This is a genomic window from Sphingopyxis sp. C-1 (genome assembly GCF_001047015.1).
Lineage (GTDB): Bacteria > Pseudomonadota > Alphaproteobacteria > Sphingomonadales > Sphingomonadaceae > Sphingopyxis.
This window is the reverse complement of the sequence record NZ_BBRO01000001.1, coordinates 1505128-1562798: the sequence shown is the minus strand read 5'-3', so window position 1 is coordinate 1562798 and position 57671 is coordinate 1505128. Positions and strand designations below refer to the sequence as shown.

Sequence of the window (57671 nt, the reverse complement as noted above, 5' to 3'; positions counted from 1 at the left end):
GCATTTCAACTCGCCCTGCTTACAGAGCTGCGCGATCTCGCGGACCCCGTGGCGATCCTCGCGGCAGCGGCCACGCGGCTCGGCACTCATCTCGGCGCGACACGGTGCGGATTCGCTTCGAACGCCGGCGAGGCCGGCATGAGAATCGCGTCTGAATGGACGAAAGACGGCGCGTCGCGCAGCGGCGAGGTTTCACGATTGCAGGGGGCGACGAACGGCGAGCTCGCCCAAGGTGACACCGTAGTCACGACAGGACACAAATCCGATGACCATTCGCGGCACGACATTGCGGCACAGATTCTCTGTCCCATGACACGCGAAGGCGTGCTGGAATCGGTGCTTTACGTCGAAAAGGACGCGCCGCACGCATGGACGACGGGCGAAATCGCGCTCGTCGAGGATGTCGCGCTTCGCATTCGCGAGGCGGTCGATCGTGCGCGCAGCGACGCGGCGCTCAAGGCCAGTCGCGAAGAACTCGAGCTCGCGACACGCGCCGCCGAGCTTGGTCGTTATGATTATCGCCCGCGCGAGATGAGTCTATCCTGGGATGACCGGTGCCGTGCACTCTTCGGGATGTCACCGGGAGTTCCGGTCAGCTACGAAAGCGCATTTCTCGCCGGCCTTCACCCCGATGATCGCGAGCGCGCAAACCGCGCCGTCGCTGCGGCTCTCGATCCCGATGGAAGTCACCGGTTCGATGTCGAGTACCGCACGGTCGGCATCGAAGACGGGGTTCTTCGTCACATTCGTGCGCAAGGCCTCGCATTTTTCGACGGCCGAGAGCCTGTTCGGCTCATCGGCACCGTGCAAGACGTTACGCGCGACCGCGAGGCCAGCGCCAAGCTGCGCGAGGTCGAGGAGCGCCTTCGTCTCGCGGGACGCGCCACGAACGATGCGATCTGGGACTGGGATTTTCGCACCAATCATGTGACGTGGAATGCCGCTCTCGAAAGCGCTTACGGTCACAGGCCCGACGACGTTGTGCCGACCGGCGAATGGTGGCTTGCGCAGATCCACGCTGAAGACCGCGCGCGGATCGATGCGAGTATCCATCATGTGATCGACGGAGGCGCGAGCGATTGGACTGACGAGTATCGCTTTCGCCGTGCGGACGGCAGCTACGCCGACATTCTCGACAGGGGCTATGTCATTCGCGGTGAGGATGGCGCGCCGATCCGGATGGTGGGCGCAATGCTTGATGTATCGGCTCGCAAAGCGGTAGAGCGCCGGCTTCAGCAGGAGCGCATGCGGCTGGTTGAAGAGGTCAGAGAGACTGCCGCCGAGCGCGATCGTGCCGAAGAGGCGCTCAGGCAATCGCAGAAGATGGAAGCTGTCGGCCAACTCACAGGCGGCATCGCGCATGACTTCAATAATCTGCTGACCGGCATTTCGGGGTCGCTCGAAATGATGCAGATCCGCATCGCTCAGGGGCGCGTCGCCGAGATCGACAAATATTCGGTCGCCGCGCAGGGCGCGGTCCGGCGCGCCGCTGCGCTCACGCACCGCCTTCTCGCCTTCTCGCGCCGTCAGACGCTCGATCCCAAGCCGTGCGACGTGAACCGGTTGATCTTCGACATCGAGGAATTGGTGCGCCGAACGGTTGGCCCCTCGATCACGGTGGAGACGGTGGGCAAGGCGGGATTGTGGTCGACGCTGGTGGACACCAATCAGCTCGAGAACGCTATTCTCAACCTGTGCATCAACGCGCGCGACGCGATGCCCGAGGGCGGACGGATCACGATCGAGACAGCCAACAAATGGCTCGACGGACGCGGCGCAAGGGAGCGCGATCTCGAACCCGGCCAATATGTGTCCCTCTGCGTGACCGACACCGGGACGGGCATGACCGACGAGGTCGCCGCGCGCGCTTTCGATCCATTCTTCACGACCAAGCCACTTGGCGAAGGAACAGGCCTCGGCCTGTCGATGATTTACGGGTTTGCTCGTCAATCGGGGGGACAGGTTCGTATCTACAGCGAGGTCGGGATGGGAACGACCATGTGCATCTATCTCCCGCGCTACCTGAGCGCTGAGGAGCCCGACACGGTCGATCCCGATCCGCCCGCGCCAACGTCGATCGATGGCCCCGGGCCGGCACGCGGCAATGTGCTGGTCGTCGACGACGAGCCGACGATCCGCATGCTCGTCGCCGAAGTGGCCGAGGAATTGGGCTATCAGGTTCTCGAGGCGTTCGACGGGCCGAGCGCGATGCGGGTCCTGCAGGCAAAGGAGGTCATCGATCTTCTGATCACCGACGTCGGTCTACCCGGCGGCATGAACGGACGGCAGATAGCCGATGCCGCTCTCAGCCTTTGCCCTAGCCTGAAAATTCTTTTCATCACGGGCTATGCGGAGAATGCTGTCATCGGAAGCGGGAGGCTCGCGCCTAACATGGCGCTCATTACCAAGCCTTTTGCGATGGACGCGCTCGCGCACCGGATACGCGAAATCATGGTTTGAATTGGCATGCACACGTGTTGCTCGCCCAGTCGCAACGCTGTTTTGATGCCGCTGTGTAACGGTGCGCTATAAGCTGCGCTGCTCGCCGCCTCCGATTTTCCAGATATAGCGCGACGGCATTTCGCTGTCATCGAACGAACTGCGTTTCTTGCGGCGCCGCTTGGCCGCTTGCCGTCGGTCTGCTTCTGGCACAATATTCGCTAAAGCGGACAGGCAAAGAGGCGGAGCCTCTTGAAGCGCCTGCTGGCTCGTCAATACGGGATAGGCCTTCTATCCCAGCCGTAGAACCCGCCGCTATCCGTTGACGATAGCTGATCGATGACGCCTAGAATGTGCATCGCGCTATTATTCGCACTAAAGAGCGATGATTCAGCTACTCGCGCCTGAAACGGCTCCGAGAGCGGCGTGTCGACTGTTCCGGGGTGCAGTGCCGCGACTATCGCTTCCGGATTGCTGCGGCCGAGCTCTATCGCGAAGCATCGCACCAGAGCATTGAGCGCCGCCTTGGAAGCGCGGTAGCTGTGCCATCCGCCAAGTCTGTTATCCGCAATCGAACCAACGCGAGCAGAAAGAAATATGGCGACGGCCCGGTGTCTTCGGCCGAGCAGTGGAAGAAAATGCTTTGCGGCGAGCGCGGGCCCGATGCTGTTGACCGCGAATACTTCGGCCATAACCGATGCATCGAGCTGCCGAAGGCTCTTTTCAGGACGGATCTCAGCCCCGCGATGCAGCAGCCCCGTCGCCACGATCAACAAGTCGAGCGCGCCATCCTGGGCAATTTGGCGACCTGCCTCGGCAAGCGTGCCGTCGTCCAATATGTCGATCGTCAGCGTTGTCACATCGGGATGACGCGAAGCATCGGGCCGCCTGGTCCCGGCATAGATGCGGTCAAATCGGCCCGATGCGACAAGTTGCTCGACAAGCGCGGCGCCGATACCGCCGCCACTTCCGATCACCAAGGCGCGCTTGCCGTTCAAATGCCTGCTCCTCACGGCCACAAAGCCGGTCCGGCTGCCTGAAGCTTAAACGGCGGCGGCGCGATATCCCATATGCCTCAAAGGGAAGCTGGAGCGGTGCCTAGAAGCCGGCCTCGACCGCGAGCCGGATCGCATCGGCCGTGGTCTCGACGCCGAGCGCGCGCAGCAGCGCAGCGCGGTGCATCTTGATCGTCCGCTCCGACAGCGACAGCGTGAAGGCAATCTGCTTGTTGAGCTGTCCGCTCGCCATCAGCTTCAACACCTCGCGCTGCCTCGGCGAGAGCGCCTCAATATGGGCGCGCGCTCGCGTGCTCCGTCCTCCAACCGCCTCGCCGGTCTCGTCGACCTCGATTTGCGAGCCGAGAAAATATTCGAGAGTGCCGCCGGGGCCAAAGATTGGCGCGACCAGCACGGCATTGCGGAAGGGCGTTCCGTCTTTCCGGTAGTTGAGGATCTCGACGAGCGCCGGCCTCTGCTCCCGGATGGCGGCGCGCAAGGTCTCGGTCAGTTCGGGCTCGGTGCCCTGCCCGGCGAGAAAGCGGCAATTGCGTCCAAGAATTTCGTCCGACCCATAGCCGGTGAGCGCCGAGAAGGCAGCGTTGCACTCGACGATCGGATTGTCAGGCAGACGCGGGTCGCTGATCACCGCGGCGATCGGGCTGGCCGCGATCATTGTCTTCAATGACATAGTATCTGCCTGCTCTCCCCTGGGTGCCCCAAGGGACATGTTGCGACACTTCCCCTCGCTCATGCAAGCCTGCGTCGATGACAATTGCGACGAACCGGAAAAATTACGTATGACGCCCAGCAGATTGACGGCACAGTCATGCCTACGGGCGGGCGTAGGACATTGTGCGAGCCCCCTTGGTGACCGCGAGGCCATGGTCTGATGCGGGTCGCGATCATCGGAGCCGGCATTGCGGGGCTCGCCTGTGCACGGCGGCTGCACGACGCCGGGATTGAGGCGACACTCTTTGACAAATCCCGCGGCCTCGGCGGCCGCCTCGCGACCCGCCGCGCGGATACGGGCACTCCGGGGGTCGCATTCGATCATGGCGCCACGCATTTCACGGCGCGCTCGGAAGGCTTTACCAGGCTGCTCGCTGCTTGGGAGAAGGCAGGTCTCGCGGCGCGTTGGCCGGCCGCGGGCGCGGACAGCTGGGTCGGCACGCCGACAATGACCGCGCCGCTGAAATCGCTCGCGAGCGATCTCGATGTCCGCCTGTCGCGACCGGTCACGGCCCTGACCAAATCGCGTGCCGGCTGGACGCTACACAGCGAGGCAAAACGGCTCGGCAAATATGATGCGGCAGTAATCGCCATTCCGGCCGAACAGGCGGCTCCGCTTCTGTCGCTGCATGATTTCGAGATGGCGCGCGCCGCAATGGCGGCGCGCTATAACCCATGCTGGACCGCGATGTTCGCCTTTGAGGAGCGGATCGAGGAGCTCCCCGATTTCCTCCGCGGCTCGGGTGCCATCGTGACCGCTGCGCGCGACAGCGCGAAGCCCGGCCGCGCGCCGGGCGAGCGGTGGGTCGTGCAAGCCGACTGGACCTGGTCGCAGACGCACCTCGCCTCCGACAGCGCGAGCGTGGCGCCAGCGCTTCTCGCCGAGCTGGGAAAGGTCGCGGGCCGCGACCTGCCCGCCCCGAGCCATATCGCCGCCCATCGCTGGCTATTCTCGCAGCCCTCGGGACAGGATCTGAAGCTGCTCTGGAACCCTGCCATAGGCCTCGGCGCTTGCGGAGACTGGCTCTATCACGGCTTTGCCGAATATGCGTGGCTGTCGGGCCATGTACTCGGCGCGGCGATTGCGGCAGAGGCGCCGCGATGACGCGCGCGATCGTGATCGGAGCCGGCATCGGCGGCCTTGCGCTGGCCATCCGTCTCCAGTCGGCGGGCCTCGATACGCTGCTCGTCGAAGCGCGCGACCGGCCGGGCGGCCGCGCCTATGTCTTTGAGAAGGATGGTTTCACCTTCGATGCCGGGCCGACGGTGATCACCGACCCGGCCTGCCTCGCCGAGCTCTGGGAGCTCAGCGGCCAGCGGCTCGAGCGCGATGTCGACCTCGTCCCGGTGTCGCCCTTTTACCGGCTGAGCTGGCCCGACGGATCGACCTTCGATTATGGCAATGACAAGGAGGCGCTCGCCCGTCAGATCGCCGCGCTCGATCCCGCCGACGTGGCGGGATATGAGCGCTTTCTCAGCTATTCCGCGTCGGTTTACGAGGAAGGCTATGTGAAGCTCGGCGCCGTGCCCTTCCTCGATTTCCGCTCGATGCTGAAGGCGGCGCCCGCTCTTTTGCGGCACCGTGCCTGGCGCTCGGTCTATAAAACCGTCGCGAGCTATGTTCGGAGCGAGAAGCTGCGCGAGGCGCTCTCCTTCCATACCCTGCTCGTCGGAGGCAACCCGATGGCGACGAGCAGCATCTATGCGCTCATCCACAAGCTCGAGCAGGATGGCGGCATCTGGTATGCGCGCGGCGGCACCAACCGGCTAGTCGCCGGCATGGCCGCGCTGTTCGCGCGTCTCGGCGGTACGCTGAGGCTCGGCGATCCGGTTGCCCGCATCGAAACCGAGGGCGACCGGGTGACGGGCATCGTAACGCGGAGCGGGTTTACCGCGCGCGCCGATCTTGTCGCCTCGAACGCCGATCTCATGCACAGCTACCGCGACCTGCTCGCGCATCCGCGCGGCAAGCGCGAGGCGAAGCGCCTTGCGCGCAAGAGCTGGTCGCCGAGCCTCTTCGTCCTCCATCTGGGGGTTCGCGGCGCCTTTCCCGAGATACCCCACCATATGATATTGTTCGGTCCACGCTACCGCGGGCTTCTCGACGACATCTACCGGAACGGGACGCTCGCCGAGGATTTCTCGCTTTACCTTCATCACCCGAGCGCAAGCGATCCGGGCGTGGCCCCCGCGGGTCACAGCAGCTTCTACGCGCTCGCTCCGGTTCCCCATCGCGGCCACGCCCCGCTCGACTGGGAGGTCGAAGGGCCGAAATTGGCGAAGCGCATCATCGCCGAGATCGAACGGCGCTTGATTCCTGACCTTGGCGAGCGGATCGTCACGCAAATTCAATATGCGCCGCCGAACTTCGAGCGGGATCTCGCCGCGCATCTCGGGAGCGCCTTCAGCCTGACGCCAACACTGCTGCAGAGCGCCTATTTTCGTGGGCGCAACCGCGACGCGCGCATCGAGAACCTCTATTTTACCGGCGCGGGCACGCATCCCGGCGCTGGTATTCCGGGGGTCGTCGCAAGCGCGAAGGCGACGGCGAGCCTCATTCTCGGCGACTTCGGCATCAGAACTGCGGCAGCCCGCGATCCGTGCGCTCGCGACCGGATAGTCTCCGGGCCCAATGAAGCGGCAGGAGATGCCTCGTCCAGCTGATCGCACGGACGTTCCGATTCTGCCGGCGGCCAGCGCCTTGCGACCCACGCCTGGCCGCGGCGGGGGGCGGTGATTGCTCAACGCCGGGCGGTGCGACGCCACGTCGCACCGCCCAATCCCCGCATATACACGCCCGCCAATGCGGTTCTGCATGGCTTGAACTTCCCGAAAGGTCATCTTTTGCGGAGGTCGGAGCCTGCCAGATGAGGAACCCCGCGCTCGCCCGCACCATAGCCCACCAAAAAGGTAAACGCCGCCATGCCGCCCGCCATCTTGTGGCTCCGTCAGGACCTCCGCACCACCGACCATCCGGCGCTTCTCGCGGCGATCGCCGAAGGTCCGGTCATTCCGCTCTACATATTGGACGACGAGAGCCCCGAAACGCGCGCGATCGGCGGCGCGCAGCGCTGGTGGCTCCATCACAGCCTCGCCGCGCTCGATGCGAGCCTTCGCAAACGCGGCAGCCGGCTCGTCCTGCGCCGCGGCCCTGCCGCCGAAATAGTCGAACGCGTCGCGGCGGATGCCGGGAGCACAAGGGTTCACGCGACCCGCTGCTACGAGCCCTGGCGGCGGCGCTACGAAAACGCGCTGGACGCCAGGCTTGCGCTGCGGCTCCATGACGGCAATTATCTTGCGCCGCCCGAGAGTATCATCAATGCGCAAGGCGCGCGCTACCGCGTCTTCACGCCATGGTATCGCGCGCTCCTGGGACGCATGCCGCCCGCCCTTCCCTATGCCGCGCCCAACCATATTCCGGCTCCCGACGTCTGGCCGACGTCGGACAATCTCGCCGATTGGGGTCTGACCCCGACCAGCCCCGACTGGGCCTCGGGATTTGACGACTGGCACCCGGGCGAGAAAGGTGCCTGGCGCGCGCTGCGCGACTGGCTGCCGCTTGCCGGCGACTACAAGGCCCGCCGCGACTTTCCTTCGCTCCCCGCGACATCGCGGCTGTCGCCGCATCTTCATTTCGGCGAGATCAGCCCCCGGTCGATCTGGCATGCGCTCGGCGAGCGCGACGATGCGGGCGCCGAGACCTTTCGGTCGGAGCTTGGCTGGCGCGAACATGGCATCAATCTCGTCGACCAGATGCCCGATTATGGCGATCGGAACGGGCGCCCCACCTTCGATGATTTCGGCTGGCGGAGCGGCCCCGAAGCCGACCGGGACTTCACCGCCTGGACCCGGGGAAGGACCGGCTACCCGGTGGTCGACGCGGGCATGCGCGAGCTCTGGCACACGGGCTGGATGCACAACCGCGTTCGGATGGTCGCCGCCTCCTTCCTCGTCAAACATCTGCTGATCGACTGGCGCCGCGGTGAGCGCTGGTTCTGGGATACGCTGCTCGACGCCGATCTCGGGTCGAATGCAATGAACTGGCAATATGTCGCGGGCACCGGCGTCGATGCGCCGGTCTTCTCGCGCATCATGTCGCCGCTGCTCCAGAGCGAGCGGTTCGCGATGGGCGATTATGTCCGCACTTATGTTCCGGAGCTTTCGCATCTGTCGGACGCCGAGATCACCGCCGCCCATGGTCAGGATGCGCGGGTGCCCGCCTATCCCGCGCCGCTGATCGGTCATGAGGCGGCGAGGGCGCGGGCCCTCGCTGCTTGGGAAGCCCTGCGCAGCTAGCGAGCAGGCCCACCAAGCTAGTCGAAGGCGGCGCTTGCCACGCCGTGGCTGTTGTAAACAGGGCCTTCGCGCGACACCGCGAATTTGCGGCTCGACGACGCGCGCACGCCAAATGCGCCTATATGCCCCAGCATTCCCCTGTATTGCGGCCCGGCGAGATGCGCTGCGAGCGCAGCTTCGCCGTCCCATTCCTCGAACACGTGGATGCGCGTCGCCACATGCGGATCGAGGGTCCAGGCGTAAGCGAGACAGCCCGGCTGGGCGAGCGCGCCTTCGATCCAGCCGCGCGCACCCGCCAGCGCCTCTCCGCGCGTCTCGGGATCGATATCGATGACCGCCTGGATCAGGATCTTCATGCCTGCACCTCGCTTGCTGAAAGCTGAGGCAACGGTCGAAACCGCCGCTCTGTAAACAGCCACCGACCATCAATTTGGCGGCAGACGTCGTCATAGATGCCAAGGGTCCGGTGAAGGGCGCCGTCGCGCAGGAAGATTTCCTCGGTGTAGGACCGCATGGCCGCGGTCTCGCCATGGACCTCGATCGAACCCGGCCAAGCGCGAAAGACGATGTCGGGCAAGGCGCGCATCGCCGCGCGCCAGGTGTCGACGATCTTCGCCTTGCCCTCGAAGATCCCGAACCCGGGAAGCGACCATCGGCCGCCTTCGTCCCAGGTCGCCGCCCAGGCTTCGCTGTCGGCACGGTTGACCGCGTCGGCGTAGGCATCGAGCAGGTCGCGAAGCGCCAGCCGGTCTTCGAACGATCCCTCAAACGGCATGGATGCCCCCTTCTTGCCCGGCTGCGTCGATCGCCAGCCTGCCGCCTATTTGCCTGCAGCCGATCGGAGGGAGAACTGCCGTTATCGCTAGCGGCGATGGGCCACCGGGTGCGGGCCGGATAACCCGCCCCAAAGGACAGGTCGCCGAGGCGGAGCGGCGCGCCTAAATCCGTACCTGTCCTATCCCCCCGGGACGAACATTCGAAAAGGAATGACCAATGGCTATTTCCCGTATCTCTCTTTCGCTCGCCGCAGCAGCGCTTGCGCTCGCCGGCGGCATTGCAGCCGCCAAGAACCCGATGGTCGGCGGCGCCGCGATGTACGAGACCAACACCATCGTCGAAAATGCCGCCAATTCGAAGGACCACACGACACTCGTCACGGCGGTCAAGGCCGCCGGCCTCGCCGAGACCCTTTCGGGGGCAGGCCCGTTCACGGTCTTTGCGCCCACCAACGCTGCCTTTGCCAAGCTTCCCGCCGGCACCGTCGACACGCTGCTCAAGCCCGAGAACAAGGCGATGCTGACGGGCATCCTTACCTATCATGTCGTGCCGGGCCGCCTGACCGCGACCGATATTGCCGCGCAGGCCAAAGCCAATGGCGGCAAGGCCATGCTTACCACGGTGCAGGGTGCCAAGCTCACCGTCTGGGAGAAGGATGGCAGCTGGTATGTGAGCGACGCCAAGGGTGGCACGGCGAAGATCGGCCCCGCCGACGTTCTTCAGTCGAACGGCGTGATCCACGTCATCGACGGCGTGCTGCTTCCCGCCTGACACGGTATCGGGGCCGCGCGACACTTGTTGGCGCAGCGCGGCCCCGATAATCAAAAGCCCTCAAAGCCAACCGGAAAGTTCGCTCCTTATCAGCGCGGCGAGCATATCCATCCCGACATCGCTGTCATTCAGACAGGGCACATAAGCGAAATGGCGTCCGCCGGCGGCAAGGAACTGCTCGCGGCCGCGGATGGCGATTTCCTCGAGGGTCTCGAGGCAATCTGCAGCGAACCCCGGCGCGATCACGACCACCGACCGGCCTTCTCGCCCGAGCGTTTCGAGCGTCATGTCGGTTGCCGGTGTCAGCCACTTGGCCTTGCCGAAGCGCGACTGAAAGCTCGGAACGACACTCTTCCCCAAGACCTCGCCCAACCGACGCGCGGTCTTGAGGCACATGCAGTGATAGGGATCGCCAAGATGCAGAGTGCGCTCGGGCATGCCGTGGAAGCTCGCGACGATCGTGTCGGGTACAAAGGCGAGGCCGCCGATCGCACGTCCGAGCGACGACGCCAGCGCCTCGACATGGCGATCGTCATCATAATAAGGAGGAAGGATGCGCAGCGCCGGCTGCCAGCGCAGGCGCGCCATATGCGCCTGGACCGCATCACCAACGCTTGCGGTCGTCGCGGCGCAATATTGAGGATAAAGAGGCGCAACGAGAATGCGGCGACATCCTGCCGCAAGAAGCGCGTCGATGCCGTCCGAGATCGAGCCGCTGCCATAGCGCATCGCATGCGCGACCACCGCATCACCTCCCAGCGAAGCCTGAAGCGCCCTTGCCTGGCGGCGGGTGATCGCCGCGAGCGGCGAGCCCTCTGACGTCCAGATTTCGCGGTAGACACGCGCGGATTTCCGCGGCCGAACGGCAAGGACGATCCCGCGGAGGATCGGCTGCCAGATCAGCGAGGGCAGTTCGACCACGCGCCGGTCGGAGAGAAATTCCGCGAGATAGCGCCGCACCGCACCGCTCGTCGGCGCGTCGGGCGTGCCGAGGTTTACGAGAAGCACGCCGATGCGGTCGACCGGCACGGCGGGGTGACCCGTTGGCAATCGGGCGGGATCCGCTTCTTCGTAACGGTCGCCGATTCTGACCGTTAGCAGAGGCCCTTCGTCATTCATTGCAATCTCCGCGGACAGGACGCCTTGCGGCGACCGTGCCGCGCGATGTTGACCGCATGTCTCCGACTTTTCCCGCGCCGCCAAGCTGCACCAAGGGGCAGACTGGATGCGAGTATCAGGACCTCGTCAAGGCCGGCGTGATCGATCCCGCCAAGGTCGTTCGCACCGCGCTGCAGGATGCCGCGTCGGTCGCGTCGCTGCCGATAACCACCGAGGCGCTCGTCGCCGAACTGCCGAAGGAGGAGAAGGCCGCGCCGATGCCGGCGATGGCCTTCTGACAGGCCGGGGGCGGCGGGGCCACCGCCGCCCCCGCATTTCCGTACCCGCCCTATTCACCCAACCACCGCGCACCGCGCCAAGCCTCGTCAAGCGAGCGAAGGGCATTTCTGCATTCCGGGGCTCACCCGAGGTCCGTGCACCCAACGCGCTTCCAACCGACGATCTGCCCCAAGGGACATGTTGCGACGCCATGCTGCGCTCGGGCATGCGCCGATCCGGCGGTCCACCTCCCTCTCCTCCCCTCCCGGACCGCTAACCCTTCGCCGTCAGGAGGCCAGGACCATGCTTCACGTGCCCCCTTCCAGTCCCACCGTTGACGGCGCGATACCCCCCGAGGTTCTCGCGTCGGTGGAGACGCTGCTGCGCTGGGTCGGCGAGGATCCTCATCGCGAAGGCCTGCTCGACACACCGAAGCGCATCGCGCGTGCCTGGAAGGATTACTGCCAGGGGTATGACGAGGATCCGGCGGTGCATCTCTCGCGCACCTTCGAAGAGGTCGGCGGCTATGACGAGATCGTCTTGCTGCGCGACATCCCGTTCCAGTCGCATTGCGAGCATCATATGGCGCCGATCACCGGAAAGGCGTCGATCGCCTACCTACCCCGCGACCGCGTCGTCGGCATCTCCAAGCTCGCGCGCGTGCTGAACGGCTATGCGCGCCGGCTGCAGGTGCAGGAGCGGCTGACCGCCGAGGTCGCCCGATGCATCTGGGACAATCTCCGTCCGCACGGCGTCGCCGTGGTGATCGACGCCCAGCATGGCTGCATGACCGGGCGCGGCGTGCGCACGCCGGGCGTCGGCATGGTCACGAGCCGGCTCCTCGGCTGCTTCCTCGACGACCAGCGGAGCCGCAAGGAAGTGCTCGCGCTGATGGGCCATTGATGCGCCGGTCGATGATCCGGACCGGTCTTGCGGGCTTTACCTGCCTGCGTGAGGCGCGCGCCGAAATCCTGTGCGCCGCCGCCTCACGCCGGTTTCCTGCCGGGGTTGCGCCGACATGACTCAGGGGTCGCAACCCTCCGACGATCCTGGCCATCTTCCGAACAGCTTGCGCAGGCAGCCGGACGACGGGGGGCATTTCGGGAAATTCGGGGGCCGCTTCGTCCCCGAAACGCTCATGCCCCTCATCCTCGATCTGGAGCGCGAATATCGAGCCGCAAAACGGGACCCGGCCTTCCAGGCCGAGTTCGACGATCTGCTCGAACATTATGTCGGCCGTCCCAGCCCGCTATACTTCGCGCCGCGCTTGACGTCCGCGCTCGGCGGCGCGCAAATCTGGTTCAAGCGCGACGAACTCAACCACACCGGCGCCCACAAGATCAACAACTGCGTCGGGCAGATCCTGCTCGCGATCCGAATGGGCAAAAGGCGCATCATCGCGGAAACTGGCGCGGGCCAGCACGGGGTGGCTACTGCAACCGTCTGCGCGCGCTTTGGCCTGCCCTGCGTCGTCTATATGGGCGCCGCCGATATCGCGCGCCAGGCGCCCAATGTCTTCCGCATGAAGCTGCTGGGCGCCGAAGTCGTGCCCGTCACGGCCGGCGCCGCGACCCTCAAGGACGCGATGAACGAGGCGCTGCGCGACTGGGTCGCCCATGTCGAGGACACCTTCTACATCATCGGCACCGCAGCCGGTCCCCACCCCTATCCGGAGCTTGTGCGCGATTTCCAGAGCGTGATCGGCAGGGAAGCGCGGGCGCAGATGCTGGCCCGTACCGGCCGCCTGCCCGATCTCCTGGTCGCCGCGATCGGCGGCGGATCGAATGCGATCGGTCTCTTTCACCCGTTCCTCGACGACCCGATGGTGAAGATGCTCGGCGTCGAGGCGGCCGGGCATGGCCTCGACGAGGCGCACGCCGCGTCACTGGCCGGCGGGCGTCCCGGCATTCTTCACGGCAACAAGACCTATCTGCTGCAGGATGACGACGGGCAGATCGTCGAAGGCCATTCGATCAGCGCTGGCCTCGATTATCCCGGCATCGGCCCCGAGCATGCATGGCTCAAGGACATCGGACGGGTGGACTATACCTCCGCGACCGACGCCGAAGCGCTGGACGCCTTTCAGCTACTTTGCAGCACAGAGGGTATCATCCCGGCGCTTGAGCCCAGTCACGCCGTCGCCGCGGTTGTCAGGATCGCGCCGGCGATGCCGAAAGATAGTATCATCATCGTCAACATGTGCGGACGCGGGGACAAGGACATATTCTCCGTGGCCCAGCATCTTGGCGTGGAACTTTGAGCGCGACGAAAGGTAGGGGCACGGGACGTGTGATCGAAGACACTGGCGCTACAGATTTCGGATCTATGAGGGACGGATGATGATAAGGGTGCTTCTTGTTGAAGACGATCCGCTGGTGGCGATGATGCTCGAGGGGTATCTCGACGTGCTTGAACACGAGATCGTGGCGGCCGCAGCGACCGTCGCGGAGGCGCTGGATCTCGTCGCGAAGCGAGATTTCGACCTCGCAATATTGGATGTTCACCTTGCCGATGGCAAAACGAGCGAGGCGGTCGCTGCCGCGTTGAGCGATGCCGGGAAGGCTTTCATAGCGACGAGCGGAGATGCGACGATCATGGCGGCTGAATTTGATGGCCGGCCAGTTCTTCGCAAACCTTTCAGGATTGCCGAGCTCGAACGGGCAATCGCCGCTATAACGGGGTAGCCCGCGGTCACAGGCCGGAGCCTGCTCGACGGTCGTATTCGGGCGCGACTTGGTGACGGGCCATGTGCGGCATGAAATCCATCTTGCCGATGGCAAGACCTGCGTTGCGCAGCGGCGCGTAAGCCATCGTCGCATGAAAGTAGAAATTTGGCATGATCCAGTCGCGGACTCAAAGCCGCGATTGCAGCCGCAGCATTCTCCTGGCAGATTGTCGTCCATGGGGTCGTTTCGTACTTTTTTGATCATCCTTTGGCTGGCGCTGGCCGCCTACACCGCTGTAGTCATTTCCCGCCACGGCCTTGGATTGTTACCGATCTTTTTCGGAGACGTGGCGAAGCTGGGATGGCCCGGGCAGTTCAACCTCGATTTTCTCTGCTTTCTCGTCCTCTCTGCGCTTTGGACGGCTTGGCGGAATGGATTCAGTGCGATCGCCCTGCTCCTCGCGCTCATCGCCTTTTTCGGAGGCGCGGGTTTCCTGCTTCCCTACCTCGTCTTTCTAACAGTTCAGGAACGAGGAAACATGCCCCGGGTGCTGATCGGCGCGCGAACCCGAAGAGATGAGCCTTACAGCGGACGATGAGCGCGACGGCATTTCGCCGTCATCGAACGAACTGCGCTTCTCGCGGCGCCGCTTGGCCGTGTGTGGACGGCCCTCCGTTGGCAAGCGGTTTCTGGATGTGACGCGACCTGCTGGTTGGTGCAGCCATGTGTCCGGCCTGTGATGCGGCCTTGTCATGCGCCGCTGGCCATGATGCCTTTCGCGCGGATCGGGTCCCGACCAATTGGACGCACTCGAGGTGCACCGGCCAAAATGGGTTTTCCTGATCCGGCGGTTTCAACCGGCTTTGTGCATCAGCTCCTATCTGCCCTCCCCAACTTCGGCGACGCCATGTTCGGCGCCTGATCTCCTATGCGTGCACGACCTGCGGTTCGCGATAGCGCTCTCCGCTCGTCATCAGCGCCCAGACCATGCGGGCGGTTTTGTTCGCTAGCGCCACAGCTGCAACTTTCTTTGCGCGACGCTTCATCAGTTCGATGAGCCACGGCCGTTTGGTGCCGTGTCGTTCAGCATGGCGGATGACGGCCATCGAACCAACGACGAGCATCTGGCGCAGATATTGGTTGCCCGCGCGCGATATGCGGCCAAGCCGCTCCTTCCCACCGCTGGAGTTCTGCCGAGGGACCAAGCCTATCCACGCGGCGAGGTCGCGGCCTGTCTTGAACAGACGCGGATCGGCGACGCTGGCAACAAAGGCGCTGGCAAGCAGCGGTCCGATGCCGGGAATCTCCATCAACCGCCGCCCGACTTCTGTGTCGCGCGCACTCGCACGGATGCGCCGGTCGTTCTCGAGGATCTGTTCCTTCACGATGGCGAGCTGCGCCCCGAGCATCTCCAGGCAGAGCCGGGCATCGGGTGGAATCCTCTCGTCATCTTTGTCGGCGACTATCGCCAGCAGGCGCTCGAGCCCAATGCGCCCCACCGGCGCCACGATCCCGAACTCCGACATATGTGCCCGCGTCGCGTTCGACAGCTGAGTGCGCTGGCGGTTTAGCATCAGGCGGACCCGGTGAAGCATCATCACGCTCTGCTGCTCCGGAGTCTTCACTGTCACGAACCGCATCGTCGGCCGCGTCACCGCCTCGCAGATCGCCTCGGCATCGGCAGCGTCATTCTTGCCGCGCTTCACGTATGGCTTCACATATTGCGCCGGCATCAGTCGAACATCATGCCCCAGCGCGATCAACTCGCGGGCCCAGTGATGAGAGTTGCTGCAGGCCTCGACGCCGACCAGGCATCGCGGCAGCCTCGCGAAAAACGGAATCACCCGCGCCCGGCTTAGGCGCTTGCGCACCACAACTTCGCCTGCGGCATCAACACCGTGGACCTGAAACACCGACTTCGCGATATCCAACCCGACTGTTGCAATCTTCTCCATCGTAGCTCTCCTTCCAGCTCATCCCGCGGACTATACCGCGGGGCGTTGGAGAGCCGTCCACGTCATCATTTGGAGACGGTCGGCTTTTAGGTGTCAAACAAAGAGAGCGGACGTTTGGGCGCGAGCTTTCGAGCAGACATCCAAGGATAAGCCGCTTTCCGCCTGACGTCACCCACGCGCATCGATCCATCGCTGCGGGACAAGTCCTTGTCCGCGCCAACGCGCGACGACGGCGTCGGCGAACCAGCTGTCTCGGAGATCCGCGTGGTCGGTCACGATCACCTGGAAATTCGGCGCCAGTTCTACCGCCACGTCAAACATGAGCTTGAAAAGCTTGAAAACCGCCTCACGGTCGGCGTCCGGCAATTCGGACACGTCGCCGTCGCGATCCTGTTCGGCAGGATAATGGGCCTGCGAGGGCTGGTCGAAAAAGATGAACCCGGGAACCGGACGATCCTTCTGTCGAAACCAACGATGAAGCGCGAGATGGGCGAGCACATGGTAGCCTACCCAGTTCTCACCGCTTCCCATGCGGAACAAGGGAACCGGTCCATCGAGCGTGTCCGCAACGACGGCGAGCTGTTTGATGTCGAGCCTCAGGCGGCTACCGCTATGTTCGAGGTCCAGCTTCGCTGAGTCGCGCGTCATGTAGTCACCGATCAGATTGAGGATCGATGTCAGTCGCTCTTCGCTGCTCTCGGGATCGACCAGCTTCTCAAGCGCTTCGACCCGTTTGCGGGCTGCGTCGAGTTCCGCGCTCGCTGCCGCCGCCGCAGGCGGCGGCGGCAGCGTCTCCAAGAAATAGGCGATGCGTCCCATCGTCCGGGCAAGCCTCAGCTGGCTGTCGCGCTCGGATCTAAAGGCGCCGTCCTGCTTGGCGAGCGTGTCGATCTGTTCCTGATTGCGCTTGAGTGCGTCCTCGATTCCGTTCTGCTGCTCGACAAGATCGCCTTGCGCTTCCTGCAAGCGCGGCACTTCGCGACGGACTTGGCTCAGTTGCTCTTCAATCCCACTGAGAGTTCGGTGCATCTCCGTCACCGACGGTACATGAACGTCGGCCGACCCGCACAGAGCGCAGGCCTCGACATCGCCCTTTGTGACGAGACCGATGCTCGCCAGCCTCGCCCTTTGCTCCTCGGCCTCTTGCGCGAAGCCACCGGCGACATCCTCTACCTGCCGGATCTGGCGCAAGCGCTCCTTGAGCACGACGAGATCGCGGCGCAGCCCAGCGCGCTCACGCCGAAGCACAGCTATCGGCTCAGTGGAATCCGGCGGCACCGGCACTTCTTGAACAACCGGATTGATCGCGCGAAGGCCGCCAAGCGCGATCTCCTGTGCCGGCGGGGGGCCAGGCGGGAGCAAGCCGACCGACTGCGCCTCGCGAAACATGTCTTCGGTGCGTGCTGCCGACAGGCTGGCAAGCTGCTCGCGCTCACCGGCCAGCTTCAGCAATTTCCTCAGCTCCTTCCGCTCAAGATCGAGCTGGACCTTACGCCGCAATAGGTCCTCGTCGATTGCGCCAAGAAAATAGGGCAGTACGTCCTTGATCGTCTGAGGCAGGAACGGTTCACTCTGCCGGTGGAACAAGATCTTACGGCTATCGATCTCGTCCTGGTCCTGGATGCAAAACATCAGGGCGTGGCGAATGTTCGCTGCGATCGGGTTGCGTGTCTGGCCCTCGGGGACGGTAGTCACATTCTCGGAGATCCCAACCGACGAAGTAAGGATCGTCTCGATGTCCGAAACGCCGATGTTTGGGTCCCAGTCGACGCGCTCAGGCATCGTCAGTTCAGCCCCCGCGGCGTAATAAACATCCGGATCGCGCGTCTTCGGCGGCTTTGGATTGCGCCGCGCGAGAAATATCCGGCTGTCGCCCCGGTCGAGCAGGATGCCGTACCACGCGACGTGCTGGCGGATCACACCGTCCGAGACGTGGCATTGCTCCCGACCGAAGCAGTATTCGATAATGTCGATCAAGGACGACTTGCCCGTCTTTGAAGCGCCAGTAATGATGCTCAAGCCCGAGGCGTTGAGCTTGACCGAGCTCACCTCGCCATTGTGCCCATAGACACCGATTTCCAGAATCCTGAGGCTCACGGGGTAACTCCAAGCATGGACAATATGGTGGACTGACGATCATCTTTGGGGATCCAACGCCCCACGAAGCGGGCTGCCTCGTAGCAATCCTTGATGTCGATCGTGTCGGTATCGAGCCGCGGCGGATCGGGTTTGAAGCGGTGCGTCCCCGGCCTGAGACCGTCTCCGGCAATAGTCAGCCAGTCCTGCGCGCATCCGATCTGGATCGCCTCGCGGGTCGTATCGACCAGGTCCCGGCAGCGATCGGCAAACTCGGCGCTGAACTCGGGATTGGCCGTCACCCAGCTCGTCATGCGTGTCCTGAGCGTCGGCAGCGCGCGACGCACTCGCGCATTTAGGACTATCGGCAGAACGAGAAAGGCGTGGGCAAGCGGGAGCGCCCGGCTCGTATCTCCTTCCTGATGCCCTCGGCTCGCGGCGCGCAGGAGCAATGCGCAGAAGGCCGGGTTGAATAAGGCCTGGTCTTCTACCGATCGATCATTCCATGCCGGAATCATCATCATCCCCTGTCGCAGCCGGGCTCAGGCGCTCGACATAATGCGGGTGCCATCCGACAATATGGTCGTCCGACAGCATGTGATACGATCCTTGCGAGACATATGCTTCAGTCACTTCGCGGATCGGAATGGCATTGCCGGTGGTCGTCGAGAAAACGTCCATGCCGATATCGGCCAGCTCGGCCTCGGACATATTCTCGCGAAGGCGACCCTCTGCGACACCCCGGCGTCGTTTCCAGTGCTCGGTCAGCTGGCGCCCGTAATCGGTGAGTTCGTTCTGCCGGAGCAGGCCGTCGCGCGTCCAGCGTGAGCGCTGCTCTCGCGCCCGAAAATAATCGACGATCGCGATCTTCTGGCCAGTCGGGCCCAAGCCGATGAGCTTGAGCTGCTCGACAAATGGTCGCTGCTCCAAGAGGCCGACTGTTTCGCTAGAAGGGTCCGCTGTGCCATAATCTATGGGCAGCTGTTCCGGCCCGAACTCCTCGCGCAAATCGTCGATCTTGGAGTCGATCAGGGAAACAGGGATGAGCTTTCCCCCGGGGGTCGCCAAGGCATCGATTACGATCCCGAACCACCAACCCTCCAGTCGTTCGCGAAACGCCGTAATATGCTCAGGCCGGCAGGCGCGCTTCAGCGCTGCCGACAGCTCATCCTTGACGTCGACGATCGTCGGCGAGGCGTCGAGCATTTCAACCATACCGATTATTTGCTCGCGCATTTCGGGCGTCTGCTCGAGGAACAGCTTAATCGCCCAGGCGACTTTCTTGCTTTTCGATTCGGCAGCCGACTCGGCGAGCTTCTTGGCCGCCTTAGCAACGTCTCGGCTCTTGGGGTCCGGGCGAAGAAGCGAGACCGCCGTATCCACGCCAAGCGTCGACGTCGTCACGAAGGTAAGCTTGATCTTGCCAAGCTCAGCCGGATGATCGTTCACTCGTTTGGTCCAGATTCCGATCGTATTCCAGAACTGAACCGCCCGGTCGCTCATCGGCTTGGGCTTCAAGCTGTGTTTTGACTGCAGAAGCTCTTCTGGCGAGCCATTATGCGAGAAGGCGATGTCGTCGAAACACTCGATCGAGACCTCAAGCCCCGGCGTCACGTCTTGGCGCCTCAAGGCCGCAAGGAGCGCGTACCGGCACTGAAAAAGATAACCGCTCGCCGAATCAGCTGCTGAATGATCTGCCACATAACCCCCTCGCACACAGATACGGAGATTGGGGCATCGAACGCAAGTAAACGTCGGGATAGTCTGGCTCATTTTGGCGAATGGCCAAGAAAGCTAGCGGGGCCTCCGATTTGTTCACCCCTTAATTTGGTTCATTCTTGCCGAGTGGAGACGGTTCGCTTTTGAGCGGGAATGGCGAAAGGCAGTGCTATCAGGTAAATCGAACATAAATGACAGCCCAATCCATCCCATACAGCGATCGTGGCTGATCGGCGGGCTATGGTACCGTTGTTCTATCTGTATCGCCCCCTTCGCCGCGCGCCCGCAGGTGAAAAGTGTAAATGTCACAGTGCGCGAAAATAATCCTCCACAGCACGAAGCATGCTCGAGAAGCCCTTGCCTTGCGAGTAGATTAGCGGCCGATCGCCACGATGAGTCCGTATAAAGTCTGTTGCTGCATGCTTGGCCGACAACCACGTCATCACGAAAAGATCACTGTTTTCTGCGAGGGCGCGGAGGCGGGCGCTACCGCCGTGATCGGCATTGATATCGACCGTCACTTTCGGGCAAATTTCTTCCAACGCCGCTTTGGCCTGACGGCTTGAGGATTCCGTCAGGGAATAAATAGCGATGCGCATCCCAGCTATCTTGGTCGCTACGCTTTCGTCCGCCGGGATGAACTCGGTTGCCGGCGATACAGGCAGCGCCCAGCCGAGTTCGGTTGACAATGAGGTGACAGCTATCAGTTGCAGCCGCGTCAAGCGGCCCAGAATAGGCGCTATACGGGCTAGGATGCGGTGGAGAAACGCCTCGCGCGCTTCCGAATCGGGGGCGCCCGTATTCATGAAGCTCTCGACGAGCTCCAAGACCCAATAGATCATGTCGACACCAAAGCCATCGCCGGCGATCTCGTCGATGTCAGCGATCAGATCGTGGTAGGCTTTCTGATTGAGTCCGGCGGCGAGAAGCGCCTCGACCAGCACCTGGCTCGACTCATAAATCGTCGCGCCGCGCGCGCCGTCGAGCGCGAAGAGGGTCAGCAACCCGCCACAGAGCGGCGACAGCGCTGCTCTGGGGAAGTCTTCATCGCGCTGCAGCCACGCAACGAGATACGGCAAGGCCTGCGTCGTACGCTCCGCGGCAAGCGAATCGCCCTGAGTCTTCTCGAGCGCCGCGACGAAGGCGCTTACAGCAACCGGATCGGCTGTCGATGCTCCGATCTCCCATTCATCCTTGCCGCGCCGCGCGACCTCGAGTGCATCGGTGAATGCCGGATCGGCTGCGCGGTCGAGCCACGCGACCCAAGACGTTGGAGGCGCAGAGCTGGCGAGTTCCTCGGTCGCCTGCACGATCGGCCGGAACGGCATCGTTTCACGCAGTAGCGTTAGTTCTTCAGTGCTGAGGCGCGCCAACGCCGTCATGGCGTCCGCCAGAAGATCCACGCTGTCGACCGCGTCGACTTGGATCAGCGCGTCTCGCGCCGCATCGATGGGTGCCGCAATGTCCACCTTCTGCAGCGCGGCGGCAGCTTTGGCCGGTAGCAGGTTCGCAATCCAGCCAAGCTGCGAGGCCTGGTCCGCAAGTGCCGCACGCAGGTCTTGCCGGCCAGGATCATCAAGAACCTCCAGACCTAGAAGGCGCCATCCCCCTTCCCGCAAAACTGACGGCGGAGCGGTAATCCGCATTGATTGCACGAAGCCCTGCACGTCTTGGGCATACACCGCGCGCGTGTCCGCAACATTCTCGGCGTTAAAGGAAGCGGCGATTTGCGATCGATACAGCGCCTCCAAGAGGATCGCGGTGATCGCAGGGGTTCGGCGCGCGACGCACAGGCTTGAAAATTCGGCGAGCGCGACGATGGACTCCCAATCCTCGAAGGTCGCGAGCAGTTGAACCTCGAGGAATTTGACGTTGAGTGCATCAAGGCGAAGTTCGCTGCGCAGCCGCTCGAGGATCACGGTAGCCGCATCGCGGCGACCGACGTTGAGATAATCTTGGAACCGCGCCAGCAGCCAACTGGTCGGAACCGGTGCCGAGCGCTGCAATTCAGGCGCGCGCGCAAGCGTATCGCGCGCGCGCAAAACTGCGCGCAACGCGGCGATGCGAGCACGACTATCGGCGGGTAAACGCATGATTGCAGTGACGGCGGGCGCGGCGAGTTGGAGGCGGGCACCGACTGGATCGGTAACGGCGAACGGCTCCGGCACGCCGTCGAACCCCGTGAGCGTCGGTCCGGCGAAGGCCAGCAGAACGGGCTTGAGCCGCCGCCAGTCCGATATGGTCGACGCCGCAACGTCGATCTGCATTGATCCAGCGCTGTCGATGACGGGAACCAGCGCCCCGGGAAACGTCTCGGATACCAACGACTGGGTCACATCCGCGCACAGCGTCGCGATGTCCGTGCTCGCGCCCGCCCACGGCTGAAGCGGGGTGATATCCGCCAGCACGGCCCGCGCCGCGCCGAGGTCGCTGCCGATCATTCCATTTGGCCTTCCCAGCGCGATTCAAGTTCGATCGATTGCTCGGCGACCGCTGCCGGATCGGTCCGCAGCACGAGATGTTCGCCGTTGATCGAAATGCCGTTGAGCGTCAGGTTCATCGAACCGCTCAGGAAATAATCAGAGCCGAGCAGGCCCTTGGCATGGAAGCTCTTCTCCACGGTCCATTTGATCTGGTTGCCGTAGCGCGCCTTGAGGGTATGAAGTCGAGCGATGAAATAGTCATTGTGGCCGTCGGCGCGGATCACCAGCCGGAGTTTGACGCCGCGAGCGAGCAAGGCGCGGAGCACTTGAGACAAACGGATTGGCGTGGCCGGCCAATCCGGCTCGAGGGCTGCGAACTCGCGCGCAGAATTGTCGATGATCTCGACATCGCTGATCCAGGCGAAAAACAGCCACAGCTTCGGGCTCGGGTGGATGAGTTCGGCGACGAACAGGCTTTGAAACAGGTCGCGCACCGCGCGCGACTGCGCTGGTCCATGAAGATCGCGTGAGGGATACAGCATCAGACCTGCTCCCTCAGCGTCAACGTGGTGAAGATTCTGCCGTCCGCGCGCTCGACGCGTTCTATGGCAGGGAAGAATTGTAGCACACCGACGCTGACGGGCGTCGCCGCGAGCCGGACGAGCGCAGCGCGAAACAGTCGTGCCTCACCGCCATCGGTGACAAGCCGCGCCGTGCCTTGGCCTTCGAAGGCGGTCGCAAGTTGCGTTTCCCAATCGACATCGCTGAACGCGATCGTCGCGATAGTTCGGCTTAGTAGGAGATGGCGGACAACGGCGGGATCGGTCGAACGGGTCTGGCGGAACGGATTATAGGACTGGAGTACGCGCTGGCGCACTTCATTGGCACGCGGCCAGAGCAAGCTGGTGATCGCCGAAAGGATTGTCACATGACCGATCGCCGCCGCGGGCAGCGTCGCGACTAGGAACGCACGAACGGCGGTTGCCAGCGTGGCGTCGCGACTTGCGATATAAGCATATTCGCGCAAGCCGATAGCGATGCCGAACCGGTTCTGGGTCACGTCCCAATGGGTTTGAAGATCGAGCAGCAACCTGTCGAGTTGGGGGCCCGAGCCGGCACGCAACAGGCGATTGTTGAGTGAAACCGAAAGCGCATGGCTGAGATCGATGCCGCCGCGCTGCGCGAGCGTGTGCGAGAGCGTTCGCCACAATATCGCGCGCTCGCTGTGCGAGTTCGTCGCCCGAAGCAGCGCGACCTGGTCACTAATCGCGGCATCGCCGATGCTGAGTGTCAGGATTTCGCGCAAGCTGCCATCGACGAGTTCGAGATCGCTAGGCGCCAGCGCCGCGTCGATCGCAGAGAAGAACAGGCGAGGTTCAGAAGCAAAGCGGTCCGCGAAAGCTTCGAGGACGCCGGCGCCGCCAAGCGTCGTTTCGCTGATCCAAACGCTTGCAATATCGGATGTGGCATCGTCGCGAATGTCGACGAGAAGCGTGTCAACGGTAGCCTGTCGCGGCGCCGCGGCGATGCACGCCTGCAGCATTGCCTCGCCGAGTGTTTCGAGGATCAGCCGGCGAAGCCAAGCGCTGAACATCGCGGGATCGACCGTAACCAGTTGCGCGGCAAGCGCGCGCAGTCGGTCCCGGATGATCGGACGGCCAAGTTGCAGGAGAAGTGCCTGCTGCAAACGCCCTCCTCCGCCCGCCCCACCGGCGCCGGCCGGATGCCCGCCACTTCCGCCTGTACCGTCGTCGGCGCCTTCATCGTCGGCATCGCCATCTTGTGTGTCGTCGCTATCCGGCGGCGTTGGGGGCATCGCGCCGAACACCTCGTCCATGACGGTGCGGAACACCCCTTCGATCCTGTCGTCGTCGAGGAGATCGGCGATCGTCTCGGCAAGCGGCCGATCATTGGCCGCGGCATCGGCAAGCAGCGCTGACAAGAGGAACTGGACCAGCCATTCGCGCTGAAACTGGTTGAGATCGTCGGGTAACTCGGTGTCGAGCCGGATCAGGTCGCGGATATAGGCGAGCTTGCTGGCCGCTAGGACATCGGGCGGCAAGCGGTCGCCATTCAGCATTTCGACATGCGGCAACGCCAGATCGAGCCTGAATCCATCAACTTCGAGTTCGAATCCGACAGCGGCGGGCCGATCGTCATCGCTGGTGATGGTCAGCGTGACCGGAAAATCGTCCTGAAGTGTCCGAACATTCGCTTGCGCAGTCCCGGCGAAGCGCCGGACATTAACGCTCGAGCGGAACCGGTGCAGATGGAAATCAATCGCGCGAACATGGTGGCGCCACTCCGACCGTGTCGGCACCGGCACGCCGAGCGCATCGCCATTGGCGACGATGTCGGATTGCCAGACGAGGCGGGCATTGCTGCTCGGCAGCGCTTCGGTCCGGGCGGCCTGTTCGAGGCGGACGGTCCAAGGTCGAAAGACCAGCAACGGCGGTCCGCCGACGTGGTCGTTGAGACTGCCGGTGAAGCTGCCGACAAATTCATGCTCGAGCGCGTAGTCGCTGATCCGGCGGGTCTGCTCCGAAAATGCGGGGTCGACCGGGATCCAGTGCGACAGCGCGCCGCGCTCATGCGCAAAACGGCGGGTGACGCGCCCCGGCACGAATTGATTGAGTGCCTGGAGGATCGGCATCTGCTCGACCCGCTCCTCGTGATTGACGGTGGCGGGCGGGATGATGACCCGCACTTCGGGCAGGCTCAGGTCGCTGAACAGATTGCGTGGAACGAAGTCGGGCAGCGGATGGTGGTCGACCTGCAGATCGAGCGTCGCGCCGGCGTTGGGGATCGCCAATTGCCAGTTGCGGAACAGTCGACGCACCAGCGTGGGCACCGCCTCGAGCAGCAGCGAGCGTGGCGCTTCCCACAGCAAAGTGTCGGCCGCCGCACGGTCGATCCCAAGCGCGCCCATGAGGTAGGCTCGCAGGTCGTCGATGGTTGCTGCGTCGCCTTGCACCAGCTCGGTCAGCTTGGCGCGGGTGCGATCGAGGACCGCGCGCTCGGCGGGACTTGCTTGCGGCAACGGACGGCTGAGGAGGTTCCACTGCCAGGCCTTTTCATAACCGGCGGTGGTCGCCGCCAGCCAGTCGAACAGCGCGAACACTGCCTGGATCTTCATCACATAGGGATTGCGGATCGGGAGATGTTGCGGCTCGAGCGATGGGTCGAAAAGATGTTCGAACGCCTGGTAGAATGCGCGGTCGCGACCATAGTCTGAGAGGACGGTTAGCGTGATCGGGCGCATCGCGCGGTCGCGGCCGGCGCGTCCCTTGCGCTGCAGGAACGACGCCATGCCGCGCGGCGCCTTGTGCTGGATGACGGCGCCGACCAGCGGGTCGTTAAATCCGACCTCGAGTGCGGCGGTCGCTACAACGATATTGGCCGATTGATTGACGCCCGCGTCCTGCGAAGTGGTCCGGCCAACGACCAGGCGGCGATCGAGTGGGTGGCCAATATCCTCGCAGATCCGCCAGCGCTGGCCCTCGACATCGCGCACCGCGGCGTCCGGTCCTGCTCTGCGGATATTTGCCAAGGGCATTCGCGCCGCGTCAGGCCGACCGAAAATCGTGAAGGCTTCGGCGTCGCGCAGGTCGTCATAAAGGCGATTGGTGACATCAAGGTCGTCAGTGAACAGGAATGCGCGCCGACCAAAGGCACCGGATGTGTTGGACACCCCGGGCGGATCGAGCAGTCGGGGCAACAGCATCGAGGTCTGGATCGTCGTCGAGAGCAATGATGCACGCGACGCCGGGTCGCCGCGCAGCAGAATCTGATATTCGGCGCCTTGTTCCTCAAATTCTTCGAGCGTTGGGGTGATCTCAACCACGTCGTCCAAGTCCGCGCCGGTCAGGTCAGAGAAGAAGCGTGCGGCATCGCCCAGCGTGGCGGACAGACCGACCCAGGAGATCGGCGCGGCCAGCAAATGCCGCCATCGCCGCAGCGTTAGTGCGGCTTGTGCGCCGGTTCCGCCCTCATAGGTGTGGACCTCGTCGAGCAGGGCAAGCAACGGCTTGCGCGTCGCCGGAAGCCCCACGCCGAACAGGCCGCGCATCCAGTGATCGGACAGTCTCTGGTTCAATATCTCAGTCGTCGTGAACAGGATGTCGGGCGGATTTCGTTGCAGCCGGGTCCGGGTCAGAACGATCTGGTCTTCCCCAATCGCTTGTCCGCAGCCCGGCTGGACACAGGTCAGCCGTTCTGTACCCGCCGCAATATCGACGCCGCGCCAGACGAGTTCGCTGTCGCAGCGTGGACAACGAATCCAGGGACAGACGAAGTCCTCGCCGCGTCGAACCCAGCTCTTGTCGATCAGTTCCTGCCGGGTCGCGCGGGTCGGGGTCTTGCCAAATAGGGCGCCGATGATGAGCGGTCGGCGCCCGTACGCGGCGAGCGTCTGATCGATGTTCCGCGCCATACGGAACGCCTCGGCGAACTGGTCCTTGAGCAGTTCGATCCGTGGGTAGATGGCGATCGCCTTCACCCAATGGTCGGATCCAATCGCCTCGCCGATGCGGATCATGCCGGGCAGGTAGAAGGCGATGGTCTTGCCGCTGCCGGTGCCCGCGGTGACGATTGTGCCGCCATCGTCCGTGGCAGCCGATAGACGTAGCGCCGCGCGCTCCTGAAAGCCGGCCAACTTCATGCCGTCGCGCGCAGTCAGCCCCCGCCACAAATCCTGACGCAATTGTGACTCGCCCAGCACGGATGCGTGCTCGGCGAGGATATCGGCGGGCAGACGCTGCCGCTTCGGAAAGCGTCGCGGCCGGCAATCAACCCGGAAGTCGGCGACGAGCGATGGCGCGCCTTGCCAGGGCTTGTTGGGAAAGAGTTGCCGGTTGGCGGCCAGCAACCGCATCATTTCAGCAAAGCGTGAGCGAATTCGAACGTCGCCGCCAACGCTCGGCATCTCGAAGATCAGCTTGGCGTCGATCAATTCCTCGACGAGGTCCTGCCCGTCGGTGCCATTGACGCCGGCCGCTTCGCAGACCTGATCGCCGAGATCGAGGGCTTCGTCCTCGCTCAGCGCGCCGTCGGTGAATCCCCATTTGAGGGAGCGCATCTCAATGGCTTCGATGCGGTCTAGTACCGCGAGGGCGTGATCTGACACGGGCATGATCTTGCCTACCGCAGTTTGATGCGGAACGCGTCGAGCAGTTTATGGCCCTCAAGCCACGTCTGCACTTCGGACGTATAGGCGGTGAGCAGCGCGTCGCTGCTGGCCGCCGCGCGGATGAACGTGACGACGCTCGGCGGAATATCGGTGGCGGCAAGCGATTTCCAAGCCGTCTCGTGCTGCTCGACAAGAGTGTCGAGGCTCGTGATCGCCCCTTTTGGGTCGGCCGGCAGACCTGCGCCAAAGGCGGCCACATCAATCCGAATCTGGCGAATCCTCGCGACGCTTACCCGAAACTGCGGCACCTGGCCGAGCGCGCTCAGGACGTCATCGGCGCCAAAGGCCGCGCGCTTGTCGACATAAGCGCTCCATGCCGCACTCGCCGCCTTGTGGCCTGCACTTACGATGCCGTTCAGCCGGTCGACAAAGGCATGCTTGATGTCGAACGGCGGGTCGTTGACCTTTGCGGGGTCTTCCTTGATCGCCTCGCGGAGCATGCGGGCCTTCTCGGCATAGCCCAGGCCATCGCCTGGCTCGAAATCGACCGGCACACCGGCATCGGCGAGCGCGCTCAGTGTCTCGCGCAGCCCCTTCATCAACAGCGACGCAGATTCAAACTGTTTCGCGCGCGTGCCAAACAGGTCGGCTTCGTCGGCAGTGTTTTTGAGCTTCTGATACGTGTTGATCTTGGTTGCGAGCGCGGCGGCGCGGTCAAGCAGCATCGGCTTGATTCCCGTCGGCCGCGGCCATCGCGGTCAGGTCGGTTTCGATCGCGGCGAGCGACGTGTCGATCTGTTCGAGACTGGCCGCCACCGCTCCATGCTTGGCGTCGAGACTCTCACTGTTGGCGCCAATATTGTTATCGACCGTATCGAGAAAGGCCAGTGCCGCAGTGACTAGACCTGTCCCCGCATCGACCGCACCGCGCCGGCCACGACCGAAATGCGGGAGCGCAGCGATAGCATCGCCTTCGCCGCCAAGGGCGCGTGCAGCAGCCAGTGAGTCATCGAAATACACGGTCTTGAAGCGCTCGAGAGCGTCCGCCAGACCGCGTCCGGTATTGCTCGTTCCGATACCTGCGTCGGCGACGGCCTGCTGTGCAGCGTCGAGCGCGGTCACGATGCCATTGCGAGTCGCGGTCGCACCGAAGGCAGCTTCCATCGATTCGAGCCACGACTTGCGGACCGCCATCTCAGATTCTGCTGCCACGGGCAGAGCGTCCCTGACGTCTCGATAGAGTTTGGCGAGATCCTGCGTGTCGCCCTCGGATGGCTGCAGGCGCAATTGCCATTTGGCCTGACGAAAGTCGCGGATGGGGCCGAGGATGCGCCCGGGGTTGAGCATCGCACCGGCGCGACCGCCCTTCATGCTCGACATCTGGGATTGCGCGATACCGACCAGCTTTTCCCGTTGCCGCGTCAGCTTGTCGTAAAGTGCCTTCATCTCGGGCGCGGTACTTGCGCACTCGCTTGCCCATTGCGTGCTGAACGCGGCGTCGATCATGTCCGCGATCTTCGCATCGGGCTTGATCTTCCCGCCGATCGCGGCGCCGACACAGAGCAGTTCGACGGCGGCGGCCGCCTGATTCCACTGCGACGTCGGTTGGCAAATATCGCGCAACTGCGCCTCGACACTCCTCGCCCAGATTTCCACGCAATCAAGGAAGGCGCCGAGCATCTTCTCACCATCAGGAAATTCCCAGCGGAACTGATCCTTGCTGGCGCGCAGCACACCTTGGAGCGCCGCGGCCGCCGTCTCGGCCTGCACCAGATCGCCCGGGATCACGAGCTTCACTTGCAGGTCGGTGCGTACCTGGGTCGTTTGGCGATCGAAGCTGATACTCGCAGTCTGGAACGCCTTGCCGGTCCGACCGACGAAACTCGCCTTCGCGAGACCGACCATATCCCAGTCGATGGCATTGGAGACCGCCGAATAGACCAGCAATCTGAGATTGTTGGCAACGGACTGTTCAAGCCCCTGCCCGCCGATCCATTGCTCGATCAGCAAATCTTCCTTGCTGGCAGCGCTGCGTTGCGGTGCCTCCGGCGTCGGTGTTTCGGCGGTTGGCTGGCTTGGCTTAGCCGCATCGGCGCCCGGAATTTCTGGAACCTCGAACGCCGCGCGCAGGCGTTCGTCGAGATTGGCGATGGTGCCGGTGCCGTCATAGAGTTCGAGAAAGGCTGTCCAGCGGTGGTAATTTTGCGGGTTGCGATTGCGCAGGTCGGCCTGTGCGACGGCGGGCAGCGTGGTAATACCGCCGAGCTTTTCGAGCAGCTTGAACGGAGGAAACGTGCCGATAGCAATCTCGGGTCCGAAATTGTCGAGCACCTCGACCAAAAGGTCGTTTTGCAGGATGCGTGGGTTGAGGCGTTCCGGCATCGAGTCCTTGTCGGCCCGCGACGCTGCAATCCACAATGCTTTCGGCGTGAACGGGTAAAGGCCGTAGCCATCAACCTCGCCAAAGGTCGCATGGCACTCGTTCTGGTGGACGCACGTCTCGCATTTCGAGCGCGGACTCTCGCCGGGCGCGGCCGTCTCGCTCCACTGCTCGATGCCATCGCGGCCCACACGAACGGCGTTGAGATAGCGGGATGTGAACTGACTGAGCGATGCTTGTGTGACGGAGCGCCCCTCCGCCCGGCCGGCGGAGCGGTCCATGTCGACGATATGGGTCGTGCGCATATAGGCGGTTTCGGCAACGCTCTGGAAAAAGCCCGTGGTGACCGCGATCGCTGTTCGCATCTTGCACTGGCGATCGTCGCCCTGCGAGGTGATCGCTTGCAGCAGCGCCCGGTCGATACCCTGGAGCCGAGCGAATTCCTCGACGAGCAGGACAAGCTCCTGGCCTTGCGATTTGAGATAAGTGCGCAAGCGTGTCATCAACTCTTCGACCCGGTCGCCTGAAAAGCTCAAGGTCCGCGCAACGGCGCGATCGAGATTGCGATTGATGATCCGGATGGCGAGCGGGAGATGGACGGTCGAATCTATCTCGATGAGGTCGATGGCGTCGCGCGCTAGGCGCGAAGCCTGCGCAAAGTCCATCCCGCCGAGCGGCAAGTCGCCCTCGACGAAGACGCGGCGTTGATCGGGACGATCCCTGGCGTTCGACGGCGCGAAGATGTGATCGACGATCTCGGCGATAACCGTGTTGTCGCCGAGGAAATGTGCTTTGCGCATATGCGGATCTTGGAACAGGTCGGGCAGGCTGCTCACCAGCCCTTCCTCGATCTCATCGGCGTCGTTGGGTAAGACCTCCTCGCGGATCGCTTGCGCGAGGTCGTTGAGCAACTGCTGCTTCTGGTCCGCCCGGCTCTGCGTTCCATCGCCCGCCGACTGCAATGTCTCGAGGAAGCTCGCCTGCTGGTCGGCAGGCAATTCGGCGATGATCATTTTGACGATGGCGCGCAGCGACGTCCCCGACTTGCGCACGACCAGAACGACACGGTCCTTCGTCGGCTTGATATTGAGCCGCATCCAGTGGACCAGATGCGACTTGCCAGAGCCGGTCTCGCCGAGGATCGCCGCCAGCGCATGCGGCCGGTCCTCCCGCAAAAAGTCCGCGAGAAAAGCCGGTGGAGTCATGTCTGCCCACGAGGCTTCGCCGATCTCCTGGAACGATTTGCCGACCTGTGGGCTGACCTTGAGATCCCAGTCGCTGTGGACCGCGCGGAACAGGCTATCGCTGATATGCTCGGCGAAAGGATTAATGACCTGCCGGACGGCGCCGGGATCCCAGCAAAGGAAGTTCCGCATCATGCGGCTTCTCGCAGCGCGATGCGGCTGACACGACCTTCACGCGACCCGAAGTCGAGAATGCGGCCCGGCGCGTCGGCAACGGTCGCCATCGTCAGGCGCTGGCGGTCCGCGAGGCGCTGAAGGGCGAGACTGGTCGTGATCGACAGGCGCTTGTCTAAGTCGGCGAGCGGGGCGAGCCGCATCGCCTCGAAATCCTGGCGAACGCTACCGGTCTCAAAGACCGGAAAGATCGCCGCCAACCGCGTCATGAATTGCTCGACCGGAAGGTCGTTTCCTTCGGCAAAGATGGCAGGCAGCGCGCTTTCGATCGCCTTGACCGGGTCGGGAATGACGCGGCGCGATGTGACATCCTCAGCATCGCTGCCGCCGCCGACGATGGTGGCAAAGCCAAGATACCGCGCCCAGTACAGGAAGTTCTGGTAGCGATTGAGCGAAGTCAATTCGGTCTTAGGCGCCTGATCGCCGATCTGAGCCTTCAAGCTGTTTTGCGGCGCGTCGGAAAAATTCATTGGGCGCAGCGGGCTGGAACTGAGAAACCAGGAGAGCGCAACCATGAAGCCTGCTTGCTGGGTTTCAGATGCGCGGGCCGGATCAAACAAAGTGCGACGCATGAACGCCAGGAAAAAGGCCTCGCTGGCCCTGCCTTTCTTCCCGCCGCCGCGGGCATCGGCGGTCAATCGCAGCTTATCCTCAACCTCTTCAACCAAGCCGATCCGCTTCGCTTCGGCCAGAGTGTTGCTGAACAACGTCGTGGTGGACTCGCCGTCGTCGTCGGCGCCGCGCCCGCTGAGTGACGGCGGCGTCGCCCACGCCTCGATCCGGTCTCTCACTTCGCCATTCTCGCTATCGAATAACGCAGCGTAAATCGCGAACAATCGACTCGGAACAGCTTGGGCAGTAGTGACAATACTCATTGCGCCACCCTTGCATTAAATTCGTCGAGCGTCAGCGTCCGACCACCAAATACATCCTTCAATCTACGTCCGTCCGGTGCTGGCTGATCGAGCGGAGCAAGGAAGATGCGAGGATTGTCGGCACGCGGCGCGAGATTCTGTGGTTGCAGTGTTTGCCGGTCGCCGACCATGACAAGTTCAGGACCGCGCGGGAGCCGCGACAAGGCCAGCGATGACAGATCGCTAACGAAGAATGCCGTTTTCTCTGCAAACTTCAGCACGCGGTCCATGTCGAACGGCTGCGGCCCGAGCGTGATGAGCTTGGCGAGCCGTGCTTGCGCCAGGCGTTGCAATGTGTCGCCAAGCCGGCGTGAGGCATTGCGTGCCAAATCGCCTGGCTCGTAGCTGACCAAAAGACGGAGATTGCGATCGAATAAATTTGCGACAAGCGGATCGAGCGGATCTGTCCAGGGTCCGCGCGGTTCGCCGACCGCTACGCTGTTAAGGCGGCAAGCCTTGTCAGCGCGGCACTTGCTGCAGCGGCTACAGGTCCGCCCGACCCGGTTCGCACCGTACAGATCTTCGAGGATAGCGGCTGGACAGCGATCATTGCGCAGATAGTCGCGCATCAGGTCGAGATTGCGTTTGGCGGCAAGCCAGCCGACCCGGCGCACGGGTTCTATGAGCGACTGCCACAAGCCCAGTTCGAGATGGTGATCGTCGATGATCTCGATCTCGAGCCAGTCCCCCTCCTGCTCGATTCGCGGATAGGGCGTGCCGAGCAGCCGCAATATGCCGGCCCGCGCCATCAAGGCGACGGTGCGCAGGTTCCAGTCGGTATTGGCATCTCCGAACATGTCGATGTCGCGCTCGTCGGTGCCGGGGCGCCCATCGATCCGCACGGCGAAGCGTTTGCGACCGAGGCTGGCCTTGCCAGCGAACATGGCTTTCCAGCGGTGGAACCCACGATCGATACTGATGACCTGCTGCGCGTTGATGCGCTCGGCGATGGCGACGTCCTTGCCCGTGGGCACGATCAGCGAAAGCGCGGCCTTGCCGTCACGGCCGCCGCGGCCGACCTCCTGATAGAACCGGTCGAGCGTTTCAGGCACACAGGCATGGATGACGCTGCGGGCATGGCCATAGTCGATGCCGAGCCCAAACGCCGATGTTCCAACCACGATATCTAGCGACCCGTCGCGCCATTGGCCGACAATCTCTTCACGCTCGGCACGCCCAGTCTTACCGTGGAGTTTGCGCACCCGGCGAAAGCCCGCCTCGACGAGCCGCGCGTGCCAAGCATTCGCGGCGGCAACTTCGGTGACATAGAGCACCGCCGGTCGCGGCACATGATGCAGCGCCTCGAGGACCTGGGCAACGCGGCTTGCCTCGTTGGTCGACGGAGCGATCCAATAATCCGGTTCGGGCCGCAACTGAACCGCCGCCAGGCTTTCAAAATTGCTTTCGGCGCCGAAGAGCGAGCGCAAGGTTTCAAGCGAGGAGTCTGTGAGTGTTGCCGACAGCATGATCGTGCGCAGCGCCTGGCCAGCCGGCGACGCCGACAGAAGTTCGCGCCGCAGCCCGCTCAGTTCCTGGAACTCGGTGCGGAAGCCCGTGCCCCACTGATCGACGAGATGAGCCTCGTCGATCACCATGGCCCTGAGCAGCCCCGCCTCGGCAGCCCGCCGCAAGGGATCGCGCAGACGGCCGCACGCGGCTTCAGGCGACGCGAAACACAGTCCCTGCGTGCCGTCCGCGATGCTCTCGGCGATGATATTGTTCTGGACGTCGTTTCCGCCCTGAAAGGCAAGCGGCGGCGACAGGCCGCAGACACTGACCGCCTCCTGTTCGTGATTGACGCCGAGCGCTACGGTCGGAACGATCACCAAAGTGACGCCACGGTTTACCGCTTGGTCGGCCCCAACGAACCCGACGGTCTGGACCAACTGGAAAATCATGCTTTTGCCCTCGCCGGTCGGCAGCGCGACGACGAGGCTTCCGCCGGCGGGGGTCGAGAGCGCGGCCCGCACGGCGGCGCGCTGCCCGCGACTGCGATAAGAGGTGCGACCGACCGCGCCGAGCAAGGGATCGCCTTCGCAGCCAGCGTTGTTAAACTCGCGGCGCGTGGCCTCGGACGCGGCAAAAGTTTCGACGCCGTCGGCAGGATTTGCGAGCCATGCTGGTGTCCAGGGCTGCAGAGTTACCAGCCTCGCTTCGCCGGCGACCGTGGTGCGCAGCCCGACCGCATCCCAAGCGGCGAACCCGTCGAAGCGCGGGTGCGACACCAGCACGGCGGGCGTCACCATCGCGCCGCGCCGGACATGCTCATGGGTCATCGCTTGGCGCAACAGAACAGCGAGATCGAGGCCACTTGCCAAACGGGCGGGGTCGACGAGCGCCTTGCGCAACCGCTCGATCGCCGGCGACTCGGCTTGCCAATCGACCCCGCTATCGGTGCGATCGAGCAGATGGCTCAGCGCGACAAAGGCGTCATGGCCGTCACGTTCAGCCATGCGAGGACCTCGCGCGTGTCCCGCCGAGGATAAAACACCCCATGGCGTCGAGCCGGATCGCGGGCGATGCAATGCTGGGGAGGATCGATTCGATGAGCGCGATATCGTCGCGCGCCATCGTGTCGCCGGCCGATTGGCGGCGCTGGAGGCGGTTCCGGCGCCGCTGCAGATCGCTCGCTGCCAGCGTCGTGGCCGCTGTGATCGCGTCGAGTACGGAAGGTTGCTCAGACAAGGTCTGGCGCGCGCCGTCCCGCACGAGGCGGCAGACCGCAGGAAACGCAGCCGGATCGATATAGTCGGCGAGGATATGTGGCCGGCTGCTGAGATTGAGGTCCGCGCTTGGGCCTTTGACGTGCCCATTATAGGGTTTCGACAGGACGGCGAGCAGTGCCGGATCGGTGACCGCATCGCCATTGATGTCGATGAACAGGACCTGCTCGGTCTGCGCAAAATAACGCTGCGCGCGGCGGGATGCGGCAAGTTCGGCGCGCGACGGCGCGAGCAGATCGGCCATCTCGAGGCTGGGCTCGATGGTGAAGCAAAGCTTGAACCCGATCCAAGCGTCGCCCTGCCAGTCCGCGACCGGGCGATAAGTGACGAACGCCGTCCCGCGATCGTCCCAGCGCGTGAAACGCGCCAGCACATCGATGAGCGGCGTGCCTGGCCGCAGCAGAGTCACGGCGGTCCGGCGTGTCGCGATCCGCCGCTTCCAACTCAGCGGCTGGCTATCGTCGAGTTCGAGTAGTTGTTGCCACGGCAAACGCGGGATCAAGGTTTGCTTGGTGATGCCGAGCTTGAACGGGTCTTCCTCGGGCCACGTAAACGGCCGTTTTTTGAGCTGGAGCGTACCGATCAGCCACTGGTCGACGCTGGCCTCGAGCGCAGCCTCGTCGGCTTCGGCGTCGTCCAGAGACTGGATGAAGGCTTCGACGGGCTCCTCCGCCAGTGCGATCCGGTCGAGCGCATATTGCTCGTCCTGCGACTTGCGTTCTTCGGCGATCTGGCTCCTGATCTCCTCGGCCAACTCGACCAAGGCCTCGGGCCCGGTGATCAGCAAGGCGTCGAGCGCGCGCGTCTCGAAATCCTCGAGCAGAAATTGCACGTCGCTGATCGAGCGGTGGAAGATCGACAGTCCGTCCGCGAGCAGGGTCTGCCACGCGGAGAAGGCGCTTTCGTCTTCGTCGGAGGGAAGCAGGATCCGGTGACGGATGATCCCCTGGCGCCGTCCGTAGCGGTCGAGGCGACCGATACGCTGTTCGATCCGAGCCGCGCTGAGTGGCAAATCGAGATGCACGATCGCATCGGCGAAGCTGAGATTAAGGCCTTCTTCGGCGGTCCGATCGACGATGAGCACCGCGGAGCCGGGAGCGTTTGCGAACGCCGCCACGCCTTCTTCGTCGTCATCCACTGCCTCGCCGTCCTCGATGAGCAGCAGACAGGGCGTGTCGCCGAGCGCGTCTTCGAGCGCTTCGTGGAAAGCCGCCGCCAGCGCAGTCGCGGTGGCGAACACCGCGATCTTTGGATGATCGACGTCAGCCCGCAAAGTCTTGATCAGGCGCCGCACGCTTTCGACCATCGTCCCGATGCGGTCGGCATCATCATAGTCATCGGCCTGCTCGCGGAGCACGCCGAGGATTTCGGCTTCACCTGCAAAAATGGGGGCGACGTCGGCAAGCCAGGCGCGCAGTGCGTCGGCGCCTTCGGACACCGCGCCAAGAAGGTCGCGATAGCGGGCAGCAAGCGGCGTCGGCCCGGTATCACCGTCGACCAAAGAGTCCACCGCGGCCGACCGCCAGTCCTCGATCGTGCCAAGTACCGCCGCCAAGTCGTCGCTCGGATCACCTTCGGTGCGGACGTGAGCCATGGCGCCGCCATCGGGACCGCGGGGCCGGAACTCCCAGCCCTGTGCGTCTGCGCGGCGCGAGCGGATCAGGCGCTGGTGGATGCGATAGCTGTCGGCGACATGCTCCTTGAGCGCGCCACACAAGGTGACGAGCCGTTCGGGGGCTTCGCGCGTGGCATCGATCAACTGCGGTGCCAGATCCTGGACGACGGGATCTTCGGGAAAGCTGCGGACAAGCTCGGCACCGCGCTGACGCAACACGATCCCTGATGCGTCTGGATCGAGGCTGAGCAGCAAGCGGCCGATCGCGCGGCGCTGCTCGAGTTTCAGGCGGAACCCGTCGAGATCGTCGAGCGGATGGGTCAGGGGATCGAGCAGATTGAGCAAAGCCAAGAACCGGCTTTCTTCCCCGAGCGGCGGTGTGGCGGACAGCAGCAACAACACTGGCACGTCATGGGCAAGTTCGCGCAGCCGCGCGGCCGATGCCGCAAGCGGTCCAACCTCGAACCCAACCAAATGATGCGCCTCGTCGACAACTAGAACATCGGGTGTTCGCGTGACCTGCGCAATCTCGGCATGAGAGCAGCATTCGAAAGGACCGCCGAACTGATCGAGGCGGAGCTTTTCGGAGAGTTCGCGTCGCCACTGCTGACACAGCGCCGACGGGGTCGCAATCAGCACCTCGGTGTTGGGATTGTCGATCAGATGCTGGCGGATGATAAGCCCGGCCTCGATTGTCTTTCCCAGCCCGACCTCGTCGGCGAGAAGATAGCGCTGGATCGGATCGCTGAGTACGCGGCGCACCGCTGCGACCTGGTGCGGCACGAAGTCGATCCCGGCCGAGAGCAGCGACGTCAGACCTTGAGCCGCACTGGTGAGGGTTCGAAGCGGCGTCAGCGCCGCCTGTCGGCGGTCGTGGAGATATTGGCTTTCCGCGCCGCCGGCGGCCAGCATTTCAGCGGGATCCTCGGGTGCGTTCCACGGCCGGACGAACAAGTCGATCTCGCTGAAATCCTTTTGCTTCCCGTTGGGGAAGCGGACCTCATAAGTGACAAGGCCATTTTCCTGCTGGAGATAGTCGCTGATGCGGCCGACCCGCATACGCTCGTCGTCGAGAACGTAGGCCCGGGTCTGGGGGCTTAAATAGGCACGGACGACCGCACCTACCTCGCACTCGATATCTTCGCTGCGCTGGATCGAGTGGAAGATCGAGACGACACAGCGGCCCTCGGCCGCAGATTGCAGCTTCCCGACGCCCTTTTGCCCGGGCAATTCGACGAGCATCCCCCTGAACAGGCTCTTTTCCCCCAATGGGCGATTCCCCACAATCGCTCCGTTAGGGACATCTTACTGACAGAGGGTTGAGAACCAACCAAAAACGGTAGCGTTACTCGTCCACTCTAGTCCGATGTTCTTGCCAGCCCTTCATGCGCAATTCGCAAGCAGGGCAGGTCCCGCATCCATACCCCCAGGAATGCAGCACGTCACGGACGCCCATGTAACAGGTGTGCGTCGTCGTCCGAATGAGATCCACGAACTCTGTTCCACCAATATTCTCGGCCATCCGCCAAGTCGCCGCCTTGTTGATCCACATCAGCGGCGTATGGAGAACCTGCCGGCTCCCCATGCCCAAATTCAGGGTCACTTGTAGCGATTTCAGCGTGTCGTCGCGGCAGTCGGGATACCCCGAATAGTCAGTTTCGCACATGCCGCCGATCAAATGGCGGAGATGACGCCGATACCCCAGCGCAGCAGCGAGGGTGAAGAAGAGCAGATTGCGCCCCGGCACAAAGGTGTTGGGCAAACCATCTTCGCGCATTGCCATCTCGGCACCGCTCGTAAGCGCCGTGTCGCTAATTTGCCCGAGGATCGAGAGATCAAGCATATGGTCCGCGCCGAGGCGCGCGGCCCATTCCGGCTTGATCGCCGCGACCTTTTCACGAAACTCGTCGCGGCATTCAAGTTCAACGCGGTGGCGCTGGCCATAGTCAAACCCCACCGTTTCTACGGTGTCGAAATTGTCGAGCGCCCAGGCGAGGCAGGTCGCGCTGTCCTGTCCGCCAGAGAAAAGGACGAGGGCACCGCGGTCGTTCATGCGGCAACCTCTTCGCCCCAAAAGGTACAGGTCTCGCCGCTGGAATCTCGAAAGACGCTGACGCGGTGAAGATTGGCGATCGCGGGGTGGAGGCGGTCCCAGATCCAGCGAGAGAGATTTTCCATCGTGGCCGGTCCGAGATCGTTGATCTCGTCGAGAAAACGGTGATCAAGGGCGTCGCGGGCATTCTCGATCATCTGTTCCAGAACGCCCAAATCGACGACCATACCGGTGACCGGATCAGGCCGGCCGCGTACGGTGACCTCCGCTCGGTAGCTGTGGCCGTGGATGCGCCGGCTGGATTCCGTCTGGATCGACCGGTCGAGCGTGTGCGCGGCATCGAAACGAAATTGTTTGCTGAGTTCGAACATCAGCGAATTCCGATCATCTTGTGCGACTGGAGCGAGAGGCGCCAGCGTGGGTTGTCGGTACAATAGGCGATTGTCGCGGCGAGATTGTCGGCAGCTTCGGGGGCATCCATCGGCTGCAGGAAGAAATGGGTAAAATCGAGATGTTCGAACTGCTCCGGCCGCGCCGTGGCCTGCGGATATACGAGCTTGATTTCGTCGCCCCCCTTTAGGCGCAGAACGGCGTCGGCCTTCGGCGATACGCAAATCCAGTCGATGCCGGCAGGCGCCGCCTGCGTGCCGTTGGTCTCGACGCCGATCTCAAACCCGCGTTCGTGCAGGGCTTCGACGAGCGCGTCGTCGACCTGCAGCAAAGGCTCTCCGCCGGTCAGCACGATGTAACGGCCTACGGAGCCCTCACCCCACGCCTCTTCGACGGCCTCTACCAGCGCGGCCGCGTCAGCGAAGCGTCCACCGCCGGTTCCGTCGATGCCGACGAAATCGGTATCGCAGAATCTACATACCGATGAGGCGCGATCCTGTTCGCGCCCGGACCAGAGATTACAGCCCGAAAATCGGCAGAACACCGCGGCGCGGCCGCTCTGAGCGCCCTCACCCTGGAGTGTTTTGAAGATTTCCTTGACCGCGTAACTCATGCCGCACCCTCGCTCGGTTCCAGCAGGGGTGCGGGAGCAGGCTTGCGCCGCTGCCTCTGGTCGGCCTTCACGATGCCAACGAGATAATGTTTGAGGAGCGCAACGTCGCGATTGACGTTTTGCAGAGATTTCCAGCGCCGCGTTTCGTCGTCGAAATGCCAGTCGCCCTCGGTCCATGCCGTCCGGCCTTGGAGACAGAGCAGGCCCTCGTAGAAGTCGTCGACCGATCGTGCGTCGGCACGCTCGGCGAGAACTTCCATCACGTCGCCCATCGCCTGAATGCCGACGCCGTGCAGAAGGCGCGAACTCGCAGGCGTTTGGCCGTGCCAGGCTTCGGGGAAGACTCGCTTCACCGCGTCGAAAAAATTCGAGATGAGCCGGACGCAATTGTCGCCGCCTTTGGCGGCGTGGCTGACATCGCGCAGCACTCCATTGTTGAGCGATTCCATGATGATCTTCTGCATCACCGTGTCCGAGATGATACCCTCCGGCCATGTATGCTGCTTGATATAGCCTTTAAGCGCGGTCGTCTCGAAGTTGAGACGCCCGGTAAGCTCGGCCGCTTCGGACCGCCGGCTGAGACGCGCCGGAAGATCGTCGACCGTGGGGAGCAGCTCATAGATCAAGGACTTGGGAAGCGGTTTGCTGTTGTTGATCAGCACAAACTGACGTCGCAGCTCGGCTTCGTCACGGCAGATCAGCGCCGACACAAAGACCTGAAAATCGCGGTCGAGCTCGGCCAGCGCGGACAGCCGCTGCTGCCCATCGACGACGAAGCCAGGAGCGCCGTCGCTCATGTCGATCGACAGACGGGCGATCCCGCCAGCCATATGCTCGACCTCGACCCCTGCAATGAAGGCGACGACGATCGGGTTGGGAAGAACGGAGTTGGGCTTTTCAAGATAGTCGCGGATCTCGCGGATGTGCGCCGCGACTTGCGGGCGCTGGAAGCCGCTGAGTTCCCCTTGCGCATCGCGGCCGATGCGGTCGATCGTCGCGAAGCGCAGCACATCGGCCGCGCGCGCGGCAAAGCTGAGGACGACATGCTCATGGCTCTGCTGCGCACAGACGGCGTTGAAGATCATCGGGTCGAATAACGGCACGCTTGAGATCCAGTCTTTCAATATGGTTTTTGTAAACGGCGAGATTGTGGATGCCGCGGCGCTTGTTGCGATTGCTACCGCGGAAGATGACGACGTCGATCGATGCGTCACGGCAAATGGCGCACGAGCATTGCTTCCAAGGCTGCTCGGTCAGCGTCCGTCGGTAACGATCTGCTAGCAAAGTCAGTGCCGGACTGTCCGCGCAATCGGCATAAGGCCGCTCCTCGACGAGCGGCGCGCTGTAGACGAGGACATTGTGAAGGACCTCATCCAGCCCTGCCTGACCACGGTCGAAGGCGCGAAGCGAGCCAAGCGCCAGCGCTTCGAGGCGCACCAACTCCTCGGCGCGAACCTGACCCTTTTTGACGGCGCGCTGAAGCTTTGGATTCTCGATGGCCTGTGGCACGCGGATCGACGTAAAGTAGCGCAGCGCCAGATCTTCGCCGGGTAGATAGTAATTTTGCTTCGCGTCCTTGAACGCCCGGATGAGGGGTGATGTCGTATCGAAACTTGCGATATCGAAGCCATGGAAGCTGTCGATATCGTCGGCCTTGGCGAAACCCAGAATATGGAGGCGCGTGCTCTCTGGCACGGCTTCGCGGATCGCGGACAGACAGCGCTTGATGTCGGGCGACTTTAGCGGGACCATCCCGCCCAATGCCAGATAATCGTAGCCCATCGCCACCAGGCGCCGTGCCGCTTCGGCCATGCTGCCCGGTGACCAGCCCTGAACTACACCGAGCGGGGTGAAGCCGGCGCCCATCGCCGAGGCTTCGCGGCGAAAGGCTTCGGCATTTTCGAGGGTGATGTCGAAGCGTTGGCGCGCATCTGCGGTGCCGCCATTCATCGCAACTAACTGCGCGTCGAAATCGAAGATGATATGGTCGACCGAGCAGCCGTGGGTGAAGCCGCATTCGTCGTAAAATTCAGCCATTTCCAATGGGGTGTAGGGCGGCTTTTCCTCTTGGACATAAGTGAAGGCGCCACAATCTCCGAAAATATCGAGGTCGGCGAATTCGGGCGTGTCGAGCCGGAGAAATTTCCGCACGCCGACCAGGCTGAAACGGCGAGCCTGGCTCGCAGTATATTTGCCCTTCACGCGGTGATCGCCGACGATGCCGCGCGACACGAGCACGCCGTCGTACGGCGCATATCCCATTATTTCATGCGGAAAGGCGTCGTCCCAATAAGGCTGGCGATCGGCCGCGCTGCGATCGCCGAGGAAATCGAAGGCGGGATCGACATAATCGAGACTGTCGGCGAAAATGAACTTCATGACGCGGTCCGCGCCAGATCGCGCTCAAGCCGGATCAGATGGTCGGTGAGGCGAGCGATGTCCTGCGAGGTCGACTGAACCTTGTTCCAGTCCACCCCGAGACCTTCCCATGTGCCCTCGGTCCAATGGCAGTGCGGTGCAAGCCGGGCCAAGATGGTTCGAAGCATTGCCCGCTTGTCGGGCACGCCGTCGAGCTTCAGCATCAACGGGTCCATCAATGCGCCCATGGCGCGAATACCCGCCGAGTGCATCAGGCGGCTGTTCACCGGCGCCTTACCCCAAGCTTCGGGGAACGCCTCCTTTACAGCCGACCAATAGAGCAGCAGCGTGTCGTACATCGCCTCTGCATCATTGCCGCTGCCATTGCCCTTGAACTGACCGAGCGCGCCGGCCGACGTCTTGAGGCTGACTTTCATCGCGTCGATCAGTGCGTTGTCGGTGACGATACCCGAACGATCGGACTCGCGCTTGATCAACCCAAAGAAGGGCGAATTGGGATCGGTATTGAGCGCCTCGCAGAGAACGCTCGGCAATTGACGCGCGGCTAGATCCCGGGGAAGCAACACGCTCACTTCGGGGAGCAACTCGTTGATGAGCCGCGTCGGAAGTGGTTTCGCCTTATTGACGAGAATGAACTGCTCGCGCTGCGTTTCGAGTTCGTCTGAGACGAAGCCGATCACGGGTACCGCTATCGAATGGTCCTTTGCCGCAGCTAGAGCGAGCGAGCGCTGCTGGCCGTCGACAATCCAGGCAGCGCGGCGACCCTCGGGATAGATCGGGATGGTCAGCGTCCCGGCATCTCCCACTTCGCACATATTGCCGGGCGACCGGCCGCGCGCCGAGGCGAAGTCGACTTCGGGAGCGAGCGCGAGGATCACCGCGTTCGGGAACAGCACTGGCCCGCTGTCGAGAAAGGCCGTGATCTGGTTCACATGCTCGCGGATCTCGCGCCGCTGAAAGCCTTTGAGTTCATGGTCTTCACGGCGGATGCGGCTGATGTCTGCAATGCGGTGGATGTCGGCCCCAAACAAGAAGAACGCGAAGACCGCCACGCCTTCGCCCTGCTCTGCGCGCACGGCGCGTATCTTCAAGGTTTCGCGCGCGCTCACTTTTTGGTCTCCCGAACGCGGCGTGCGAGCGCGGCAAAGCGCGACTGCTCACAGGCAATCTCGAGTTCGTCGCGAAAATAGCGAAGCAGTCGCGACGCACTTCCCCCGGCGCTTTCCCAATGCTCGGCAATAAGCTTGAGCATGGTGTCGTCGTCGTGGCGCGCGCGATCGAATTTCTGAGCCCCGCGCCACGAACCGATCGCCGAACATACGGCCGCAACATCAGAGTCCAATGAAGCTTGCGGAGCGGTCCCGCGGCCCATGGCAACGAAGTGCGCGAGCGCTCGCGACGCAAAATCGTTCAGTGTGCCGCGACACGGACTGTCGGGCCCATCGAGACGATCGTCATAAGGCATCCGGAGCGGGCGAAGAGCGTCGGGCATGCGGGTCGCAGGCGATGCTGTGAATATACGGACGCGAGAGAGGTCGTTGGACGGAAGCGCGATCAGTTCGGGCGCCAGCATCTCAATATACGCCTCGGATAAGGCGATGAGCAAAGGCCCCGACTGGCCACGCATCAACTCTTCAAGCGAATGCGAGAGGTGCGACGACCTCGACAAGGCCCGCCACCATGACGCGATCGAGAAATTGCCATCGACTCGCGACTGAATGCCATCATCGGCGCCGACCAGCACTGTGCAGCCATAGGCCGGAATCGGGCTGGAGGATTCGACCAACCCGAGCCCGGCAGACACGATGATCAGCTTTGCATCGATGACGGCCGCCGCCGCGCGTGCTTCTTGAAAGCTGCGACCACAGTAAACGTCCGACGCGGGAAGGCAGGAGGGCGCATTCGCGAGACGCCCTACCCAGTCACTAGCAAGATCTTGCAATGGAGCACGGGGAAGCGAGGACATGTGCAGGCTAGGCGGGATTGGCAGACGCTTGCGGTTGGTACAGCTGGTAATCACAAGCGTCACAAAATATCACCCCCGCGCCGCCTTGCCGGCGCATATCCTCCTACCGAGTTATCCACAGGTTATCCACATTAAATGTGCCCACACTGGGCACATTTCATAGCAATAAATGCACGGCATCTCTCCGCAGTTCGGCAGACATTGCTCGGCAAATGCGGCAGGCGGAGGCCGCTAACCCCTCATTTATCAGCGCATTTTTCCGCGCCGCAGCCGATCGCTGCTACTTCGCGCCCAGCTCAAGCCAGCGAAAAATAGATGTACGCACCTTCTTCGCCTTCGGGTCCGATATGATAGGCAAGATCGACTTGGTCACTTTGCGCAAATTGCTCGTAGAGATCGATCCGCTTGGCATCGCGAACGCGCGCGAGCACACACCCTGCCGCATAGTGGGACTCGTCACCCTGAATGCAGGCGATATCTTTCTTGGCATGCTCCAGCATGTTGCCCAGGTTTTTTCTGGTAGCGGAAAAATAGGCGCGTTTGCACTCGAACGAATATGAGCGCGACCCCGAACTGATCCAGAGGTCGGCGCGGCCATCGACGCGGGTGCGCTTGTCGTTCCGTCCGCGTTTGATCACCGCGTATTCAGCGAGCGGCACAAAGCCGGCCATCGCAGCCGCCGACGCAAGGAAACCGACCGACGCGACCTCGTGGAAGAAGAAGGGCGAGTCACCAACGTCGCCCATGAACCGGTTGTACAATTTATCGGCCTGCTTGAGCCATGCCTCCCAATCCTGAAGCAGGCCGCGCTGACGCCCGTCGTACCGCTTAAGCTCACGAAATGCCATTTCATCCCCCTATTGTGATTTTATGACACACAACGTGGAAGAAATTTCGGGCGGGGAAAACTGCAATCTGCGTTTCTTAAAGACTTTCAGGAGGGGGGTACTCTTTGTGGTTGATCTTTGCTCGGCGGAGGCTGCGTGCGCTACTTCCGGCCAGCATCATGGTTGGCTGTGCCTAGCTTGCGTTCTTGGTGATCAAGCCCGCACGTCTTGCAGTCGAGATTGGGCGCGTGACTGATGCCCGGTACAAACTTTTGGGAACGGCAGGTTTCAGGCGCCAGCCTCGCGACCCGTTATGACTTAGGTGAGGCGCTGAGCCGCCGGTCGCCGGAGTTGCAATCAGCCCAAAAAAAAAAGGCGGCCGGAAAGGCCGCCAAGTTTTTGTGATGAAGGAGCCCCTTCATCGGGTCGCGGGTGGCACATACTTCAGCGCGAGGAAGACACCATAGAAATTGCCGCACCGGTTCGGCGATTCTTTCCCACTGATGCCGCAGCGCAACACATCGTTTCGTGTGCAACTTATGCGGCGAAATGCAGACGCTCCAAATAGGATGCGGCCAATGCTCGGGTCAGGCGTATAGCGAGAATGTCCAAGGCGATCGAAGCACTTCAGAAAAGAATGCAAGCCGCTGTCGACGCGCTCGACTTCGAAGAGGCACGCCGCTGCCGAGACCAGATCAATCTTTTACGCGGCGGCGCGGCGCCCGAGGCGGTAGAGCGAGCGGACCTGTCCGGCATCGAGCGGCAGCAGCCCGGCGCAATGGGGCTCGGCACGAGCCAGCAACGCATGACGCCGCCTCAGGGATGGAAACCGCCACGGAAACCCGACCCTATGACCAAAGGGCGATCGTCGCGTAGTGCAGGCAAGCGTGGACGATAAAGCACAAGAGGCTGTTCTTGCGCTTCTGGCCGCGCGGGCGCCCGATGGATCAGTATGTCCGAGTGAGGTCGCTCGCGCGATAACCCGCGGGCCGAACTGGCGCAGCGCCACGAAGGCCGTCCATGCCGCAACAGCCGGCATGCTCGCGAACAATCTGGTGCAGCTTAGCTGGAAAAGTAAGCCCCTCGCGCGGCGCAAGGGACCGTATCGTATCGGGACGGCGATCGAAAACTAAGTTCGCCGACTTAACCTGTGTTTATTGCCACGAACCAGCTGAGCCTTATTGTCGTCGTTCTAATGCTTCCGTGCGACCCCGGGAGCAAAAGGGGCATCTTTCGGTTGGAGACCCCTCCACGCCGAAAGAAGAGAGGGCTCTGCCACGGCAGGGCCCTTTGCTTTTGGAACCTCAGCCAGCGTCGCGCGCCGTTGCTTCTAGGAGCGCAATCCGTTCGCGGCACACCAGTTCGACGATGTCCGCCAGATTGGCGACCCGCTCAACCAGCCAGGCCAGTTCCTCGGTCGTGATGCTGTAGTGCTTCGAGTATCGCGCCTTGATGTACGCTTCCTTCAGCTTCTCAAATCGAGATCGGTCAGACTTCGTCTCGCGAGGCCAAGCTTCGATCAAACGATCATCCACTCGTTCAGCCTGCGTGCGCAGGAACGCGAGGTTGTGCACATGAGGCGAATAGAATTTGGTGACTAGTAAGACGCAGTTGTAATAGCTCTCGACCGCCTGATGCAGGAGGAAAGCGGCCTTCTTGGTCCAGCCACGCTGGCGCGCGAACTGCGAAGTCTCGTAAAACTCAGCGCCGCTAGATTGCCACTCCTCCAAATATTCCCGCGCCATATCCCGCGCCGCGTGCGGTGTCTTGGGCTGCGGCTCGGCAAGCTCACTGTCCTCGGCTTCGTACAGCGCGATCCCGTCGCGCGCGACGTCCATGAAGAAATAACGGCCCTGCGACAGCCCGGAGTTCACTTCGTCCAGACTGTGCACGATGAAGTTCACCGGCGTCCGCAGCGTCTTCGTCACCGACAGCTCGCGAATGAGGCGGTCGTCGAGCTTCGACCAATAGTCGGCGCGATCGGTCAGCCGCTTGTCGTTGACGATGATCAGCAGGTCATAGTCGGACTGATAGCCTTTGGCGGTGTGCGGCTCGTCGACCCAGCCTCCCCTCGCATAGCTGCCGTAGAGAATGATTTTCGAGATGCGTCCCTTCTTCTTCCAGCCCTGCGTCGCGAGCGCCAGCGCATCCTCGAATTCTTCGAAGACGATCTCGATGACACGCTCGAGTTCGCGCTGCTTGTGCGGGGGAAGATGGTCGATACCGCTTTTCATCGTCGTCACCCTATCAAGGCGGCGGCTTCCGCGCACCAGCTATTGCAGCCAGTGCGAGGATAAGCCGCGCGTTTCTCTAGCGCCGTCAGTCGGCGGGGTCTCCTGCCCTTGCCCGCGAGCCCGTCCCGCGGCGCAGAAAGGCAGCCGGGGCGCCGCCAGGCGCCGGCGCACCCAGAGGGCCGCAACGGCAGTGGAGGACGGGCGAAGCCCGTTGCGCCGGGGCCGCGCCCCGGCAGACGCCTCAAGCGCGGGTCGGGATCGCGGCTGGCCGCAGGGACGCGGCGATGCCCGGTGCGCCTCGCCGTAAGAAGGTGCCGATCGTGCGCTGGACCTCGGAAAAGTTCGAAATCAAACCGACTGCGGCGAAGACGCTCGAGCGTCCCCGAGACAGAATTACGATCTCGAAGCGGACCAATGGTGCGCGCCGCCGTCGCGCCAGCCCAGCGAAATTCCGATCAGCACCAAGATCGCCGCGATCGCTGCAGCCACCGCGACCGCAACGGCCTCCTGCCCGCCGGCTGCAAAGATCGCTGCCAGCGCCCAGAGGAAGACGAGCGCGAAAGGCGGATTGCCCTTGCCCCGCGCAAGGGCCGCGGCCGCGATCAGACCGCCGACGACGATAATCGCGGCGGAGATGAGCGGCGCGACATCGGGCGCAGCGTCGACGCCATAGTAGCGCAAAGTGGCGGCGACATTGACGATCGACGCCGCCGTCAACCAGGAAGCGAGCGCCGACAGCGGCAGGATGGCGCCCCAGCGCTCGGCCGCCGAAAAGGGCGCCGTCCAGGCAGCGATACGGCGATAGGCGATGAGGATCGAGACAAGCGAGCCGAAAATGATGAGGGTCGATACCGCGTCGATGTCGCCTAGCTGCACCCAAGTGGCCCAGAGCGCATTGCCGAGAAAAGCACCGGCTGCCGGCCAGCGCAGCGCGGCGAACAAGGTGCTATCGCGCCCGGCCGACGTAAACTGGAGAAGCGAGAAAACCAGCGATCCCAGATAAAGCGCTCCCCAGATCGAGAAGGCCCAGCCCGCGGGCGTTATCAGCGTCTGCACGGCGTCCGAACGCTCGCCGACCGGCGTGCCGATCCCCATCACGGGCAATAGGGCAGCTCCGATCTGCGCCAGCGCACAGAGAAGGACGACGATACGCGACGGATCGGCGGCGGGTGCGGGGGTTGCGATGGTCTGGGTCATGCAGCTCTAACCGGCGTCGTACAACTTTGTTCCGCTACTTGGGCCGGTCAAAATTGAGAGGCATCCGGACCGCCTGCGGACATCCGGCTTTACGATCCTCCCACCAGGCGGCTTCGGCCAGTGGCGGCGCGGCTATGCTTCGATCGGCGAGCCGCTGTCCGGAAGAGCACCACCCGCCGCGGTAGCGCCTTCCGGGGCGACGCCGTCGACCTCGACAAGATCGTCGCCGACGAGCGTGCCCGTGATGCGCACGCGCTTCTCGACATGGTCGACGGGGGTGCGGCGAAGGTCGAGCCGCCAGCGGCCGCCGAGGTCGCGGCGAAGCGCAAAACCGCCTGCCACGCGCAGCAGCGTACCCGACTCGTCGATGCGTGATCCGATTCCAGCCATGGCTACGCCTTAACCGAGCCGCGCCGGACTCGCCAGCCACGAGCAAGGTTTGAGACGCCCGCCCTGCGAACCGCTCCCTTCGACCATCGACCTTCGGCCCGCACCTTCGATCCTCGACCCACGAAGCGCGCGAACCTCGCGCGATCCCGCCGCGCCCAAGATGCTGGTCATGCGGGAAGCTCGAGAGTGCAGCAGACACCCTCGGGCCTGAATTCGATCGCGGCGCTGCCGCCCTGCCCGCGGAGCGCCCGTTCGAGCATCCGCGTGCCGAACCCCGTACGCGCGGGAGGCGCGACGGGGGGACCGCCCTGCTCGCTCCAGCGCAGGCGGAGCCGATCCCGGCCGCTCTCGTTCACCATGTCCCACTCGACCGCGACCGTGCCGGCATCGCCCGACAGCGCTCCATATTTGACCGCATTGGTCCCTAGTTCGTGCAGCACCATCGCCGCGAGCAGCGCCCTTGAAGCCGGCACCTCGGCGTCCGGCCCCGCGAGGCTGATGCGGCCCGGCTTCATCTTGTCGAAAGCGTGGAGCGCGCGCTCGATCATTTCACCGGCCGATACGGTGCCCCAGTGGCGCTCGGTGAGGAGGTCGTGCGCGTCGGAGAGGGCGCGGACGCGCGCCTCGAACGACTGGCGCTCGGCGGCCGGCGTCTCGCGAAACGTCTGCGCGGCGATCGCCTGGACCATCGCGAGCGTGTTCTTCACCCGGTGGCGCATTTCGGCGAGAGTGAGCTGGAGCTCCTCTTCGGCCTTCACGCGCGCCGCGATCTCGACGCGCGCCGCCTCGTGAAGATGGGCGTTGTCCATCGCCACCGCCGCCTGCGCAGCCACGGCCTCGACAAGCTCCTCGACCTCGGCATTGAACATGGCGGGCTCGTCATGGCCAAAGAAAAGACCGCCGAGCACCGCGCCCGAGCGCGAGATGACGGGAACCGCGAGATAGCTCACGACGGGCAGATGCCCCTCCGGCATGCCGTGGTGCGGCGCGCTCAGGCCGTAGCGCGGATCCTTGCGGATATCGTCCGACCGGATCGTCCCCGCTCCGCGGAACGTCGGGTCGAAGACGGCGGTATTGCGCGGCATGCCGAAGCGCTCGAACGCCTCGCGCGGGGCGCCGGATAGCGAGAAGAGCAGGTAACTTTCGCCCTCGTCGCCCAGCACATTGTAAAAGAAGGCGCCGAAGCGCGCACCGCTGAGCTCCGTCGCGATATCGGTCACCGCCTGGACGATCCGTTCGAGGTCGAGATCCTGCGAGACGAGGAGGGCGGCGCGATTGAGGTGGGTCAGCCGCTCGGCCTGGCGGGCGAGCTGCGCCTCGACCGCCTTTCGTTCCGAGATGTCGCGCGCGATCTTCGAAGCGCCGATGATCGTGCCGTCGGCGCGGCGCACCGGCGACACGGTGATCGAGAGGTCGACGAGGCTGCCGTCCTTGCGCCGACGGACCGTCTCGAAAGGCGGAACGCGCTCGCCGGCGCGCACACGCTCGATGATCGCGGTTTCTTCGCTGCGGCGTTCCTCGGGGATGAGGGTGAGGATCGAGCGGCCGACGATCTCGTCGGCACGATAACCGAACATGCGTTCGGCCGCGGGATTCCAGCTGGTGATGGTTCCATCGAGCGTTTTACTGATGATCGCATCGTCCGAGCCCTCGACGAGCGCCGCGAGGTGCGCGGCACTTTCGCGAACGGCTAAGCCCCCTTGCGCCGCTTCGTCCTCGACCAGCGTCTCACGCATATGTCATGGTCCCTGCCCCTCCGATGGCCCCTGCGTTCCCGAAACGGGAATTCGCTATGGCAAAGAAACCCTTGAGTGGTTGATGCGTTCCGCCGAGACTGCCATGCGCCCAGCCGTGACGCCGAGCGACCTCTCAACTTCGATCCATGTTTCAGGGCGAAAGTCATCAGCGTGCCAAACCCGTCCCCCGCCCCTCTCTGCACGGCCATCGTCGCCGAAGACGAATGGCTCGTCCGCATCGACATCGTCGAGGCGCTCGAGGCAGCCGGGTTCGCGGTTCGCGAGGTCGAAACCGCCGAGGACGCACTACTCCTGATCGGCGAGGAGCGACCGCATATCCTCGTGACCGATATCCGGCTTGCCGGCGCTCTCGACGGATGGAGCCTCGCGGAAGCCTATCGCGACGCTCATCCGGGCGGCGGCGTCGTCTATGCCTCGGCCAATGTGCCGCTTGCCGACCGCCAGGTCGAGGGCAGCTTCTTCTTCTCGAAACCCGTGCTGATGAGCGCGCTCGTCGATGCATGCCTCGGCCTCTGCGCCGGGCAAGACGGCCGGCCCGCCTGAGGCGGGCAAGCGGGCGTGATCCACCTGTCACGCGTCCATCGCGCGCCCGTCACCTCCGCAGCGCGGGTCAGGCGGCGGCCGCCCCTGCCTGAGCAGAGGGCCCCGCGGTGCCTTGGGATGGGGGGAGGCCGTGCAGCTTCCAGAGATTGGCTTCGGTCTTGCTCATGCGAACGAGAAGCTGCTCGCCGTCCCATAGTTCGACCTCGGCACTGCCGCGATCGTTGAGCGCGAACTGGAACGCCTGATAGGCGTCGGGCGCGCGAAATTCGACGCGGCGCGGCTCGCGCGCATCCTCGCCATGAAAAAGAAGATGAAAAAGGCGCATGACATGCTCCATTCCTGTTCCGGAGCAAGCGCGACCCTGCTCTCAGCACCGATCGGAACGCCTCAGGCAAAGGGCGGACTGCAAAATCAGGCAGCCGCAAGAGACGCCGATGAGGGTGGGACTCAGCCAGTTCTGCATAGCAGATTTGGGACCCCAAGGCGCGAAAATCGTGATGATCGAGATCAATCCTGCACGCGCTGCGGCGGGTAGCGCCCCATCCGCCCGTCGCGTCGCCAGATCCATCGAGGCAGGTTTTGCCCAACGACCATGTGGGCCGAACGCGCCCGGCCGAGCAGCTTTCGTGCATCCGTCGAAGCGATAGCCTGCCCCTTGCCTTTCAGTGCTGGTCCGCCATTACATGCCCTTCGACACGGCGCAGCCAGTTGTGAAGCCGCGTCGCAGCCGCCGCGCCATGGCCCGTCGCGGTGCTGATCTGGTCGAGCCCGGCGAGAACATCGCCGGCGCCGTAGACGCCGGGCATCAAGGGCTCGGCAAAGGCATCGGCGGGCAGGCAGCGATTGGCGTCGCCTTGGAGACCGAGCCCCGCCAGCAATTCGCTGCGCGGTTCGGATCCGAGCGCCGGATAGAGGGTATCGAAAAAAAGTGGCTCATCCGCACCCTCCAGCTGCACCGCTATGCGTCTGTCCCGGTGCGCGAGGCAAAGCAGCTGCCGCTCCTCGATCCGCACGTCGCTGGCCGCGAGTTCGGCACGCTGCGCGGGCGTGAGCTCGACCTGCCACTTGGGGATGAGGGTCACATCGTCGGTATATTGCCTCAGGAACATCGCCTCGGCGGCGCCATGAAGGTCCGACCCGAGTACGGCGATCTTGCGCCCGCGATGCTCAAATCCGTCGCAGATCGGGCAGTAGCGCAGCGCGCCGCTCCGGACGGCGGCGTCATGGTCGCCGCTAGCGAGCACCGCCTCGTTGGTGATGACGCCGGTCGCGAGAATGAGCCCGCGCGCCGACAGGCGGCGGCCGTCCTCGAGCCGCGCCGCGAAGGGGGCACCGCCGGCGCCTGCGGACAGACAGTCGACGCGCGCCAATTCGATTTCGGCACCGTATCGCCCTGCCTGATCGGTGAGCCGCGCGACGAGATCGGCTCCCGATATTCCGTCGGGAAAGCCGGGCACGTTCCAGGCCATCGGCGCGCCAAGCGCGCGCGAACGTCCGTCGTGGAGCACGAGGGTGCGGCGGCGATAGCGCGCAAGATAGAGAGCGGCGGTGAGCCCTGCGGGTCCCGCGCCGATGACGAGCGCATCATAAGCGGGCTCGCCCGAAGGGTCGCGGCCAGCGGGCATGCGCGCTCCCGTTCCGGCCCCACCCTTCATCCCTGCTGCGGCCTGATGTCGAAGGCGGCGATGCGATCGTCCCCGCTGAGCGCCGCCGCCAGCGCATCGGCACATTCCTCGCCATAGCCTGCGGCGATCGCGGTAAAGCCGGGTGCGCCGCCGGCGCGGCGCTGTTCGACGGTGATCGCCTTGAGGCCATGTTCCCCGAGCAAGGCGATGACCTCGGCCGAGGCGATGCTCGTGCCCGCCCGATAATCGAGCGTGACATGCGCGATACGCCGCTGCGGCGCGTGGCGCTCGGTCCAGGTGACGGCAGCGAGCACGAGGAAGGTCGCGACGCCGCCGAAGATGGCGAGTTCGTAGAAGCCTACGCCGAACAGGATGCCGAGCGTCGCGGTCATCCAGAGCGATGCAGCGGTGGTGAGCCCGCGCACATTGAGCCCCTCGCGAAAGATCACGCCGCCGCACAGGAAACCGATGCCGGTGAGCACGCCATGCGCCATGCGCACGGGATCGATGCGCACGACCTCGGTCGGCGTGTCGGTGAGCCATTCCATCTGGTGAACGGCCGACAGCATGAGGAGACAGCAGGACAGCGCGACGAGGATATGGGTGCGCAGGCCCGCCGGGCTCGCGCGATATTCGCGCTCGCCGCCGATAATCGCGCCGGCGATGACCGCCCCCGCAATCGGCAGCAGGAGATCGGGGTCGAGGAGATCGAGCTCAGACACCGCGCATCAGCCCCGGGACGAGCGGCAGCAGCTCGCGCGCAAGATAGCCGAGCGGCCCCATGGTTTCGCCGAGCCGCCGCCCCGCTTCGCCGTGCAGCCAGATGCCCCAGGCGGACGCCTGCAGGGGCGAGAGGGCTTGCGCGCCGAGCCCGGCGATGAGGCCCGCCAGCACGTCGCCCGAGCCGCTGACGGCAAGGCCGAGCCCGCCGCCCGCATACGCCAGGCAGCTCCCCTCGGCGATGAGATGGCTCGTCGCGCCCTTGACCATCACCGCCGCGCCGAACCGGTCGGCGGCCTTGCCGAGCGACGCGAGCGGGTCGCTCGCGACCTCCTCCTTCGCTACATCGAGCATCGCGGCAAGTTCGCCTTCGTGTGGGGTGAGGATTGTGTGCGCGGCGCGCGCCCGGATCGCATCCGAATGCGCGGCCGCCGCGCGCAGCGCGACGGCATCGAGGAGGAGGAAGATGTCCTCGGGCAGCGCCGGCAGCAGGGCTTCGAGCAGGGTCCGGACGATGTCGGCGTCGATCATCGCGGGTCCAAAGACGATGGCGTCGTGCAGCGCCACCTCGGCGAGCAGCAGTTCGGCCGCCTCGGGCGCAATCTCGCCCGCTTCGGTTTCGGGGAGCGCGACGACGGCGCAGGCCGGAAAGGCGATGCCGATCGGGATCGCGGCCGAGGCGATCGTCGCGATCGTCACCTTGCCCGCCCCGGCGCGGAACGCCGCCTCGGCGGTCAGCAGCATGCCGCCGGGCACCCGGCGGCAACCGCCGATCACGAGCACCCGGCCGCGTCCGTTCTTGTCGACATTGTCATGATGATCGGGAAGCGGATGCGCCTTGAGCCAGGCGGTGTCGAGCGGGGTTGCCTCAGCCACGCGCGGCCACCATCGCATCGGGTTCGCGGGTGACGGGGACTTCGCCCTCCATTGGCGCAGTCACATTGTAGCGCGACAGGACGAGGTTGCCGTCGCGGCCCACGTCAGCGTCGAAGCGATATTCGGTGATCGCGCAATTGGCGACGTCGCCTTCGCTGTCGATTGCCAATATCTCGGCCTCTCCCAGATTTTCGATGATGGTGCGCAGGCAAAGGACGACCACCTGGTGCGCGACGATCATCACGCGCCGCCCGCCATAATGGAGCGAGACGGTGTCGAGCAGTGAGCGGAGGCGCAGGATCACGTCGCACCAGCTTTCGCCGCCCGGCGGGCGGTGATAGAATTTACCGAGCGCCAGCCGGAATTCGGCCTGATCGGGATGCGCCGCCTCGATGCCGCGGCGCGTGAGGCCATCGAGGATGCCGAACTCCTTCTCGCGCAGCCGCTCGTCGATGCAGATTTTCTCGTCGGCCGCGCAGCCTCCTGCGCCGCGGAAGATTTCGGCGGTCTGCACGGCCCGCACATAGGGCGAGGCGAGCATGATCTCGGGGCGGCCGTCTTCCTCGCCCGCGGCGAACCAGGCGCCGAGCGCCCGTGCCTGTTGCTCGCCCAGCGCCGAGAGGGGCACGTCGACATCGCGGTGGTCGAGCGCGATGCGCAGGTCACCCGCCGCGTCGGCGGCATCGCGCGCGACATTGCCCGCGCTCTGGCCGTGGCGAACCACCCAGAGCACCGAAGGCCAGCGCGGGGTCATCGAATGGCTTTCCTCGTCATCGACACGCTAACGCCTCCAAAGCCGAACTCGTTGCGTTAGGCTCGCGGGTCGCCCAGCGAGCGGCCCCGACCTTGCCGCGGCCGCGGCATGCCGACAACGACGGCCCGCCATCCGTCCCCGCCACGCCCGCTCCCGCCGTGCTCGTAGCCCCGTCTTTGACATTTTGCCCGCGAGGTAGGTCGGGGCGAGGTGCCCGCAGGAACTTCGGAAGGCCTCAGGCGATTGGGATGCTTTGTCGGCTCAGCGTCGGCGACAGCGAACAGAGGAGACAATCATGAAGAAACTCGTCGCCTTCGATCTCGATGGAACCCTGGCGGAAAGCAAGCAGCCGCTCGCCCCGGAGATGGGCACGGCGATCGCGAAGCTCCTGGGCGTCGCCGAGGTCGCGGTGATTTCGGGCGGCGACTGGCCGCAGTTCGACAAGCAGGTCGCGAGCCGGCTTCCGGCAGACGCCGATCGGGGTCGGCTCTGGCTGATGCCGACGACGGGCACGAAGCTTTTCGTCCACCGCGGCGGCGGCTGGACGCCGCTTTATGCCGAGCTGTTCAGCGACGAGGAAAAGGCGCGCATCCTCGCCGCCTTCGACGCGTCGCTCGAGGCGACGGGGTTCGTTCCCGAGGAAGTCTGGGGCGATCGCATCGAGGACCGCGGCAGCCAGATCACTTTCTCGGCGCTCGGCCAGCAGGCGCCGATCGCCGCCAAGGAAGTCTGGGATCCCGACTTCGCGAAGCGGCGGATCATCCAGGCGGATCTCGGCGAGCGGCTCCCGGGCCTGTCGATCAACATGGGCGGCGCGACCTCGATCGACGTCACGCGCGAGGGCGTCGACAAGGGCTATGGGCTCAAGAAGCTGAGCGCCGAGAGCGGAATCGCGCTCGGCGACATGATCTTCATCGGCGACGCTATCTTTCCGGGCGGCAACGACTATCCGGCGAAGTTGCTAGGACTCGACACGGTGCGCGTGCGCGACCCCAGGGAGACGATCGCGGTGATCGAGGCGATCGTCGCCTGCCTCGGTTGAAGGTGCGTCAGGCGACTGCGAGCCGCGCCGCGCGCCGAGCCCTTTTTGGCCGCACCGGCGCCGCGCCGCCGCCCTCCCGCACGCATGATAAGTCTGGCGAAGCGCCGAACGCGCCTGCCCGCCTCGCCCCACCGCCACGCGGCCGCGCCGTCGCGAAAGGCGGCCGGAACACGCACGGCGTCCCGGACCGTTGCCGCACGCCAAAAGCGTATAACTTCGATCAACCCGGCTCCTCTTTCACGCAACAAGCCGGACAAGCGCGGGGTTTCCATATTGGCCCGCCTCGGGCCGCATGGAAAGGATGCGTCATGGCACAGAATGAGAAGAAAGACGGCAAGCAGCAGGGTAGCTCGTCCGGCAAGGGCAGCCAGCAGCAGCAGGACGGCAGCAAGAGCCAGTCGGGAGCCGACAAGCAGTCGGGAAGCAAGGACCAGGGCAAACAGCGCAGCTGACCTCCGCCCCCGCTTTCCGGGTGAAAGACCGGGCCGCGCGCGCTGCGACCCGGTCTTGCATGCGGAAAAGCCGAGAGGCCAAGGCGCAGAAGATCATTTGAGGAGAGACGAGATGAAGACATGGATTGGAGCCGCGGCGGTCGCCGCGATCGTCGCGGGATGCGGCGGACCCGATACGCGCGACGAGGAGCAAGCCGCCGCGTCTGCTGACACGGCCGTTGTGGCATCCGAGCCCGGTCCGGCCGCCGCAACGCCGGCGCAAGCAGTCAGCACGGCCGATTATGTCGCGCAGGCGGGTGCCGGCGACCTCTGGGAGGTCGAATCGTCGAAAGCCCTGCTCGCCAAATCGAAAGATGCAAAGGTCAGGGCCTTTGCCGAGATGATGATCGACAATCACGGAAAATCGACCGCGAAAGTGAAGGCGGCCGCCGCGAGCGCCGGGGTCGAGGCGCCGGCACCGACACTTGCTCCCGACCAGGAGAAGATGCTGGCGGACATCAAGGCCGCCGATGCCGCGGGTATCGACAAAATCTATCTCGACCACCAGAAGACCGCGCATGGTGCGGCACTGGCGCTGCACCAAGGTTATGCTGCCTCGGGCGAGGCGGTCGCACTCAAGCAGGCGGCAGCAGAGATTGTGCCGGTGGTGGAAGCGCACCGCGCCGAACTCGGCAAGCTGGCCCCCTGACAGAGGCTCGGAACCGGCGTCTCAAAGCCGCCGCGCGATTAGCGCGGCGGCTTTCGCTCGCCGCATTTCGTCCTCCTCCCGGCAACCGCTTCATGACATCTTAGTTCATTCCCGCCGCACCTTCTCAGTTCAGGAGCATTCATGACCGACCGGATCGCGCCCCGCAGCGGCGTCGCCTTCACGCTTCCCAAGGACAAGATTCTCTGCGTGACCGACCCCGATGGCGGCCAGGTCGGCGACCTTCTTGCGTTTCGTGCGGCGGATCCCCGCGAAGCGATCTCGAACGGGCGAACGTTCGACTATGAAGAGACGATCCGGCTGACGACCGGCAACCGCTTGTGGTCGAACCGGTCAAACGCATTGCTCGAGATCGTCGAGGACAGCTGCGGGGTGCATGATTTTCTGCTGACGCCATGCAGCGAGGCGACCTTTCGCCATTTCTACGCCGACAAGCCCGTTCATCGCGGCTGCTTCGGCAATCTGGCCGAAGCGCTCGAGCCATATGGGATTGCTGCCGACGCCATTCCCGTCGCGTTCAACCTGTTCATGAATGTGCCGGTCGGCAGCGAAGGCAAGATCCGCGTCCTTCCGCCGACGACGAAGGCCGGTGACTTCATACGGCTTCGCGCGCTCGACGACCTGATCGTCGGGCTCACCGCCTGCTCGGCCTACGACAGCTGCGGCGGCAGCTTCAAGCCGATCGACTACCGGATCGAGTGAACGGCCGGGTACAGCGCTGCCAGAGCGATTGCGCCGCGCCG

The 57671-nt window shown here is 63.9% G+C and carries 52 protein-coding genes and 1 pseudogene (1 of these 53 running past the window's edge); 18 read left to right on the top strand and 35 right to left on the bottom strand.

The genetic code is table 11. From position 1 onward, the window contains the following. A protein-coding gene (locus SC1_RS07130) for a PAS domain-containing sensor histidine kinase (RefSeq protein WP_062179432.1) crosses the window boundary here: on the top strand, nt 1-2460 show its 3' portion. It extends 48 nt beyond the left edge of the window; only the last 2460 of its 2508 coding nucleotides appear in the window; its start codon lies off the left edge, out of view; its stop codon occupies nt 2458-2460. Between the two features lie 251 nt (nt 2461-2711). On the opposite strand, the gene SC1_RS07125 is transcribed toward SC1_RS07130, so the two are convergent. Next, nucleotides 2712-3437, bottom strand: coding sequence for an SDR family NAD(P)-dependent oxidoreductase (locus SC1_RS07125; protein ID WP_062179430.1), 726 nt, complete (start codon nt 3435-3437; stop codon nt 2712-2714). A 100-nt stretch (nt 3438-3537) separates the two neighbouring features. Next, the gene (locus tag SC1_RS07120) at nt 3538-4125 is read right to left on the bottom strand and encodes a PAS domain-containing protein (protein ID WP_062179426.1); all 588 of its coding nucleotides are present in this window, start codon (nt 4123-4125) and stop codon (nt 3538-3540) included. Between the two features lie 201 nt (nt 4126-4326). Here SC1_RS07120 and SC1_RS07115 point away from each other — a divergent pair, with 201 nt between their 5' ends. From SC1_RS07115 to SC1_RS07105, 3 genes are all read left to right on the top strand, one after another. Next, nucleotides 4327-5271 carry an NAD(P)/FAD-dependent oxidoreductase gene (locus SC1_RS07115; RefSeq protein ID WP_056350182.1) on the top strand — a complete coding sequence of 315 codons (945 nt, stop codon included), beginning with the start codon at nt 4327-4329 and terminating at the stop codon, nt 5269-5271. Beyond that, nucleotides 5268-6830 (top strand): phytoene desaturase, encoded by a 1563-nt coding sequence (locus SC1_RS07110; protein WP_083435723.1) that lies wholly within the window; start codon nt 5268-5270, stop codon nt 6828-6830. The genes SC1_RS07115 and SC1_RS07110 overlap by 4 nt, the downstream gene beginning before the upstream one ends. A gap of 258 nt (nt 6831-7088) precedes the next feature. Beyond that, nucleotides 7089-8462, top strand: a complete 1374-nt coding sequence (locus SC1_RS07105; protein ID WP_062179423.1) for a deoxyribodipyrimidine photo-lyase — start codon at nt 7089-7091, stop codon at nt 8460-8462. 17 nt (nt 8463-8479) lie between these two features. On the opposite strand, the gene SC1_RS07100 is transcribed toward SC1_RS07105, so the two are convergent. Both SC1_RS07100 and SC1_RS07095 read right to left on the bottom strand, forming a co-directional pair. Continuing rightward, nucleotides 8480-8818: a putative quinol monooxygenase gene (locus tag SC1_RS07100; protein WP_056350178.1), complete on the bottom strand. Its 339-nt coding sequence runs from the start codon at nt 8816-8818 to the stop codon at nt 8480-8482. After that, on the bottom strand, nt 8815-9237 hold the full coding sequence (locus tag SC1_RS07095; protein ID WP_062179420.1) for a nuclear transport factor 2 family protein: 423 nt from the start codon (nt 9235-9237) through the stop codon (nt 8815-8817). Before SC1_RS07095 ends, SC1_RS07100 begins: the two co-directional genes overlap by 4 nt. 218 nt (nt 9238-9455) lie before the next feature. Between SC1_RS07095 and SC1_RS07090 the strand changes: the two genes are divergently transcribed. Further along, on the top strand, nt 9456-10010 hold the full coding sequence (locus SC1_RS07090) for a fasciclin domain-containing protein (protein WP_171013724.1): 555 nt from the start codon (nt 9456-9458) through the stop codon (nt 10008-10010). Nucleotides 10011-10070: 60 nt separating this feature from the next. Here SC1_RS07090 and hemH read toward each other — a convergent pair whose 3' ends face one another. Next, nucleotides 10071-11129: a ferrochelatase gene (gene hemH, locus SC1_RS07085; protein ID WP_083435722.1), complete on the bottom strand. Its 1059-nt coding sequence runs from the start codon at nt 11127-11129 to the stop codon at nt 10071-10073. 113 nt (nt 11130-11242) lie between these two features. On the opposite strand from hemH, the pseudogene groEL reads away from it, so the two are divergent. The 4 genes and pseudogenes from groEL to SC1_RS07065 form a co-directional block, all read left to right on the top strand. Continuing rightward, nucleotides 11243-11407 (top strand): annotated as a pseudogene (gene groEL, locus SC1_RS07080) (chaperonin GroEL); the annotation flags it as partial. Nucleotides 11408-11690: 283 nt separating this feature from the next. Continuing rightward, the gene (gene folE / locus SC1_RS07075; RefSeq protein WP_056350172.1) at nt 11691-12290 is read left to right on the top strand and encodes a GTP cyclohydrolase I FolE; all 600 of its coding nucleotides are present in this window, start codon (nt 11691-11693) and stop codon (nt 12288-12290) included. 115 nt (nt 12291-12405) lie between these two features. Next, the gene (trpB, locus tag SC1_RS07070) at nt 12406-13647 is read left to right on the top strand and encodes a tryptophan synthase subunit beta (RefSeq protein ID WP_062183733.1); all 1242 of its coding nucleotides are present in this window, start codon (nt 12406-12408) and stop codon (nt 13645-13647) included. Nucleotides 13648-13723: 76 nt separating this feature from the next. Continuing rightward, nucleotides 13724-14071: a response regulator gene (locus SC1_RS07065; RefSeq protein ID WP_083435721.1), complete on the top strand. Its 348-nt coding sequence runs from the start codon at nt 13724-13726 to the stop codon at nt 14069-14071. 7 nt (nt 14072-14078) lie between these two features. On the opposite strand, the gene SC1_RS21505 is transcribed toward SC1_RS07065, so the two are convergent. Further along, nucleotides 14079-14198, bottom strand: a complete 120-nt coding sequence (locus SC1_RS21505; RefSeq protein WP_238586605.1) for a DUF1993 domain-containing protein — start codon at nt 14196-14198, stop codon at nt 14079-14081. A gap of 6 nt (nt 14199-14204) precedes the next feature. Here SC1_RS21505 and SC1_RS07060 point away from each other — a divergent pair, with 6 nt between their 5' ends. Then, entirely contained in the window at nt 14205-14651 is a 447-nt protein-coding gene (locus SC1_RS07060; RefSeq protein WP_238586604.1) for a hypothetical protein, read from the top strand. Between the two features lie 328 nt (nt 14652-14979). Here the strand turns inward: SC1_RS07060 and SC1_RS07055 are convergent, their stop codons facing one another. The 20 genes from SC1_RS07055 to SC1_RS06960 all read right to left on the bottom strand — a co-directional run bounded on the left by SC1_RS07055 (nt 14980) and on the right by SC1_RS06960 (nt 44653). Beyond that, the gene (locus SC1_RS07055) at nt 14980-16008 is read right to left on the bottom strand and encodes an IS110 family transposase (RefSeq protein WP_062179410.1); all 1029 of its coding nucleotides are present in this window, start codon (nt 16006-16008) and stop codon (nt 14980-14982) included. Between the two features lie 168 nt (nt 16009-16176). Beyond that, nucleotides 16177-18105, bottom strand: a complete 1929-nt coding sequence (locus SC1_RS07050) for a DUF3732 domain-containing protein (protein ID WP_062179407.1) — start codon at nt 18103-18105, stop codon at nt 16177-16179. After that, nucleotides 18102-18602: a three component ABC system middle component gene (locus tag SC1_RS07045; RefSeq protein ID WP_152682325.1), complete on the bottom strand. Its 501-nt coding sequence runs from the start codon at nt 18600-18602 to the stop codon at nt 18102-18104. Before SC1_RS07045 ends, SC1_RS07050 begins: the two co-directional genes overlap by 4 nt. Then, complete coding sequence (locus SC1_RS07040) at nt 18583-19698, bottom strand: ABC-three component system protein (RefSeq protein WP_062179401.1); 1116 nt, start codon at nt 19696-19698, stop codon at nt 18583-18585. The genes SC1_RS07045 and SC1_RS07040 overlap by 20 nt, the downstream gene beginning before the upstream one ends. A gap of 410 nt (nt 19699-20108) precedes the next feature. Further along, nucleotides 20109-22244, bottom strand: coding sequence for a protein DpdD (gene dpdD, locus SC1_RS07035; RefSeq protein WP_062179398.1), 2136 nt, complete (start codon nt 22242-22244; stop codon nt 20109-20111). After that, a complete protein-coding gene (gene dpdK / locus SC1_RS07030) occupies nt 22241-22768 on the bottom strand; it encodes a phospholipase D-like domain-containing protein DpdK (RefSeq protein WP_062179395.1) in 528 nt (175 codons plus the stop codon). The genes dpdD and dpdK overlap by 4 nt, the downstream gene beginning before the upstream one ends. Continuing rightward, complete coding sequence (gene dpdJ, locus SC1_RS07025) at nt 22768-27351, bottom strand: protein DpdJ (RefSeq protein ID WP_238586603.1); 4584 nt, start codon at nt 27349-27351, stop codon at nt 22768-22770. Before dpdJ ends, dpdK begins: the two co-directional genes overlap by 1 nt. Before the next feature lie 14 nt (nt 27352-27365). Next, on the bottom strand, nt 27366-28079 hold the full coding sequence (locus SC1_RS07020; RefSeq protein WP_062179389.1) for a hypothetical protein: 714 nt from the start codon (nt 28077-28079) through the stop codon (nt 27366-27368). Beyond that, the gene (gene dpdH / locus SC1_RS07015; protein ID WP_193749124.1) at nt 28069-31110 is read right to left on the bottom strand and encodes a protein DpdH; all 3042 of its coding nucleotides are present in this window, start codon (nt 31108-31110) and stop codon (nt 28069-28071) included. The genes SC1_RS07020 and dpdH overlap by 11 nt, the downstream gene beginning before the upstream one ends. Then, nucleotides 31110-32027, bottom strand: a complete 918-nt coding sequence (dpdG, locus tag SC1_RS07010; RefSeq protein ID WP_152682323.1) for a protein DpdG — start codon at nt 32025-32027, stop codon at nt 31110-31112. Before dpdG ends, dpdH begins: the two co-directional genes overlap by 1 nt. Further along, nucleotides 32024-34519, bottom strand: coding sequence for a protein DpdF (gene dpdF, locus SC1_RS07005; RefSeq protein WP_062179380.1), 2496 nt, complete (start codon nt 34517-34519; stop codon nt 32024-32026). The genes dpdG and dpdF overlap by 4 nt, the downstream gene beginning before the upstream one ends. Continuing rightward, nucleotides 34512-37688: a protein DpdE gene (gene dpdE, locus SC1_RS07000; RefSeq protein ID WP_152682322.1), complete on the bottom strand. Its 3177-nt coding sequence runs from the start codon at nt 37686-37688 to the stop codon at nt 34512-34514. Before dpdE ends, dpdF begins: the two co-directional genes overlap by 8 nt. Before the next feature lie 61 nt (nt 37689-37749). Next, complete coding sequence (queC, locus tag SC1_RS06995) at nt 37750-38457, bottom strand: 7-cyano-7-deazaguanine synthase QueC (protein ID WP_062179374.1); 708 nt, start codon at nt 38455-38457, stop codon at nt 37750-37752. Beyond that, complete coding sequence (locus SC1_RS06990) at nt 38454-38828, bottom strand: 6-carboxytetrahydropterin synthase (protein ID WP_062179371.1); 375 nt, start codon at nt 38826-38828, stop codon at nt 38454-38456. The genes queC and SC1_RS06990 overlap by 4 nt, the downstream gene beginning before the upstream one ends. Then, entirely contained in the window at nt 38828-39460 is a 633-nt protein-coding gene (gene queE, locus SC1_RS06985) for a 7-carboxy-7-deazaguanine synthase (protein ID WP_062179368.1), read from the bottom strand. Before queE ends, SC1_RS06990 begins: the two co-directional genes overlap by 1 nt. After that, entirely contained in the window at nt 39457-40563 is a 1107-nt protein-coding gene (gene dbpB / locus SC1_RS06980) for a DGQHR domain-containing protein DpdB (RefSeq protein ID WP_238586602.1), read from the bottom strand. The genes queE and dbpB (SC1_RS06980) overlap by 4 nt, the downstream gene beginning before the upstream one ends. Further along, nucleotides 40508-41839 (bottom strand): tRNA-guanine transglycosylase DpdA, encoded by a 1332-nt coding sequence (gene dpdA, locus SC1_RS06975; protein WP_062179362.1) that lies wholly within the window; start codon nt 41837-41839, stop codon nt 40508-40510. The genes dbpB (SC1_RS06980) and dpdA overlap by 56 nt, the downstream gene beginning before the upstream one ends. Further along, nucleotides 41836-42948 carry a DGQHR domain-containing protein DpdB gene (gene dbpB / locus SC1_RS06970; protein WP_062179358.1) on the bottom strand — a complete coding sequence of 371 codons (1113 nt, stop codon included), beginning with the start codon at nt 42946-42948 and terminating at the stop codon, nt 41836-41838. Before dbpB (SC1_RS06970) ends, dpdA begins: the two co-directional genes overlap by 4 nt. Continuing rightward, nucleotides 42945-43643, bottom strand: coding sequence for a hypothetical protein (locus SC1_RS06965; RefSeq protein ID WP_152682321.1), 699 nt, complete (start codon nt 43641-43643; stop codon nt 42945-42947). Before SC1_RS06965 ends, dbpB (SC1_RS06970) begins: the two co-directional genes overlap by 4 nt. A gap of 458 nt (nt 43644-44101) precedes the next feature. Further along, nucleotides 44102-44653, bottom strand: a complete 552-nt coding sequence (locus SC1_RS06960; protein WP_062179353.1) for a hypothetical protein — start codon at nt 44651-44653, stop codon at nt 44102-44104. 234 nt (nt 44654-44887) lie between these two features. Here SC1_RS06960 and SC1_RS22115 point away from each other — a divergent pair, with 234 nt between their 5' ends. The 3 genes from SC1_RS22115 to SC1_RS06955 all read left to right on the top strand — a co-directional run bounded on the left by SC1_RS22115 (nt 44888) and on the right by SC1_RS06955 (nt 45765). Beyond that, nucleotides 44888-45037, top strand: coding sequence for a hypothetical protein (locus SC1_RS22115; RefSeq protein WP_193749123.1), 150 nt, complete (start codon nt 44888-44890; stop codon nt 45035-45037). A 199-nt stretch (nt 45038-45236) separates the two neighbouring features. Beyond that, complete coding sequence (locus SC1_RS21500) at nt 45237-45530, top strand: UvrB/UvrC motif-containing protein (RefSeq protein ID WP_083435718.1); 294 nt, start codon at nt 45237-45239, stop codon at nt 45528-45530. Next, the gene (locus SC1_RS06955; protein ID WP_062179350.1) at nt 45508-45765 is read left to right on the top strand and encodes a DUF3253 domain-containing protein; all 258 of its coding nucleotides are present in this window, start codon (nt 45508-45510) and stop codon (nt 45763-45765) included. The genes SC1_RS21500 and SC1_RS06955 overlap by 23 nt, the downstream gene beginning before the upstream one ends. 171 nt (nt 45766-45936) lie before the next feature. On the opposite strand, the gene SC1_RS06950 is transcribed toward SC1_RS06955, so the two are convergent. The 4 genes from SC1_RS06950 to SC1_RS06935 all read right to left on the bottom strand — a co-directional run bounded on the left by SC1_RS06950 (nt 45937) and on the right by SC1_RS06935 (nt 50189). After that, nucleotides 45937-46866, bottom strand: coding sequence for a HEPN domain-containing protein (locus SC1_RS06950; protein ID WP_062179348.1), 930 nt, complete (start codon nt 46864-46866; stop codon nt 45937-45939). Between the two features lie 393 nt (nt 46867-47259). Continuing rightward, complete coding sequence (locus SC1_RS06945; protein WP_062179345.1) at nt 47260-48063, bottom strand: hypothetical protein; 804 nt, start codon at nt 48061-48063, stop codon at nt 47260-47262. Between the two features lie 132 nt (nt 48064-48195). Further along, nucleotides 48196-48453, bottom strand: a complete 258-nt coding sequence (locus SC1_RS06940) for a DUF5818 domain-containing protein (RefSeq protein WP_062179342.1) — start codon at nt 48451-48453, stop codon at nt 48196-48198. Between the two features lie 167 nt (nt 48454-48620). After that, complete coding sequence (locus tag SC1_RS06935; protein WP_062179339.1) at nt 48621-50189, bottom strand: sensor histidine kinase; 1569 nt, start codon at nt 50187-50189, stop codon at nt 48621-48623. A 171-nt stretch (nt 50190-50360) separates the two neighbouring features. Here SC1_RS06935 and SC1_RS06930 point away from each other — a divergent pair, with 171 nt between their 5' ends. Continuing rightward, the gene (locus tag SC1_RS06930) at nt 50361-50753 is read left to right on the top strand and encodes a response regulator (RefSeq protein WP_054728006.1); all 393 of its coding nucleotides are present in this window, start codon (nt 50361-50363) and stop codon (nt 50751-50753) included. A gap of 67 nt (nt 50754-50820) precedes the next feature. Here the strand turns inward: SC1_RS06930 and SC1_RS06925 are convergent, their stop codons facing one another. The 5 genes from SC1_RS06925 to SC1_RS06905 all read right to left on the bottom strand — a co-directional run bounded on the left by SC1_RS06925 (nt 50821) and on the right by SC1_RS06905 (nt 54728). Beyond that, nucleotides 50821-51078 (bottom strand): hypothetical protein, encoded by a 258-nt coding sequence (locus SC1_RS06925; protein WP_145923392.1) that lies wholly within the window; start codon nt 51076-51078, stop codon nt 50821-50823. Between the two features lie 337 nt (nt 51079-51415). After that, on the bottom strand, nt 51416-52378 hold the full coding sequence (locus tag SC1_RS06920; protein WP_193749122.1) for an NAD(P)/FAD-dependent oxidoreductase: 963 nt from the start codon (nt 52376-52378) through the stop codon (nt 51416-51418). A 26-nt stretch (nt 52379-52404) separates the two neighbouring features. Beyond that, nucleotides 52405-53100 carry an MgtC/SapB family protein gene (locus SC1_RS06915; RefSeq protein WP_054728014.1) on the bottom strand — a complete coding sequence of 232 codons (696 nt, stop codon included), beginning with the start codon at nt 53098-53100 and terminating at the stop codon, nt 52405-52407. Beyond that, nucleotides 53093-53974 carry an NAD(P)H-hydrate dehydratase gene (locus SC1_RS06910; RefSeq protein WP_238586601.1) on the bottom strand — a complete coding sequence of 294 codons (882 nt, stop codon included), beginning with the start codon at nt 53972-53974 and terminating at the stop codon, nt 53093-53095. Before SC1_RS06910 ends, SC1_RS06915 begins: the two co-directional genes overlap by 8 nt. Continuing rightward, nucleotides 53967-54728: a histidine phosphatase family protein gene (locus SC1_RS06905; protein ID WP_062179329.1), complete on the bottom strand. Its 762-nt coding sequence runs from the start codon at nt 54726-54728 to the stop codon at nt 53967-53969. The genes SC1_RS06910 and SC1_RS06905 overlap by 8 nt, the downstream gene beginning before the upstream one ends. Nucleotides 54729-55023: 295 nt before the next feature. Here SC1_RS06905 and SC1_RS06900 point away from each other — a divergent pair, with 295 nt between their 5' ends. From SC1_RS06900 to SC1_RS06890, 4 genes are all read left to right on the top strand, one after another. After that, complete coding sequence (locus tag SC1_RS06900) at nt 55024-55770, top strand: HAD-IIB family hydrolase (protein ID WP_054728021.1); 747 nt, start codon at nt 55024-55026, stop codon at nt 55768-55770. Between the two features lie 308 nt (nt 55771-56078). Then, complete coding sequence (locus tag SC1_RS22110; protein ID WP_193749121.1) at nt 56079-56222, top strand: hypothetical protein; 144 nt, start codon at nt 56079-56081, stop codon at nt 56220-56222. A 112-nt stretch (nt 56223-56334) separates the two neighbouring features. Next, nucleotides 56335-56910 (top strand): DUF4142 domain-containing protein, encoded by a 576-nt coding sequence (locus tag SC1_RS06895; protein WP_083435716.1) that lies wholly within the window; start codon nt 56335-56337, stop codon nt 56908-56910. A gap of 141 nt (nt 56911-57051) precedes the next feature. Next, entirely contained in the window at nt 57052-57630 is a 579-nt protein-coding gene (locus tag SC1_RS06890) for a DUF1989 domain-containing protein (protein ID WP_062179326.1), read from the top strand. Nucleotides 57631-57671 lie beyond the last annotated feature (41 nt).

Coding starts and splice junctions, on each gene's coding strand:
- SC1_RS07120 (WP_062179426.1), bottom strand. CDS start 4,125: ATGTCATTGAAGACAATGATCGCGGCCAGCCCGATCGCCGCGGTGATC.
- SC1_RS07115 (WP_056350182.1), top strand. CDS start 4,327: ATGCGGGTCGCGATCATCGGAGCCGGCATTGCGGGGCTCGCCTGTGCA.
- SC1_RS07110 (WP_083435723.1), top strand. CDS start 5,268: ATGACGCGCGCGATCGTGATCGGAGCCGGCATCGGCGGCCTTGCGCTG.
- SC1_RS07105 (WP_062179423.1), top strand. CDS start 7,089: ATGCCGCCCGCCATCTTGTGGCTCCGTCAGGACCTCCGCACCACCGAC.
- SC1_RS07100 (WP_056350178.1), bottom strand. CDS start 8,818: ATGAAGATCCTGATCCAGGCGGTCATCGATATCGATCCCGAGACGCGC.
- SC1_RS07095 (WP_062179420.1), bottom strand. CDS start 9,237: ATGCCGTTTGAGGGATCGTTCGAAGACCGGCTGGCGCTTCGCGACCTG.
- SC1_RS07090 (WP_171013724.1), top strand. CDS start 9,456: ATGGCTATTTCCCGTATCTCTCTTTCGCTCGCCGCAGCAGCGCTTGCG.
- hemH (WP_083435722.1), bottom strand. CDS start 11,129: ATGAATGACGAAGGGCCTCTGCTAACGGTCAGAATCGGCGACCGTTAC.
- folE (WP_056350172.1), top strand. CDS start 11,691: ATGCTTCACGTGCCCCCTTCCAGTCCCACCGTTGACGGCGCGATACCC.
- trpB (WP_062183733.1), top strand. CDS start 12,406: ATGACTCAGGGGTCGCAACCCTCCGACGATCCTGGCCATCTTCCGAAC.
- SC1_RS07065 (WP_083435721.1), top strand. CDS start 13,724: ATGATGATAAGGGTGCTTCTTGTTGAAGACGATCCGCTGGTGGCGATG.
- SC1_RS21505 (WP_238586605.1), bottom strand. CDS start 14,198: ATGGCTTACGCGCCGCTGCGCAACGCAGGTCTTGCCATCGGCAAGATG.
- SC1_RS07060 (WP_238586604.1), top strand. CDS start 14,205: ATGAAAGTAGAAATTTGGCATGATCCAGTCGCGGACTCAAAGCCGCGA.
- SC1_RS07055 (WP_062179410.1), bottom strand. CDS start 16,008: ATGGAGAAGATTGCAACAGTCGGGTTGGATATCGCGAAGTCGGTGTTT.
- SC1_RS07045 (WP_152682325.1), bottom strand. CDS start 18,602: ATGATTCCGGCATGGAATGATCGATCGGTAGAAGACCAGGCCTTATTC.
- dpdD (WP_062179398.1), bottom strand. CDS start 22,244: ATGATCGGCAGCGACCTCGGCGCGGCGCGGGCCGTGCTGGCGGATATC.
- dpdK (WP_062179395.1), bottom strand. CDS start 22,768: ATGCTGTATCCCTCACGCGATCTTCATGGACCAGCGCAGTCGCGCGCG.
- SC1_RS07020 (WP_062179389.1), bottom strand. CDS start 28,079: ATGCTGCTTGACCGCGCCGCCGCGCTCGCAACCAAGATCAACACGTAT.
- dpdH (WP_193749124.1), bottom strand. CDS start 31,110: ATGCGGAACTTCCTTTGCTGGGATCCCGGCGCCGTCCGGCAGGTCATT.
- dpdG (WP_152682323.1), bottom strand. CDS start 32,027: ATGAGTATTGTCACTACTGCCCAAGCTGTTCCGAGTCGATTGTTCGCG.
- dpdF (WP_062179380.1), bottom strand. CDS start 34,519: ATGGCTGAACGTGACGGCCATGACGCCTTTGTCGCGCTGAGCCATCTG.
- queC (WP_062179374.1), bottom strand. CDS start 38,457: ATGAACGACCGCGGTGCCCTCGTCCTTTTCTCTGGCGGACAGGACAGC.
- SC1_RS06990 (WP_062179371.1), bottom strand. CDS start 38,828: ATGTTCGAACTCAGCAAACAATTTCGTTTCGATGCCGCGCACACGCTC.
- queE (WP_062179368.1), bottom strand. CDS start 39,460: ATGAGTTACGCGGTCAAGGAAATCTTCAAAACACTCCAGGGTGAGGGC.
- dpdA (WP_062179362.1), bottom strand. CDS start 41,839: ATGAAGTTCATTTTCGCCGACAGTCTCGATTATGTCGATCCCGCCTTC.
- SC1_RS06960 (WP_062179353.1), bottom strand. CDS start 44,653: ATGGCATTTCGTGAGCTTAAGCGGTACGACGGGCGTCAGCGCGGCCTG.
- SC1_RS22115 (WP_193749123.1), top strand. CDS start 44,888: ATGCCCGGTACAAACTTTTGGGAACGGCAGGTTTCAGGCGCCAGCCTC.
- SC1_RS21500 (WP_083435718.1), top strand. CDS start 45,237: ATGTCCAAGGCGATCGAAGCACTTCAGAAAAGAATGCAAGCCGCTGTC.
- SC1_RS06950 (WP_062179348.1), bottom strand. CDS start 46,866: ATGAAAAGCGGTATCGACCATCTTCCCCCGCACAAGCAGCGCGAACTC.
- SC1_RS06945 (WP_062179345.1), bottom strand. CDS start 48,063: ATGACCCAGACCATCGCAACCCCCGCACCCGCCGCCGATCCGTCGCGT.
- SC1_RS06940 (WP_062179342.1), bottom strand. CDS start 48,453: ATGGCTGGAATCGGATCACGCATCGACGAGTCGGGTACGCTGCTGCGC.
- SC1_RS06935 (WP_062179339.1), bottom strand. CDS start 50,189: ATGCGTGAGACGCTGGTCGAGGACGAAGCGGCGCAAGGGGGCTTAGCC.
- SC1_RS06925 (WP_145923392.1), bottom strand. CDS start 51,078: ATGCGCCTTTTTCATCTTCTTTTTCATGGCGAGGATGCGCGCGAGCCG.
- SC1_RS06920 (WP_193749122.1), bottom strand. CDS start 52,378: ATGCCCGCTGGCCGCGACCCTTCGGGCGAGCCCGCTTATGATGCGCTC.
- SC1_RS06905 (WP_062179329.1), bottom strand. CDS start 54,728: ATGACCCCGCGCTGGCCTTCGGTGCTCTGGGTGGTTCGCCACGGCCAG.
- SC1_RS06900 (WP_054728021.1), top strand. CDS start 55,024: ATGAAGAAACTCGTCGCCTTCGATCTCGATGGAACCCTGGCGGAAAGC.
- SC1_RS22110 (WP_193749121.1), top strand. CDS start 56,079: ATGGCACAGAATGAGAAGAAAGACGGCAAGCAGCAGGGTAGCTCGTCC.
- SC1_RS06895 (WP_083435716.1), top strand. CDS start 56,335: ATGAAGACATGGATTGGAGCCGCGGCGGTCGCCGCGATCGTCGCGGGA.
- SC1_RS06890 (WP_062179326.1), top strand. CDS start 57,052: ATGACCGACCGGATCGCGCCCCGCAGCGGCGTCGCCTTCACGCTTCCC.